The organism is Chryseobacterium defluvii (genome assembly GCF_003634775.1).
Lineage (GTDB): Bacteria > Bacteroidota > Bacteroidia > Flavobacteriales > Weeksellaceae > Chryseobacterium > Chryseobacterium defluvii.
On sequence record NZ_RBXB01000003.1, the window covers coordinates 57,672 to 115,342 of the forward strand.

The 57,671-nt window shown below is 36.1% G+C and carries 56 protein-coding genes (2 of these 56 cut by a window edge); 28 read left to right on the forward strand and 28 right to left on the reverse strand.

Annotated elements, in window-relative coordinates:
• The 14 genes from BCF58_RS12150 to BCF58_RS12220 all read right to left on the reverse strand — a co-directional run.
• Positions 1 to 199 carry the beginning of a DUF6624 domain-containing protein gene (locus BCF58_RS12150; protein WP_121462105.1) on the reverse strand. 506 nt of this gene lie to the left of the window's left edge, so 199 of the gene's 705 nt are visible here — the first part of the coding sequence; the start codon lies at positions 197 to 199; the stop codon falls past the left edge of the window.
• 90 nt (positions 200 to 289) lie between these two features.
• A complete protein-coding gene (locus BCF58_RS12155; RefSeq protein WP_121462106.1) occupies positions 290 to 1,117 on the reverse strand; it encodes an alpha/beta hydrolase in 828 nt (275 codons plus the stop codon).
• 18 nt (positions 1,118 to 1,135) lie between these two features.
• The gene (locus tag BCF58_RS12160) at positions 1,136 to 1,729 is read right to left on the reverse strand and encodes an acyltransferase (protein WP_121462107.1); all 594 of its coding nucleotides are present in this window, start codon (positions 1,727 to 1,729) and stop codon (positions 1,136 to 1,138) included.
• A 21-nt stretch (positions 1,730 to 1,750) separates the two neighbouring features.
• Positions 1,751 to 2,959, reverse strand: coding sequence for a 3-oxoadipyl-CoA thiolase (gene pcaF / locus BCF58_RS12165; protein WP_121462887.1), 1,209 nt, complete (start codon positions 2,957 to 2,959; stop codon positions 1,751 to 1,753).
• A gap of 92 nt (positions 2,960 to 3,051) precedes the next feature.
• Positions 3,052 to 3,465 carry a PaaI family thioesterase gene (locus tag BCF58_RS12170; protein ID WP_121462108.1) on the reverse strand — a complete coding sequence of 138 codons (414 nt, stop codon included), beginning with the start codon at positions 3,463 to 3,465 and terminating at the stop codon, positions 3,052 to 3,054.
• A gap of 230 nt (positions 3,466 to 3,695) precedes the next feature.
• The gene (locus BCF58_RS12180) at positions 3,696 to 4,829 is read right to left on the reverse strand and encodes a 3-hydroxyacyl-CoA dehydrogenase NAD-binding domain-containing protein (RefSeq protein ID WP_121462110.1); all 1,134 of its coding nucleotides are present in this window, start codon (positions 4,827 to 4,829) and stop codon (positions 3,696 to 3,698) included.
• Between the two features lie 82 nt (positions 4,830 to 4,911).
• On the reverse strand, positions 4,912 to 5,712 hold the full coding sequence (locus BCF58_RS12185) for an enoyl-CoA hydratase/isomerase family protein (protein WP_121462111.1): 801 nt from the start codon (positions 5,710 to 5,712) through the stop codon (positions 4,912 to 4,914).
• Positions 5,713 to 5,802: 90 nt separating this feature from the next.
• Positions 5,803 to 6,267 (reverse strand): 1,2-phenylacetyl-CoA epoxidase subunit PaaD, encoded by a 465-nt coding sequence (gene paaD / locus BCF58_RS12190; protein ID WP_185144843.1) that lies wholly within the window; start codon positions 6,265 to 6,267, stop codon positions 5,803 to 5,805.
• A 119-nt stretch (positions 6,268 to 6,386) separates the two neighbouring features.
• Complete coding sequence (gene paaC, locus BCF58_RS12195) at positions 6,387 to 7,136, reverse strand: 1,2-phenylacetyl-CoA epoxidase subunit PaaC (RefSeq protein WP_121462112.1); 750 nt, start codon at positions 7,134 to 7,136, stop codon at positions 6,387 to 6,389.
• A 1-nt stretch (position 7,137) separates the two neighbouring features.
• Positions 7,138 to 7,419 (reverse strand): 1,2-phenylacetyl-CoA epoxidase subunit PaaB, encoded by a 282-nt coding sequence (gene paaB, locus BCF58_RS12200; RefSeq protein WP_121462113.1) that lies wholly within the window; start codon positions 7,417 to 7,419, stop codon positions 7,138 to 7,140.
• A 117-nt stretch (positions 7,420 to 7,536) separates the two neighbouring features.
• Positions 7,537 to 8,475: a 1,2-phenylacetyl-CoA epoxidase subunit PaaA gene (paaA, locus tag BCF58_RS12205; protein ID WP_121462114.1), complete on the reverse strand. Its 939-nt coding sequence runs from the start codon at positions 8,473 to 8,475 to the stop codon at positions 7,537 to 7,539.
• 82 nt (positions 8,476 to 8,557) lie between these two features.
• Entirely contained in the window at positions 8,558 to 9,643 is a 1,086-nt protein-coding gene (locus tag BCF58_RS12210) for a 2Fe-2S iron-sulfur cluster-binding protein (protein ID WP_121462115.1), read from the reverse strand.
• Positions 9,643 to 10,959: a phenylacetate--CoA ligase family protein gene (locus tag BCF58_RS12215; protein ID WP_121462116.1), complete on the reverse strand. Its 1,317-nt coding sequence runs from the start codon at positions 10,957 to 10,959 to the stop codon at positions 9,643 to 9,645. The genes BCF58_RS12210 and BCF58_RS12215 overlap by 1 nt, the downstream gene beginning before the upstream one ends.
• 79 nt (positions 10,960 to 11,038) lie before the next feature.
• Positions 11,039 to 11,608, reverse strand: a complete 570-nt coding sequence (locus BCF58_RS12220; RefSeq protein ID WP_121462117.1) for a TetR/AcrR family transcriptional regulator — start codon at positions 11,606 to 11,608, stop codon at positions 11,039 to 11,041.
• A 353-nt stretch (positions 11,609 to 11,961) separates the two neighbouring features.
• Between BCF58_RS12220 and clpB the strand changes: the two genes are divergently transcribed.
• The 7 genes from clpB (at position 11,962) to BCF58_RS12255 (ending at position 19,975) form a co-directional block, all read left to right on the forward strand.
• Positions 11,962 to 14,556, forward strand: coding sequence for an ATP-dependent chaperone ClpB (gene clpB, locus BCF58_RS12225; RefSeq protein ID WP_121462118.1), 2,595 nt, complete (start codon positions 11,962 to 11,964; stop codon positions 14,554 to 14,556).
• A gap of 228 nt (positions 14,557 to 14,784) precedes the next feature.
• Complete coding sequence (locus BCF58_RS12230) at positions 14,785 to 15,786, forward strand: zinc metalloprotease (protein ID WP_121462119.1); 1,002 nt, start codon at positions 14,785 to 14,787, stop codon at positions 15,784 to 15,786.
• A gap of 166 nt (positions 15,787 to 15,952) precedes the next feature.
• Entirely contained in the window at positions 15,953 to 16,513 is a 561-nt protein-coding gene (locus BCF58_RS12235) for a hypothetical protein (RefSeq protein ID WP_121462120.1), read from the forward strand.
• Between the two features lie 15 nt (positions 16,514 to 16,528).
• Positions 16,529 to 17,209 carry a hypothetical protein gene (locus BCF58_RS12240; protein ID WP_121462121.1) on the forward strand — a complete coding sequence of 227 codons (681 nt, stop codon included), beginning with the start codon at positions 16,529 to 16,531 and terminating at the stop codon, positions 17,207 to 17,209.
• A complete protein-coding gene (locus BCF58_RS12245; protein ID WP_121462122.1) occupies positions 17,188 to 17,973 on the forward strand; it encodes a sensor histidine kinase in 786 nt (261 codons plus the stop codon). Before BCF58_RS12240 ends, BCF58_RS12245 begins: the two co-directional genes overlap by 22 nt.
• Entirely contained in the window at positions 17,970 to 18,611 is a 642-nt protein-coding gene (locus BCF58_RS12250) for a response regulator transcription factor (RefSeq protein WP_121462123.1), read from the forward strand. The genes BCF58_RS12245 and BCF58_RS12250 overlap by 4 nt, the downstream gene beginning before the upstream one ends.
• Before the next feature lie 359 nt (positions 18,612 to 18,970).
• Complete coding sequence (locus BCF58_RS12255; protein WP_121462124.1) at positions 18,971 to 19,975, forward strand: zinc metalloprotease; 1,005 nt, start codon at positions 18,971 to 18,973, stop codon at positions 19,973 to 19,975.
• A gap of 65 nt (positions 19,976 to 20,040) precedes the next feature.
• Here BCF58_RS12255 and BCF58_RS12260 read toward each other — a convergent pair whose 3' ends face one another.
• From BCF58_RS12260 to BCF58_RS12275, 4 genes are all read right to left on the reverse strand, one after another.
• On the reverse strand, positions 20,041 to 21,903 hold the full coding sequence (locus tag BCF58_RS12260; protein ID WP_121462125.1) for a M1 family metallopeptidase: 1,863 nt from the start codon (positions 21,901 to 21,903) through the stop codon (positions 20,041 to 20,043).
• A 95-nt stretch (positions 21,904 to 21,998) separates the two neighbouring features.
• Entirely contained in the window at positions 21,999 to 22,826 is an 828-nt protein-coding gene (locus BCF58_RS12265; RefSeq protein ID WP_121462126.1) for an endonuclease/exonuclease/phosphatase family protein, read from the reverse strand.
• A gap of 84 nt (positions 22,827 to 22,910) precedes the next feature.
• Positions 22,911 to 23,792 (reverse strand): SDR family oxidoreductase, encoded by an 882-nt coding sequence (locus BCF58_RS12270; RefSeq protein WP_121462127.1) that lies wholly within the window; start codon positions 23,790 to 23,792, stop codon positions 22,911 to 22,913.
• Between the two features lie 176 nt (positions 23,793 to 23,968).
• Entirely contained in the window at positions 23,969 to 24,379 is a 411-nt protein-coding gene (locus BCF58_RS12275; protein ID WP_121462128.1) for a DUF1573 domain-containing protein, read from the reverse strand.
• 162 nt (positions 24,380 to 24,541) lie between these two features.
• Between BCF58_RS12275 and BCF58_RS12280 the strand changes: the two genes are divergently transcribed.
• The 5 genes from BCF58_RS12280 (at position 24,542) to BCF58_RS12300 (ending at position 31,224) form a co-directional block, all read left to right on the forward strand.
• Positions 24,542 to 25,789 (forward strand): sensor histidine kinase, encoded by a 1,248-nt coding sequence (locus BCF58_RS12280; protein ID WP_121462129.1) that lies wholly within the window; start codon positions 24,542 to 24,544, stop codon positions 25,787 to 25,789.
• A gap of 17 nt (positions 25,790 to 25,806) precedes the next feature.
• Positions 25,807 to 26,487 carry a response regulator transcription factor gene (locus tag BCF58_RS12285; RefSeq protein ID WP_121462889.1) on the forward strand — a complete coding sequence of 227 codons (681 nt, stop codon included), beginning with the start codon at positions 25,807 to 25,809 and terminating at the stop codon, positions 26,485 to 26,487.
• Between the two features lie 76 nt (positions 26,488 to 26,563).
• Positions 26,564 to 28,861 (forward strand): GH92 family glycosyl hydrolase, encoded by a 2,298-nt coding sequence (locus BCF58_RS12290; RefSeq protein WP_121462130.1) that lies wholly within the window; start codon positions 26,564 to 26,566, stop codon positions 28,859 to 28,861.
• Positions 28,862 to 29,114: 253 nt separating this feature from the next.
• Positions 29,115 to 30,122 carry an aldo/keto reductase gene (locus BCF58_RS12295; protein WP_121462131.1) on the forward strand — a complete coding sequence of 336 codons (1,008 nt, stop codon included), beginning with the start codon at positions 29,115 to 29,117 and terminating at the stop codon, positions 30,120 to 30,122.
• Positions 30,123 to 30,327: 205 nt separating this feature from the next.
• The gene (locus BCF58_RS12300) at positions 30,328 to 31,224 is read left to right on the forward strand and encodes a helix-turn-helix domain-containing protein (protein ID WP_121462132.1); all 897 of its coding nucleotides are present in this window, start codon (positions 30,328 to 30,330) and stop codon (positions 31,222 to 31,224) included.
• A 170-nt stretch (positions 31,225 to 31,394) separates the two neighbouring features.
• Here the strand turns inward: BCF58_RS12300 and BCF58_RS12305 are convergent, their stop codons facing one another.
• Positions 31,395 to 33,548, reverse strand: coding sequence for an outer membrane beta-barrel family protein (locus BCF58_RS12305; protein WP_121462133.1), 2,154 nt, complete (start codon positions 33,546 to 33,548; stop codon positions 31,395 to 31,397).
• Between the two features lie 222 nt (positions 33,549 to 33,770).
• Positions 33,771 to 35,108 (reverse strand): dihydroorotase, encoded by a 1,338-nt coding sequence (locus tag BCF58_RS12310; protein ID WP_121462134.1) that lies wholly within the window; start codon positions 35,106 to 35,108, stop codon positions 33,771 to 33,773.
• Between the two features lie 119 nt (positions 35,109 to 35,227).
• Between BCF58_RS12310 and BCF58_RS12315 the strand changes: the two genes are divergently transcribed.
• The 8 genes from BCF58_RS12315 (at position 35,228) to ribA (ending at position 42,302) form a co-directional block, all read left to right on the forward strand.
• The gene (locus BCF58_RS12315) at positions 35,228 to 36,679 is read left to right on the forward strand and encodes a lipopolysaccharide biosynthesis protein (RefSeq protein ID WP_121462135.1); all 1,452 of its coding nucleotides are present in this window, start codon (positions 35,228 to 35,230) and stop codon (positions 36,677 to 36,679) included.
• Positions 36,680 to 36,844: 165 nt separating this feature from the next.
• Entirely contained in the window at positions 36,845 to 37,861 is a 1,017-nt protein-coding gene (locus BCF58_RS12320; RefSeq protein WP_121462136.1) for a sugar phosphate nucleotidyltransferase, read from the forward strand.
• A 104-nt stretch (positions 37,862 to 37,965) separates the two neighbouring features.
• Complete coding sequence (locus BCF58_RS12325) at positions 37,966 to 38,808, forward strand: DUF4292 domain-containing protein (RefSeq protein ID WP_121462890.1); 843 nt, start codon at positions 37,966 to 37,968, stop codon at positions 38,806 to 38,808.
• Positions 38,805 to 40,361, forward strand: a complete 1,557-nt coding sequence (locus tag BCF58_RS12330) for a peptidoglycan DD-metalloendopeptidase family protein (RefSeq protein ID WP_121462137.1) — start codon at positions 38,805 to 38,807, stop codon at positions 40,359 to 40,361. The genes BCF58_RS12325 and BCF58_RS12330 overlap by 4 nt, the downstream gene beginning before the upstream one ends.
• 28 nt (positions 40,362 to 40,389) lie before the next feature.
• Positions 40,390 to 40,602 carry a twin-arginine translocase TatA/TatE family subunit gene (locus BCF58_RS12335; RefSeq protein ID WP_121462138.1) on the forward strand — a complete coding sequence of 71 codons (213 nt, stop codon included), beginning with the start codon at positions 40,390 to 40,392 and terminating at the stop codon, positions 40,600 to 40,602.
• Positions 40,603 to 40,617: 15 nt separating this feature from the next.
• Positions 40,618 to 41,232: a DUF4254 domain-containing protein gene (locus BCF58_RS12340; RefSeq protein WP_121462139.1), complete on the forward strand. Its 615-nt coding sequence runs from the start codon at positions 40,618 to 40,620 to the stop codon at positions 41,230 to 41,232.
• Entirely contained in the window at positions 41,229 to 41,687 is a 459-nt protein-coding gene (locus BCF58_RS12345) for a hypothetical protein (RefSeq protein ID WP_121462140.1), read from the forward strand. Before BCF58_RS12340 ends, BCF58_RS12345 begins: the two co-directional genes overlap by 4 nt.
• An 18-nt stretch (positions 41,688 to 41,705) precedes the next feature.
• On the forward strand, positions 41,706 to 42,302 hold the full coding sequence (ribA, locus tag BCF58_RS12350; protein WP_121462141.1) for a GTP cyclohydrolase II: 597 nt from the start codon (positions 41,706 to 41,708) through the stop codon (positions 42,300 to 42,302).
• 75 nt (positions 42,303 to 42,377) lie between these two features.
• On the opposite strand, the gene BCF58_RS12355 is transcribed toward ribA, so the two are convergent.
• Positions 42,378 to 42,905, reverse strand: a complete 528-nt coding sequence (locus BCF58_RS12355) for a hypothetical protein (protein WP_121462142.1) — start codon at positions 42,903 to 42,905, stop codon at positions 42,378 to 42,380.
• A 116-nt stretch (positions 42,906 to 43,021) separates the two neighbouring features.
• Between BCF58_RS12355 and BCF58_RS12360 the strand changes: the two genes are divergently transcribed.
• From BCF58_RS12360 to BCF58_RS12390, 7 genes are all read left to right on the forward strand, one after another.
• Complete coding sequence (locus BCF58_RS12360) at positions 43,022 to 44,773, forward strand: glycoside hydrolase family 3 protein (RefSeq protein ID WP_121462143.1); 1,752 nt, start codon at positions 43,022 to 43,024, stop codon at positions 44,771 to 44,773.
• Between the two features lie 4 nt (positions 44,774 to 44,777).
• A complete protein-coding gene (gene bshA, locus BCF58_RS12365) occupies positions 44,778 to 45,926 on the forward strand; it encodes an N-acetyl-alpha-D-glucosaminyl L-malate synthase BshA (protein WP_121462144.1) in 1,149 nt (382 codons plus the stop codon).
• Between the two features lie 38 nt (positions 45,927 to 45,964).
• On the forward strand, positions 45,965 to 46,546 hold the full coding sequence (locus BCF58_RS12370; RefSeq protein ID WP_121462145.1) for a Crp/Fnr family transcriptional regulator: 582 nt from the start codon (positions 45,965 to 45,967) through the stop codon (positions 46,544 to 46,546).
• Positions 46,547 to 46,609: 63 nt separating this feature from the next.
• Positions 46,610 to 47,077, forward strand: coding sequence for a DoxX family protein (locus BCF58_RS12375; protein ID WP_121462146.1), 468 nt, complete (start codon positions 46,610 to 46,612; stop codon positions 47,075 to 47,077).
• Between the two features lie 152 nt (positions 47,078 to 47,229).
• Entirely contained in the window at positions 47,230 to 48,501 is a 1,272-nt protein-coding gene (locus tag BCF58_RS12380) for a DUF2851 family protein (protein WP_121462147.1), read from the forward strand.
• Complete coding sequence (locus BCF58_RS12385; protein WP_007839346.1) at positions 48,494 to 48,715, forward strand: PspC family transcriptional regulator; 222 nt, start codon at positions 48,494 to 48,496, stop codon at positions 48,713 to 48,715. Before BCF58_RS12380 ends, BCF58_RS12385 begins: the two co-directional genes overlap by 8 nt.
• A gap of 2 nt (positions 48,716 to 48,717) precedes the next feature.
• Positions 48,718 to 49,230: a GNAT family N-acetyltransferase gene (locus BCF58_RS12390; protein ID WP_121462148.1), complete on the forward strand. Its 513-nt coding sequence runs from the start codon at positions 48,718 to 48,720 to the stop codon at positions 49,228 to 49,230.
• A 121-nt stretch (positions 49,231 to 49,351) separates the two neighbouring features.
• Here BCF58_RS12390 and BCF58_RS12395 read toward each other — a convergent pair whose 3' ends face one another.
• The 3 genes from BCF58_RS12395 to BCF58_RS12405 all read right to left on the reverse strand — a co-directional run bounded on the left by BCF58_RS12395 (position 49,352) and on the right by BCF58_RS12405 (position 51,695).
• Entirely contained in the window at positions 49,352 to 50,086 is a 735-nt protein-coding gene (locus BCF58_RS12395) for an SIMPL domain-containing protein (protein ID WP_121462149.1), read from the reverse strand.
• A gap of 84 nt (positions 50,087 to 50,170) precedes the next feature.
• Entirely contained in the window at positions 50,171 to 50,944 is a 774-nt protein-coding gene (locus BCF58_RS12400; RefSeq protein ID WP_121462150.1) for a carboxypeptidase regulatory-like domain-containing protein, read from the reverse strand.
• A gap of 7 nt (positions 50,945 to 50,951) precedes the next feature.
• A complete protein-coding gene (locus tag BCF58_RS12405) occupies positions 50,952 to 51,695 on the reverse strand; it encodes a hypothetical protein (RefSeq protein ID WP_121462151.1) in 744 nt (247 codons plus the stop codon).
• 182 nt (positions 51,696 to 51,877) lie between these two features.
• Between BCF58_RS12405 and BCF58_RS12410 the strand changes: the two genes are divergently transcribed.
• Positions 51,878 to 55,018, forward strand: a complete 3,141-nt coding sequence (locus BCF58_RS12410; RefSeq protein ID WP_121462152.1) for a UvrD-helicase domain-containing protein — start codon at positions 51,878 to 51,880, stop codon at positions 55,016 to 55,018.
• Positions 55,019 to 55,073: 55 nt separating this feature from the next.
• On the opposite strand, the gene BCF58_RS12415 is transcribed toward BCF58_RS12410, so the two are convergent.
• The 4 genes from BCF58_RS12415 to BCF58_RS12430 form a co-directional block, all read right to left on the reverse strand.
• Positions 55,074 to 55,583 carry a ferritin gene (locus BCF58_RS12415; protein WP_121462153.1) on the reverse strand — a complete coding sequence of 170 codons (510 nt, stop codon included), beginning with the start codon at positions 55,581 to 55,583 and terminating at the stop codon, positions 55,074 to 55,076.
• A gap of 126 nt (positions 55,584 to 55,709) precedes the next feature.
• Positions 55,710 to 56,150, reverse strand: a complete 441-nt coding sequence (locus BCF58_RS12420; protein WP_121462891.1) for a hypothetical protein — start codon at positions 56,148 to 56,150, stop codon at positions 55,710 to 55,712.
• Between the two features lie 179 nt (positions 56,151 to 56,329).
• Positions 56,330 to 57,331 carry a hypothetical protein gene (locus BCF58_RS12425; RefSeq protein WP_121462154.1) on the reverse strand — a complete coding sequence of 334 codons (1,002 nt, stop codon included), beginning with the start codon at positions 57,329 to 57,331 and terminating at the stop codon, positions 56,330 to 56,332.
• A gap of 139 nt (positions 57,332 to 57,470) precedes the next feature.
• On the reverse strand, positions 57,471 to 57,671 hold the final stretch of the coding sequence (locus BCF58_RS12430; RefSeq protein WP_121462155.1) for a 4-alpha-glucanotransferase. Its footprint extends 2,451 nt past the window's final position; 201 of the gene's 2,652 nt are visible here — the last part of the coding sequence; its start codon lies off the right edge, out of view — the gene reads right to left on this strand; it ends in the stop codon at positions 57,471 to 57,473.

Sequence of the window (57,671 nt, forward strand, 5' to 3'; positions counted from 1 at the left end):
CCTGACTAAGATTTTTCTCTTTTATAATTTCTTTTCTTCTTTCAGGTGAAGTTTCAGGGAGCATAAGCTCACGATAGATCTGATCATCTTTATCGATCTGAGCTAATTCATTTTTAAGTTCAATATTCATTTGCTTATCCTGAATTTTCTGACAATTCATAAAAAAAGGAAAGAAAATGGCAAAAAATAAATATTTCATATTAATTAATTTAATAATGCATCATTTAACAGTTGGACAATAATTGTTGTATTGATACATTTTCAGATTGTTATATTTATTTTATACTTTTTATTTTGGTTCCTGATAAGGAAACAATTTCACCAATCCTTCGTACAAACTTCTGTGAAGAATGGTTGCATGATTATCTGTTTCCATCATTTTATATTCTACCGTCCAGTTTTTCTTTCCCGAATTTTTTAGAACATTATAAATATCTTCTGCATCTTTTACCATAACGGGATGTTCTCCTTTTCCTACAGAAATGTAAATGAATTTCTTAGTATCAGGAATTTTAGAGAGTAACTGTTTTGCTTGCTTTAAAAGGCTCTCGTCATCCCACCATAAACTTGGGCTGATAATGAAATAATGATTAAACATTTCCGGTTTCTTCAAAAGGATTTCTGTTGCCAAAAGCCCTCCTAAAGACTGTCCCATTAAATAAGTACTTGTCGTTTTATAATTCTTTTCAATAAAAGGTTTCAATTCTTTTTCAAGAAAGCTGATAAACTGATCGGAATGTCCTGTTGTAGGATAATCCTTCTGCAAATCTTTTAAATCTGTATGATAGGTGAAGTCTCTTTTTCTATCCACATTGGCAATTCCCACCACAATGGTTTCAGGCATTGAATACATCAGATTAAAGAACTGTATCAATCCTGAAACGTGTACAAAGTCCTCATTCATACTTCCATCAAGAAGGTAAATTACCGGGTATGATTTTGTTTTGTCATAGCCTTGAGGAAGATAAATATTCAAGTTTCTATCTTCTTTTAAAATGGTGGATTTTAAGGTTCTTATTTCTCCAATTGTGAGTGGCTTTACTGTTTCATTCTGTGCCGAAAGAGTAAATTTGAATGCCAGCAAAATACTACAAATGATGAGAATTTTCTTAATCATATTATTTTGTAAGGTTGGTTATTTTACATCATCCCAGATGCTGTAATCAACAATTTTTGTAGGGGTTTGCTGAACATATTCTGAAAATGGTTCACAGGGCAAAATAGCATCTCTCCCTTCTCTTGCCAATTCCTGATATAGCTTTGTTCCTTCCGTTTTCCAGTGGATCATTTCATCCGAAACATCACGGATAATTTTTGCCGGACTTCCTACGATCAACTTTCTCGGCTCACTTCTGAAGTTAGCCGGAACAAATGCCAAGGCACCGATGATACATTCATCTCCGATTACGGCTTTGTCCATTACGACAGAGTTCATTCCAACCAGGCAATTTTTCCCTATGTGCCCGGAATGGATAATGGCTCCATGACCAATATGAGCGGATTCTTCCAAAATGGTTTCAATATTTGGGAATACATGCAGGGTACAGTTTTCCTGAACATTGGCACCATCTTTTATAATGATTTTACCCCAGTCGCCACGGATAACCGCATTGGGGCCGATATAAACTTCTTCGCCTATTTCCACATTCCCAATAATCACCGCCTGCGGATGAATATATGCAGAAGGTTTTATGATGGGGCGAATTCCGTGATATGAGTAGATATTCATATTATCTCATTCTCAAATTGCTTATACTTTTTCTATTACCATTGCGTAACCTTGTCCTACTCCAATACAAAGAGTACACAACGCATATTTTTTATCCTGCTTCTGAAGTTCCAATGCTGCAGAACCTACAATTCTCGCTCCTGAAACTCCCAGAGGGTGTCCTATTGCAATAGCTCCTCCGTTTGGATTGAGTCTTGCGTCATCATCTTTCAGTCCTAAGCTTCTTGTAACGGCTAAAGCCTGGGCTGCAAATGCCTCGTTCAGCTCGATGATATCCATATCATCTAAAGAAAGGTTTAATCTTTTCAATAGTTTCTGAGTAGCTTCTACCGGGCCGATTCCCATAACCCTTGGTTCTACACCTGCAACAGATGATCCCAGAATTTTAGCTTTTGGCTTTAAGCCATATTTTTTAACTGCTTCTTCGCTTGCCAGAATAAGAGCTGCTGCTCCGTCATTCATTCCTGAAGCATTTCCGGCAGTCACAGTTCCTCCTTCTTTTCTGAAAGCAGGACGAAGTTTTCCTAAACCTTCCATAGAAGACGCAGGTTTTATAAATTCATCTTTATCGAAGACTACAGGTTCTCCTTTTCTTTGCGGAATCTCAACTTTTACAATTTCTTCCGCTAATCTTCCGCTTTCCTGAGCTTTGGTAGCTTTCTGTTGTGACCAGAGTGCAAATTTATCCTGATCTTCTCTGCTGATCTGGTGCATATCTGCTAAGTTTTCAGCAGTTTCGCCCATTCCGTCAACACCATACATTTCTTTCATTTTCGGGTTGATAAAACGCCATCCGAAAGTAGTATCAAACATCTGGCTGTCTCTTCCGAAAGCCATACTTGGTTTTGACATTACATAAGGGGAGCGTGTCATATGTTCTACTCCACCCGCAATATAAACCTCTCCTTCTCCCGCAGCGATGGATCTGAAAGCATTGGCAACAGCAGACATTCCGGAAGCACAAAGCCTGTTTACGGTTTCACCTCCAATTTTGTAAGGAAGTCCTGCCAATAAAAGTCCCATTCTTGCTACGTTACGATTGTCTTCTCCGGCCTGGTTGGCGCATCCGAAAATCACATCTTCAATTTCTTCTACGGGAACTTCAGGGTTTCTGGCAACAATTTCTTTCAGCACTATAGCAGCCAGATCATCCGCTCTGACTTCCGATAACCCTCCCTGCAATTTTGAAATAGGAGTTCTGATGTAATCTATGATGTATACGTTGTTCATAATTTTTGCTTTACGCTTTAAGCTATATGCAGTAGGCTGTGCCAAGCTTCGAAAAAAGCTTATTGCCTATTGCCAAAAGCTTACTGCTTATTTTATAATTCTGTTACTTGTTTTCCGATTTTATAGACCGTTCCGATAAATTTGGCAACCAGCTCTTCATTCTGATTAGTAATCTTAATGTCATAAACGGCTGTTTTTCTTGTTTCATTTACCAGGATACTTTCCGCCCTGAACACATCCCCTTCTTTTCCGGCTTTGGTAAAATTGATAATACAATTTAATGCTACGGCAGCTTCTCCGGAATTGTTCGATGAAAATGCCAATGCAGAATCTGCAAAAGCAAACGTAACTCCTCCGTGAACTGTTTTAAGCCCATTGATCATTTCTTTTTTGATGGGCATTTCTATCAAGCAATAATTTTCTTTAACCTCAATCATTTTGATATTCATCCATTGGGAAAAATAATCCTGATTGAGCATGTAGTCTGCAACTTGCCTTGGATTCATTCAATATTTTTTTAGAGTACTTTTTTTCCTCTCAATTTACTTACTATATCAATAAAGTAATAGAACATAAAGATTCCGAGAAAGTATAATATATAACGTTTCCAATCTAGATTCTCAAAAAACTCTCTTTTGGGATTTTTAAAATCTGGTATTTTTATCAGCATAAGCATCAATGTCATAAAAACAGCGACCAGCAAACATTTAATTATTCTTTTTTTATCGAAATTCATTTACATTTTTTTTAACAAAGGACTTTGTCTGTATCTTTCTTCCTGATATTCTTCGTAAAGGTTTTGAAGGGTTTCGGAAATTGTTGAATATCCGATTTCTTTTCCCCAGTTCAATAAACCTTTCGGATAGTTTACTCCTTTCTGCATTGCCAATTCGATATCTTCGTCATTCGCAACGCCTAATCTTTTTGCTTCAACAGCTTCATTGATGAGCATTGAGATAATTCTTAAAAATATCTGTTGGTATAATGCATCGTCTTTTTGAGCCACAGCGTTTTCTGCTCCTTCATTATAATCGTAGAAACCTTTACCTGTTTTTCTTCCATGAAGCTTAGCTTCCGACATACGTTGCTGTAATAAAGATGGTTTGTATTTCGGATCGTAGAAATAATCTTTATAAACGGTTGTAGTTACTGCGAAATTCACATCCACTCCAATTAAGTCCATCAATTCGAATGGTCCCATTTTGAAGTTTCCAAGCGTTCTCATAGCTTCGTCAACTTGTTCCGGTGTGGCAATATTTTCTTCAACAATTCTTAATCCTTCCCCATAATAAGGACGGGCAATTCTGTTGACGATAAATCCGGGAATATCTTTTGCTATCACAGGCATTTTACCCCAATCTTTCATGAGGTTGTACATTTTTTCCGCCAGTGATTGTTCTGTTAATAAAGATGGAATAACCTCTACTAAAGGCATTAACGGAGCGGGATTAAAGAAATGAATCCCAATGAAACGCTCCGGTTTCTTTAATTCCGCCCCTAAAGAAGTGATGGAAATAGATGATGTATTGGAGCCTATGATACAGTCTTCTGAAACATAGTTTTCAAGCTCTGTGAAGACTTTGGTTTTAATTTCTTTGTTTTCAATGATCGCTTCAATAACGAGATCTGAATCTTTTAAACCTTGAAGATTTTCAGCCTTGCTGATATTATTCCTGATCTCTGTGGCTTTTTCCCGGGAAATTTTAGCTTTTTCAACCAGTTTCTGAAGGGTTTTCTCTAATCCTGAAAGCGCTTTATCAATTTGTGGTGCCTGTGCATCGTATACAACTACTTTACATCCTGCCGTTGCAGCCACCTGAGCAATTCCAATGCCCATAGTTCCTGCACCAATAATTCCAATATTATTCATGTTTGTACAATGTAAAATGTACAATGTAAAAAGTATTTTAAGTGTATGATGTACATTTTACTTTCTACATTGTACAAATCTTTTATTTTCCTTTATAATTAGGTTTTCTTTTTTGCAAAAAGGCATTTACACCTTCTATAAAATCCTCTGTTTCAGAAGCTTCCTGTTGTAAATCTGCTTCCAGTTCCAGTTGCTGGCTCAGGGTATTATCATATGAGTGAGCGAAGGCTTTTTTAGTCAGCTTAAAAGCAGCTGTAGGCATATTTGATAATTTCTCTAAGATCTCCATGGATTTAGGCATGAATTCTTCTTCACTGAAAACTTCTGCTACCAATCCATAAGATTTGGATTCTTCAGCAGATAATTTTTTACCGGTGAATGCAAGATAAGTCGCTAACTGTCTTCCTAAAAGTTTTGGTAAGAAATACGTTCCTCCCGTATCCGGAATCAATCCAATATTTGAAAATGCCTGAGAAAAATAAGCTTTATCATTGGCTAAAGCAAAATCGCAGATCAATGCTAACATTGCACCTGCTCCTACTGCAGGGCCATTAACTAAAGCCACAACAGGTTTTTTAGAATGGGCAATTTCGGTCACTAGCGGGTTGTAGTAATCTTCAACGATCTTGCGAACGATATATTTATCATGATGTTCGTTACCTTGAACGAAAGCGTCATCTAAGTTTTGTCCGGAACAGAATGCCCTTCCTCTTCCTGAAATTGCCACGCATCTTACTGTTGGGTCTTCATTGCAGTCTTTGATAAAATCTTTTAGATCCGATAAAGACGGCTTTGTAAGCGCATTCATGGTTTGCGGTTGATTCAGGTAGGCAATTTTGAGTTTTCCGTCAAAATGCGTTTCAATATCGAGTTGTGTATACATAGTTTAGAATTTAAAAATTAAATGATTAAGGAATTAAAAGATTAGACTCCTCTAATTTACCAATATTAAATCATGTGGCAATACTTCATTTTAATGACATTTAAAATAGTCAAAGGGTTCCAGACAGTCTAAACATTGATACGAAGCCTTGCATAATGTAGACCCGAATCTGCTGATCTGTTTGGTGTGCATGGAACCGCAACGGGGACATTTTTTAGGTTTTCCTATATGATGTTCGTCTGCTCCCTTTTCAGGAGGGGTAATTCCATATACACGGAGTTTTTCTCTCGCTTCATCCGTTAACCAGTCTGTTGTCCAGATCGGGAACATTTTGGTTACCACTTTCGCATCCCAACCATTCTCTTTCATGATCTTTATGATGTCCTCTTCAATAGTAAACATAGCAGGACAGGCTGAATAAGTTGGCGTAATCGTTACTTCACAAGAATTCTCGCCGGTAACTTTTGCGTCTCTTACAATGCCTAATTCCACGATGTTGATTACCGGAATTTCCGGATCAGGAACTAATTCTAATATTTCTAAAGGATCTTTCAATATTTTTAAGTCTAACAATTTAACAATGTATCAATGTACCAATAAGTTGCTTCGACAAGCTCAGCATGACAGTGTGATTGTTACGCTGTTAAACTGATACATCGTTACATTTAGAATTTTTACCACGTGCATCCCGGATAAGCTCTCTGCATATACTGAAGCTCACAAAGAATATATCCGAAGTATTCTGTATGATACCCCGTTCTTGATTTTGGCTGCATGAAGTGATCCTTCAGATATTCCAATCCGAAATCCTGAAAGTCTTTTTCTGTGATGGCAACAAACTGCTGATATAATTCATCAACATTTGGAGCTATATTTAAAGCGATCAGATCATCTTCTCCTTCCACTTTCGCGAATAGACCTTTTGTATATTCCCAGATATTATCAATGGCTTTTACCAAACGTCCACGGCTTTCTTCCGTTCCCTGTGCGAAAATCTTCATCCAGGAAGAGGCATGGGTATAATGATATTTCACTTCTTTCAAAGATTTTTGAGCAATTGCAGATAGTTCTTCGTCCGCAGAGTTTGATAAGGCTTCATACATCAACTTCTGATATACTGCAAGAACATATACTTTAAGAATCGTTTGCGCATAATCTTCATTAGGCAATTCTACCCAATGTGCATTCACATATTCATGTTCGTATCTTAAGAAAGCCAAATCATCTTCACTTTTACCATTATCGGCAACCCTTGAGGCATACACATAAAAATTATTGGCCTGCCCGAGTTCGTCCAAAGCGATATTGGTCAATGCAATATCTTCCTCTAAATAAGGGCCTTCACCACACCATTCAGACAGTCTTTGCCCCATGATGAAGCTATCATCGGCAAGCTTTAATAAATAATTGAATAATGCGCTCATATTACATGTTTTTTACATCATTAGGAATCTCATAGAAAGTAGGGTGCCGATATAATTTATCATCCGCAGGATCGAAAAACGCATCCTGTTCCATTCCTTCCGAGCTCACAATATATTTACTTGGAACTACCCAAACGCAGGTTCCTTCTTTTCTTCTGGTATACACGTCTCTTGCATTCTGTAATGCCATTTCCGCTGTTGGTGCCTGAACTGTTCCGGCGTGTTTGTGAGATAATCCCGGTTTAGTCTGAATAAACACTTCCCACATATCTAAATTTGCCATAGTCAAATTTTAATTTAACAATGTATCAATCTAACAGTCTATCAATTTGAGATTCTTTGCTTTGCACAGAATAACATTAGGATTGTTACATTTTTACATTGGTATATTGTTACATTATTATATTACTTCTTTTTGTTGTTTGTTAGCAAAAGCAGCAGCCGCCTCTTTCACCCAAAGGTTTTCCTGCTGCGCTTTTACTTTTGTCTGTAATCTTTTCTTGTTGCAAGGCCCGTTTCCTTTTAAGATTTCCATAAATTCATCCCAAGGAAGTTCCCCGAAATCGTAATGTCCTCTTTCTTCGTTCCACTTCAGGTCTTTATCCGGAATGGTTAACCCTAAGAATTCAGCCTGAGGAACAGTAACATCAATGAATCTCTGACGAAGACTATCGTTACTTTCTCTTTTCACTCTGTAATTCATGGAAATTTTAGAGTTTGGCGAACTGTCATCATTGGGACCAAACATCATCAAAGCCGGCCACCAGAAACGGTTTAATGCCGCCTGAGCCATTTCTTTCTGCTGTTTTGTACCACGGCAAAGTGCCATTAAAATCTCATACCCTTGTCTTTGGTGGAAAGATTCTTCTTTACAGATTCTTACCATCGCTCTTGAATAAGGACCATAAGAATTCCCCATCAGCATTACCTGGTTCATAATAGCAGCTCCATCTACCAGCCAGCCGATCGCCCCTATATCCGCCCAGCTTAATGTAGGATAATTGAAAATACTTGAATATTTTGCTTTTCCTGAAAGCATATCATCGTAAGTAGCATCTCTGTCTGCTCTGATGGTTCCGTTTCCTAAGGTTTCAGTAGCTGCATAAAGGTATAATCCGTGTCCTGCTTCATCCTGAACTTTAGCTAAAAGAGCCATTTTTCTTCTTAAAGAAGGTGCTCTGGAAATCCAGTTGGCTTCCGGCAACATTCCTACGATTTCGGAATGCGCGTGCTGTGAAATCTGGCGAACCAATAGCTTCCTGTAATCATCAGGCATAATATCTTTTGGTTCTACCTTATTTTCTTCGTGAACGTATTGAACAAATTTTTCTAAGTCCATCTTTTAAAATTTGAGAATTTGAGAATTTGAGGATGTGTTAATTAATTTTCAAATCAGCACATTTTCAAATTATCTCATTGTATTAAACATCATAATTAAGCATCACCACATTCGTTGTCGGGTGACATTGACACGTCAGAACGTAACCTCTGGCTACTTCTTCTTCGGTAAGCGCAAAGTTTTTCTCCATGAAAACTTCTCCTTCTAAAACTTCCGCCTTACACGTACAACAAACTCCTCCTTTACATGCAAAAGGAACAGGAAGATTGTCTTTCAATGCTTTATCTAAGATACTTTCTTTTTTAGAATTCAAGTGGAACGAGTATTCATCATCATCAATGATCACCGTCACCATACTTTCAATATTGGCAATTGCCTTGAATTCTTCACTCATTTCCTCAGAATTTTCTTCATCCGGAGCAGTGAAGTATTCATATAAAACCTGGATCGCAGGTACTTTTTTGTCTTTCTTTAAATAATCTGCGATGCCTTTGATCATTTCCGCAGGTCCACAGATAAAATAGGTGGATTCCGGAACATTGATTTCAGGATACTTTTCAAATAACTGTTCTAATTTTTCAGCCGAGATTCTGCCTTCAAATACAGGATCTTCATGTTTTTCACGGCTTACCAGATAGATTACTTTTAATCTTCCGTTAAAATGTTCCACTAATCTGTCGATTTCAGCCTTCTTCATTACATGATTCATGCTTCTGTTGCTGTAAAACAAATAAGCGTTACTGTTAGGTTCCTGATAAAGGCTTTCTTTAATATTGGAAAGGATCGGACTGATACCGCTTCCCGCAGCTAAACCTACATAAGTTTTCGTGTTGGTTGGATGGTAAGTCGTGTTGAAACTTCCCATTGGGGGCATTACTTCAAGAACCTCATCCATGTGAAGATGTTCATTGAAATACCCCGAAACTTTTCCGCCTTCCAAAAGCTTTACCAATACTTCCAGTGTATTGCTTTTTTCACTTGGTGCATTGCAGATAGAATAAGAACGGCGTTCTTCAATCCCATCGATCATTAATTTGAAATTAAGATACTGCCCCTGCTTGAACCTGAATTTATCCTTCAGTTCTTCAGGGATTTCTACCGCTACATTTACTGCGTCGTTGGTATCTTTCTGAACCTTTACAGTTTTTAGCTTATAAAATGAATTCATTATTTTTTGAGTATTCTGTTAATTTTTCCACCTTCGCACTTAGGCAGGCTGTCCTGAGCATGAACTCTTACTTTCGTAGTGATCCCTACTCTTTTTTTTATTTCGTTTTCTATATTTTTTCCAAAGCTTCCTACAAAATTAAGATAATCGTCGGTATTTATCTCAAGTTGTCGGGCTTTTACCAGTTCATCATTAATTTCCACATCAACATCCAATGCTACACACATCTGTTCTTTTTCAACCGGTGTTAAATAATAATTCGGAACTACTCCTTCCACATAGGAAAATGCATCTTCAATCTGGCTTGGATATACATTAACTCCTCTTACGATCAGCATATCATCGGCCCTTCCAACAATAGGTTTCATTTTCACCATTGTTCTTTTGGCATTCTGATCATAGTAAAGACTTGTAATATCATTCGTCCAGTAGCGCAAAAGCGGCATTGCTTTTTTCGTTAAAGTAGTAATCACCAGCACACCTTCCTCCCCGAAAGGAACCGGCTGTTTAGTTACCGGATCTAAAATTTCCGGATAAAAGTGATCTTCCCAGATATAAGCTCCGCCTTTCTCCTCAAAATCTTCCATGGAAACTCCCGGACCGATAATTTCACTTAATCCGTAGATATTGGTGGCATGAACTCCCAGTTTTTCTTCAATATGCCCCCTTATAATTTCTGTCCAGGGTTCTGAACCTAAAACAGCATATTGCAAACTGACTTCCTCCGCCGTAATTCCTTTTTTAGCAAATTCATCCGCAATGGTCAAAGCATAAGACGGAGAACAGCAGATCACCTCAGGTTTGAAATCTAAAATTAAATCTACTTGCCTCGCCGTCATTCCTCCTGAAATCGGAAGAACGCTCATTCCTAATTTTTCAGCTCCATAATGCAAACCAAGACCACCCGTAAAAATTCCGTATCCGTAAGCATTGTGCAACTGCATTCCCGGTTTTGCCCCTGCTGCATTTAATGATCTCGCCACTACTTCACTGAAAAGGTCTACATCTTCTTTGGTATATCCAACAACTGTAGGCTTTCCGGTGGTACCACTCGAACAATGAATTCTTTGCAGTTCGTTTTTCGGAACGGTAAACAACCCGAACGGATAATGATCTCTTAAATCCTGTTTATACGTGATAGGAAGTTTTGTGATATCTTCAATTGTCCTTATATCCTGAGATGATATTCCCAATTCATTCAACTTCCCTCTATAAAACCCTGATCTCTCCTCAAGATATCCGACCAACTTTGCCAATCTCTCAGACTGAAGCTGTCTCAACTGGTCGAGCTTTAAATATTCAATTGAAAAATCCATAAAACTAACTAACATTTGTTAGGTGTAAATTTAAAAAGAATTTCTTTCTCTGCAAAATTTTTATGATATTCATCAGGTTTTATGATTTTCCTATGAGCCCAAAAAGAATTTTATCCCTGATTTCCTCAGTGATTTCAAAGGATTCACTATTTCTTTTGAACCAGAAATAAGAGTTGTTCAGTGTATGAAGAATAAACCGGGTAGTAAAAACCGGTGATTTCAGCTCCCAATTCTGAGACTGATAGATTTCCGAGATCAATTGTTCTACTTCCAATTGATATTTTTTTCTTAGCTCAACAAATTCAGGAAGCCTTTCTTCCAGATGCTTCCATTCATTGGAGTAAATATGCGTAACATCCGGGTTTTTAAGAACAACAGATAAATGTTTATCAATAAACAAATTCAGCTTTTCTTTTGGGTGGATTTCTGTATTTTTTACTGTCTGAAGCTCAATAAAGAAATCCTGTGCAATACCAAAACAGATCCATTCCAGAATCTCTTCTTTAGAACGGATGTGCGCATATAAGGAAGCAGCTTTAATATTCAGTTTTGTAGCTAGATCTCTTACAGAACTTCCTACATAACCTTTCTCTTTGAAAAGTTCAATTGCTACCTCAAGTATTTTCTTTTGTTTTTCTTTCAGCTCCATTTGATACCTGCAAAAATAACTATTCTAATTCAAATTGTTGTTTTTTTAAGGGCAAAAGGTAGAAAAGAAAACCTAGACTTTTCCCGTGTTGATTTTTATTTATGACTGTTATTCCGAAATTTCCCAGTACTTTTTAAAGAATCGGAAATTTTGTCAAGTTAATTTTACGTTAAAAATACAATATTCGGAAATTTTGTCCTATATTTTTGTAAATTTAATAATTGAACAGTTTTTGTGATAAGCTACTCGATTAAATGATAATAATTGATAGGCGTTAAGAGACTAAGCCTGAAAATTTAGTTTCTTAATGTTTTTAGAAAATTAAACAGTGAACTCATCAACATTATTATAATATGAACTTAAATCAATATACCGTAAAATCACAGGAAGCCATCCAGGCAGCACAACAGGTTGCCATGGAGTTCGGCAATCAAAGTATTGAACCTCAACATATACTTGAAGGGATCTTTCAGGTAGATGAAAATATTTCGCCTTTCTTATTGAAAAAGTCTGAAGCAGACGCTAACCTGGTAAGAGAGCGCAACCGTGAAAATTTAGAAAAGCTTCCGAAAGTACAGGGAGGAAACATTTATCTTTCACAATCCGCGAACAAAGTTTTGCTGGATGCTCCTAATATTGCCAAAAAAATGGGCGATGAATATGTTACGATTGAACATTTATGGCTGTCTCTTCTTGATACGAACTCAGAAGTTTCCAAGATGCTGAAAGATATGGGGGTAACCAAAAGTCTTCTGGAAGGAGGAATTAAAGAATTAAGAAAAGGAAGCAAAGCTACTTCTGCAAGTTCGGAAGAGACTTATCAATCCTTAAATAAATATGCTAAAAATTTCAATGAATTAGCAGCAGAAGGAAAGCTTGATCCCGTTATCGGAAGAGATGAAGAGATCAGGAGGGTTTTGCAGATTCTTTCGAGAAGAACAAAAAACAATCCTATCCTTATTGGAGAACCCGGTGTAGGTAAAACTGCTATTGCAGAAGGAATTGCCCACAGAATCATCAGTGGTGACGTTCCTGAAAACTTAATGGATAAGACGTTATATTCATTAGACATGGGAGCTTTGATCGCCGGTGCCAAATATAAAGGAGAGTTTGAAGAACGCTTGAAATCCGTGGTGAATGAAGTTATAAAATCTGACGGACAGATCATTCTTTTCATCGATGAAATCCACACTCTTGTCGGAGCAGGAGGTGGTGAAGGCGCCATGGATGCAGCCAACATTTTGAAACCCGCTTTGGCAAGAGGAGAATTAAGAGCAATCGGAGCTACGACACTGAATGAATATCAAAAGTATTTTGAAAAAGATAAAGCGTTGGAAAGACGTTTTCAGAAAGTAATAGTGGAAGAGCCGGATACAGAATCTGCAATTTCTATTCTCCGTGGGATCAAAGATAAATATGAGGCTCACCATAAAGTAAGGATTAAAGATGAAGCGATCATTGCTGCGGTAGAAATGTCTCAAAGATATATTTCAGACAGGTTTTTACCGGATAAAGCGATCGACCTTATTGATGAAGCTTCCGCTAAGCTGAGAATGGAGATCAATTCAAAGCCTGAAGAGCTGGATGTTTTAGACAGAAAACTGATGCAGCTGGAAATTGAGCTGGCTGCCATTTCAAGAGAAGGCAATCAAACGAAGATCGATCATCTGAAAGAAGACATTGCAAAGATTTCTGAACAGAGAAATGAAATCAATGCCAAATGGCTGAAAGAAAAACAGAAATCTGAGGATTTAACCCAGATTAAAAAAGAAATCGAATCTTTGAAACTGGAAGCAGAAAGGGCTTCACGAGCAGGAGATTATGCTAAAGTTGCGGAGATTCAATATGGAAAGCTTCGTGAAAAAGAAGAAGAGCTTAAGAAGGTAGAGCTTGAAATGCAAAACCATCAGAATGAGCTGATCAAGGAAGAAGTGACTGCTGAAAATATTTCAGAAGTTATTGCCAAATGGACTGGAATTCCTGTTACCAAGCTTTTACAGTCGGAAAGAGAAAAATTATTACATCTTGAACAGGAGCTTCACCACAGAGTTGTGGGACAAGACGAAGCGATACAAGCCGTTGCAGATGCAATCAGAAGAAACAGAGCCGGTTTGAGTGATGAGAAAAAACCTATCGGGTCATTCCTTTTCCTGGGAACAACCGGAGTTGGTAAAACCGAGCTGGCAAAAGCTTTAGCAGAGTTTTTATTTGATGATGAAAACAATATGACGAGAATTGATATGAGTGAATATCAGGAGCGTCATTCGGTTTCGAGATTAGTGGGAGCTCCTCCGGGGTATGTAGGCTATGATGAAGGAGGGCAATTAACGGAAGCTGTAAGGAGAAGACCTTATTCTGTAGTATTATTGGATGAAATCGAAAAAGCTCATCCTGATGTCTTCAATACCTTATTACAGGTTTTGGATGACGGCCGTTTAACTGACAATAAAGGCAGGGTTGTGAATTTCAAAAACTCAATTATCATCATGACGTCAAATTTAGGCTCACATCTTATCCAGGAGAATTTTGAGAATATTACCGATGAAAATCAGGATGAAATTGTAGATAAAACAAAAGATGAAGTTTTCGATTTATTGAAACAAACTTTACGTCCGGAGTTTTTAAACAGGATTGATGAAGTGGTATTGTTCCAGCCTCTGAGAAAAAAAGAAATCGGGAAAATTGTTCAGTATCAGTTGAGAGGCTTCAATGATATGCTGGCAAAACGAAACATTATCATGACAGCAACCCAGGATGCTGTGGATTACCTGATGAATAGAGGGTATGACCCAGCCTTCGGAGCAAGGCCTTTAAAGAGAGTAATCCAACAGGAGGTTTTAAATAAATTATCGAGAGAGATTCTTGCAGGAAATGTAAATGATGGAGACAGAATCACTTTAGATTATTTCGAAGAAACAGGTTTGGTCTTCAGACCTGCTGAAAAATAAGTAATTTTTTTCATATATATTATTTTTGTAAGTAAGTGCCTCAGACAAAATCTGAGACACTTATTTTTTTAAAATGATTAATTTATTTCTATAAAATAAAAAATTACATAAAATCATTAAAAAAGCAAAATCAATGCATTTAACATAATAAAAAACGTTAAATGTTAAAAAAATATACAACAAAACATTATTTTTATATATTAGCACCTCAAACCAAAATTACGTTTTATGAAAAAATTGTTCTTTGGAGCTTTACTGGCTCTTGTTATTTCATGTAATAATGAAAACGAAACAAATTCTCCCCAAAATTCTATTGCTGAACAATCTGATGCAACCGCAAACAAAGGTGCTTTTTGCGGATCAGACATTGTAAGACAAAAGCTCTTATCTGAAGATCCTGCGGCAATGCAGCGTATGCTTCAGTTAGAAAGCAGAACCGCTGATTTTATTGAACAGAAAAAACTAGGCAGAGTTTTAGCTGACGGAAGTGTTGAAATTCCTGTCATTTTTAATGTTCTTTACACTAACTCCACCAACAATGTTTCGGATGCGAGAGTTAATTCTCAGATTGATGTCCTTAATAAGGCATTCGCATCTACTCATGCCGATGTTTCAAGCATCCCAACAGAGTTCCAACCTGTAAATGCCGGTGATACAAAAATAAAATTCAGGCTGGTACAGATCAACAGAAAATCAACAACGAAATCAAGATGGGCTCCGGATGACAAAATGAAAAAGGCTTCTACGGGTGGTGTTGATGCTACCGATCCAACCAAATATTTAAATATCTGGGTTGTTGACTACATGCCTTACCAATCAGGATATGTTTTAGGATACGCTACTTTCCCTGAATCTTCAGGACTTTGGAATGACGGTGTAGTAATGATGGATGAATATGTAGGAGAAGGAGGTCCTATTGCTACCCACAACAAAGGAAGAGTTACCGTACACGAAGTAGGGCACTACCTAAACCTAAGACACATCTGGGGTGATGCGAATTGTGGAAACGATTTTGTGGATGATACTCCTCAACAGATTACTCTACACAGAGGAGTTCCTACTTATCCTAAATATGAATCTTGCGGTGGTGTATCCCGTTCTGTAATGTTCATGAATTATATGGATTATTCCGATGAAACCACTCTATTCATGTTCACACAAAAACAAAACGACAGAATGCAGGCTACAGTTTCTGCTTCAGGACCTAGAGCAGGTTTAAGAATTTTATAACTCCCTAAAATATAAGTAATAAATTGTCCCCGATAACCGGGGACTTTTTTATTGCCGTCTGTCAATCCGTAAAATCACGGATAATAAACAGGAAAAAGCACATGTCGTATTACGTAAAATTTTCACGAACTTTGCGATAAGAAACATTATTATAAAAGCTAACATTATGAAAACAAAACTAACCTTAGAAAGTGGAACATTAGATCCAATCATTAGCCTTAGCACAATACCAGCAACACTTATTCAAACCCTGGTAGATAACTATCGTAATTCCCAGCTTGCCGCAATCAACACCAGCCTTAATATGAATGACGCACATTCTATATGGTTTAATCTGGCAACATTAAAGAAATTTATTGCTGATATTGAATCTGAAACTCAAAAAGTAAATCCTGATGTTTCAGAGAATGATCTTGGAATCCGATTTTATTATGCCGCTTATCCTTCAGCAGAAAACTGGGATCAGATGGAAAATCAGCCTATTGGACAGGATTATGCAGGAAAACATACCTTAGTATTAGTTCCTACTTTGAAAAAAGCTAACGAAGAAGGAGAATTTTTAGATTATGATTTTAATCCTTTAAGTTCAAACACCTATCAAAAAATAAATACTGCTTTGACGTTAACTTTAGAATCTGATGATACTCCGCTATCTGACGACGATACTTTAGCACAAAACCACGGACAACTTATTCCACCTTCATCAACAGTTGTACAAATGTATTAATCTATATAAAAATTAATGGACCTAAGTAATTTTCAACTCTTCTTAAGCAATAGCGGTCTTTTTTTTGAAGGCGTTGCCGCAATCATAGCCCTACTATACTACGGAAGTGTAAAAGGACAATTCTGGAAGTATTTTGCATTTTATTTAGTCATTATATTTTTATGTGAAATTTTAGGAAAATGGGGAGTAAACTGGATTACATTTTCAGATCCGGTTATTGAAAAACTTAAAAAAGCCATCTATTATAATTATTTTGTAATCCCGCTTCAGTTTATATTTTTTTATTGGCTGTATGGAGCAAAATCACTGAAAAACAATCGATTGTTTTGGGTCTTTTCATTATTATATGTGCTCTCATTTATTCCCAACGAGCTTTATTTTAAAGAAAGTAAGATAGTATCTTCATTTAATTATACTTTCGGATGCCTTCTCCTGATGATCATGGTGATCATGGAATATTACAAACAAATTAATTCCGAAGATATTATCAGTTTTCAAAAGAATAAAATGTTTTATATCAATTTGGGAGTTACCCTGTTTTACATCGGCACGCTTCCTTTTTTTACATTTTATTTACTTTTGTATAAAGAGAATCGTGAAATCTGGGATATCTATTACAGCTACTATCAGATCTCCCTTATTCTCATGTATATCCTTTTCTCAATTTCATTCATATGGGGAAAACAGAACTCTTAATAACAGTTATCCTGTTCAACATATTTTTTGTGTTGTTTGTGGCTGCCGTCATTGTATATATCAGAAAATATAAACAGCGGAAAAGAGAATATCTGAATGAAATTCAACTGAAAAACGAAGCCCACCAAAGAGAGCTTCTCGCTACACAGCTGGAAATTCAGCAAGCTACCATGCAGCAGATCGGACGTGAGCTTCACGACAATATCGGCCAAAAATTAACTCTCGTAAGCCTGTATACCCAGCAATTATTGCATGAGAACAAAGTTCCACAGGTCAGCGAGACCATTGAACAAGTTTCCCAGATCATCAATCAATCGCTTCATGATTTAAGAAGCCTTTCAAAAACTTTAACGGATGACAATATAAACCAAAAGGAAATCGTAACTTTAATTCAGGAAGAAGTAGATAAAACCAACGCTTTTAAAAGATGCAAAGTAAGCTTTGAGCATAACTTTCAGCAGTTGGATCTGGGATTTGTTCACAAGAACGTACTTCTCAGAATTACCCAGGAGTTTATTCAGAACAGTATGAAACATGCCCGCTGTAAGAATATCTCCATCAATTTGAACACCTCTGAAGAATCTCTTTGGGAATTAAAGATACATGATGACGGAGTAGGATTCGACAGATCTAAAATCACATCCAACGGGATCGGCCTGACCAATATGAAGAACAGGGCTGAAATCATCGGAGCCAATTTCAGTCTGGATAGTCAGAAAAATATGGGAACCACACTCAATATCATTTTAAAAAGACAGCCATGAAAAAAACAATAGTCATTGTTGACGACCATGTACTCATAGCAAAGGCTTTAGAGGGTATTATTGATAATTTTAAAGATTTTGAAGTCATTTATGTCTGTGAGAACGGAAAAGACCTTATTCAGAAATTTGAAAACAACAGTAAAATTCCGGATATTATTCTTTTAGATATAAGCATGCCGATTATGGATGGTTTCGAAACCGTTCTCTGGCTTAAAGAACACTACCCTAACATTAAGGTAATGGCACTAAGCATGCAAGGTGATGACAAAAGCGTCATTAAGATGATCAAAAACGGAGCAAAAGGTTATCTATTAAAAAATACACATCCTAAAGAATTGGAAAACGCACTTACCAAACTCAACCTGGATGGCTTCTTTTATCCTGAATGGGCTTCGAAAATTATATTTTCCAACCTTAACAACGACAAAGAAAGTGAAAATGCCGTAAGAATTTCTGACCGCGAAAAAGAGTTTTTAAAATACACCGTAACAGAGCTTAGCTATAAGGAAATTGCAGACAAAATGTGCTGCAGTCCGAGAACTGTTGAAAGCTACAGGGATCAGCTTTGTGAAAAACTGGATTTAAAAACACGAGTAGGCCTGGCTGTTTTTGCTATTAAAAACGGATTCGCAAGCTAATTTTTTTATAACTTCAAATAAATCAACATAAAAAGTCCGGATAATCCGGGCTTTTTTATATTCTATCGATTAGATTAGAAACCGAAAATAACATTACAAATAATTCAAATAAAAGTGAAGTTAAATTTGGAAAAATTAACAAATCATCCAACAACATCAAAATATATAAAATAATAAAACAATTCCATTACACAGAATATTATTATACAAAACACAAATATTTATAAAATAAATTAAACAATGCATAATATTTTTAAAAGATCAATGATAAATTAATAAAAAAAGTCATAAAACATATTGCATAGTAATTCCAAATAATATAAATTCACAATCTGAAAATTTTTACAAAATAACAGTCTATGAAAAAATTATTATTTGGAGCTCTAATGTTAGGCTTCATGTCTGCTTGTAATAGCGACAACGTTACCAACCCAAGTGAAAATCCGGCAAATCAGGAAGCTACTTCAGGCGATATAGCTGCAAGAGGATGCGCTTCTGAAGATATCCGTAAAGAAGCTTTAAAGAATAGTGCCGAATTAAGACAAAAATTCGCTAACCTTGAAGCCAACACGGAAAAATTTGCTAATGAGATTAAGCTTGGAAAAGTTTTGGCGGACGGAACTGTTGAAATTCCTGTTGTAGTAAACGTATTATACAGAACTTCGACTGAAAATGTTTCTGATGCAAGAATTGCTGAACAGATTGATGTATTAAATGCTGACTTTACTGCAACTAACAGTGATATTAATAAAATTCCGTCAGAATTCCAGACAGTAGCTGCCGGAGATACTAAAATTAAATTCAGATTAGTAAACACAGTAAGAAAATCGACTACAAAAAGCAGCTGGTCTACCAATGATGACATGAAAAAGGCTACCAAAGGTGGAATTGATGCTACTAATCCTACCAATTATCTTAACTTATGGGTAGTAGGTAAAATGACAAGCCAGGGAAGAACAATCCTTGGATATGCTACCTTCCCTGAATCTTCAGGATTATGGAATGACGGTGTTGTAATTGCTGCTCCATTCTTTGGAAAAACAGGAGCTTCTTCTCCTTTCAACTTAGGAAGAACAGCAACTCACGAAGTAGGACACTATTTAAATCTTAGACATATCTGGGGGGATGCAACTTGTGGAAACGACCAGGTTACAGATACTCCTACACAAACTACGGCAAATTACGGAAAGCCGACTTATCCATTGTATAACACTTGTAGCGGGGTTCAGAGATCTGTAATGTTCATGAATTATATGGACTACGTAGATGATGCGGCAATGTTCATGTTCTCCGGAGGACAAAAAACAAGAATGCAGTCTGTGGTAGCTTCTTCAGGAGCAAGAGCAGGATTAAGAGTACTTTAATATTGATAATATTCATATATAAAAAGAAGCCGGGATAAATCCCGGCTTCTTTTGTACGGGTACGTTTAAAATGTTTTCAAATTATCACCAGGTGTGTAATCCATAAAAATCCCACCATCCAAACCAACAGATTTTACTTTCTTTTTGACAGGAATAGCTAAACTCGATTGTTTTTGATCTTTTTCCCATAATGCCGGTGAAAAATGTAATTTTTCAACAGCTCCGTCACCATAAGTAATAATAGCATCAAAAGGAATGGCAAACCCACCTGCATTATCAATGTTTACGGTAAGCAGTTCATTTTCCTGAGAAACCGTTTTAATTTTTAAATCTATATAATTATTTGTATAGAACCAATTATTCCAGAACCAATTCAGATTCTTCCCGGAGCCGGTATTCATTGAATAGAAATAATCCCATGGGACAGGATGTTTCCCGTTCCAATTATTCATATAATGATGTAATGCTTTTTTGAATAAGTCATCGCCCAGGTAATCTTTCAAAGCTAAATAAGACAATGATGCCTTTACATAAGAATTATTCCCGTATCCTGCTCCACTCACCTGTGTACTCATGGTAATAATAGGCTGATCCTGCTCGGCAGAAGGATCATTGATCCATCTTTTCACCCTGAAATTCTGATAGAATTTTTTGGCAGCATCTTCTCCGTTTTCATCGATCCCGATTAAATATTCTAACGTCGTAGCCCAACCTTCATCCATAAAAGCATAACGCGTTTCATTAATTCCCATATAAAAAGGGAAATAAGTATGGGCAATTTCATGATCAGCCGTTAACCTTGCATCCTGAAAATCATCAGGAATACTGGTATCGTTGATCATCATGGGATATTCCATATCTGCATATCCCTGAATGGCGGTCATTACATTATAAGGATATTCAACACCGGGCCAGTTTTTCGAAAACCAATCCAGGTTATAGCGCATCCAGTCAACATAATGCTCAAAATCTTTTGCCCCGGCTTTATACCCTGCCTGAACACTTGCTCGTTTTGTTTTCAGTTGAACACTTGCGGCATCCCAGACATAATGGTTGCTTAATGCAAAACAAAAATCAGTGAGGTGACTGGCTTTAAATCTCCACACATTCCATTTATTCTGTTTGGTTACTTTTCCGGATTTCATTTCCTGTTCATTAGCAATATGAATTACCTTATCGCTTTTTAAAGAAGCTTTGTATCTTTTTAGATATTCAGGTTGAAGTACGGCATCAGGGTTCAGAAAATCACCCGTTGCCCAAACCACATAATTTCTTGGAGCAATAATGGTAAAATTATAGTCATTGAAATCATTATAAAATTCCTGTCTGTCTGAGTGTGGAAGCATGTCCCAGCCATTATAGTCATCATATACGGAAACTCTCGGGAAAGAGTAGGCCACATAGAAAGTTTCAGGATCAATTTGCCCCTCTCTTCCACTTTGAACAGATAAAGGATATTCCCATTCTATTTTAATCTCAGCCTTCGATTTCGATTTTATCGCACTATTTAATTTTATTTTTTCTACAGTTCCCCAATCGTCGTTATTAACACCATATTTTTGCCCTCCTATAATCAAAGATTTAATATGTAATCCAGATGACAGAAAATCTTTAGATACAAAGCCCGACCTTGGTGATTGTGGCTTATGTAAATTATTCACGAATCTTATGGCAAGTTCATTCAAATCACCGGGACTGTTATTGCTGTAAGTAATGGTTTCTTTTCCTGATACCATTTTAGTATTGGCATCCACTTTTACCTCAACAGTATAAATTCCCTTATTCTGCCAATAGTGTTTTCCCGGGGCTCCGGAAATATCACGGGTTCCGTTCTCGTATGCTTTTTTAATATTTCTTGGTATATACAATTCCTGTGTGGAAAATTGACACGATGCCAGTAATAGTAAACCCAAAACCAACCTTCTCATTGTAACAGTTTTTTAAATGATAACGAATCTAATAAAAAAGCAACAAAAAAAGGCAATAAAATTATTGCCTTTTTACAGTAAACATTTTATTTTTCTTAAAACTGCAAATCCACCAATACAGGGAAATGATCTGAAGGATAGAGCAAATTTTCCCTGCGGTCATTAATGTGCCTGTGAGACTTGATGGCAAACCCTTTTACGAAAATATAATCAATCCTGTCTTTTGGAACTTCATTTACGTTAAATGCAGTAAAAGTCCCTACAGGACCGTAATGTTTGGTTTTCGAGTGGTAAAAGCTGTCTTCCAAATTTTGGGATAGCGTTTTAATTGGAACAGTATCTTCTGTCAGATTAAAATCCCCGCTTACAACCACCGGTAGATTTTTGGAATTCAATTCTTTAATTTTTTTCAGGATTAATTCTGAAGATTTTTCTCTGGCAACATTTCCGATATGGTCAAAATGAAGGTTCATCGCAAGAAACTCTTTTTTAGATTTTTTATCTTTAAAAATTGCGTACGTACAAATTCTGTTTAAAGCAGCATCCCAACCTTTCGAAGGCTTCTCAGGGGTTTCGGAAAGCCAGAATGTCCCGGACTTCAATACCTGAAGTCTCTTCGTATCATAAAATAGAGCGGAAAATTCACCTTTTTCTTTACCGTCATCTCTCCCAACTCCTACGTAATCATAGTTTTTCAGTCCGGCCTTGATCTCTTTCATCTGTTCCGGGAGTGCCTCCTGGACTCCAAAATAATCCGGATGATAATAGCTAAGCAGATCTAAAACTTCCGGCTTTCTTTCCGTCCACGCATTTTCTTTATCCGATTCTATCTGAAGTCTGATATTGAAACTCATTACTTTAAGATCCTGTGAAAAGCCCAATGCAAAAACCATCAGGAGCACTAATGAAAATCTGAAATTCATAACCTATATTTTAATTAAAGACAAAAATAAAAACTTCTCCCATAGAGAGAAGCTTTTATGTTGTAGTTATTATGTTAAATTATTTTAATTTGATTTTTTAGCCTTAATCATAGCTTCCAGCGCATCCCACATTTCCTGAGGGATATCTTCAAGCATATTAAATTCTCCAGCTCCCTGAAGCCATTCTCCGCCATCAATAGTTACCACCTCTCCGTTCATATAAGCTGAATAATCGGACACCAGATAAGCCGCTAAGTTGGCCAGTTCCTGGTGCTCTCCTACTCTCCTCAACGGAACTTTTTTCCTCATATCGAATTTTTCCTGCAAATCTCCCGGAAGAAGCCTGTCCCAAGCTCCTTTTGTAGGGAAAGGTCCCGGAGCAATCGCGTTGAAACGTATTCCATATTTTGCCCATTCAACCGCCAAAGACCTGGTCATTGCCAAGACTCCCGCTTTTGCACATGCGGATGGAACCACATAAGCAGAGCCCGTCCATGAGTATGTAGTAACAATATTTAAAACCGTTCCCGGCGTTTTGGATGAAATCCAGTGTTTTCCTACGGAAAGTGTACAATTCTTCGTTCCTTTTAAAACAATATCCAGGATAGAATCAAACGCGGAATGCGTTAACCTTTCAGTTGGGGAAATAAAGTTTCCTGCTGCATTATTCAAAAGAATATCAATCTTTCCGAATTCTTTTAAGGTAGCGTCTTTCATAGCTTCCACCTCATCCCAGTTTCTTACATCACAAGCTACACAAAGCACTTTCCCTCCCGTTTCCTCTTCTAATTCTTTTGCGGTAACCTGTAATTTTTCAAGATTTCTGGAAGTGATAACCACTTTAGCGCCCAGTTGAAGAAAATATTTGGTCATGGCTTTTCCAAGGCCACTCCCTCCTCCTGTTACAATAGCTACTTTATCTTTCAGTGCATCTTCACGCAGCATGGGTTGTGTATATAGATTCATATATTTTAATTTTTCCTAAAAATAGTAAATATTAAAATGTAAAGTTTTAAAATACACTCATAAATAATGTAATAAATAGTTATTCTTCATAATTAAATAAGGATATCATCCTTCATAAATAAAAAAACAGCCTGATCATCATAATCAGACTGTTCTAATTGGCTTTAAAATATTAATTACGAAACCACTACTCCTTTAAAAGAAAGTGTTTTCGGGGTCTTGCTGTCACTTGTGGTAACGTTAACGGTTTTCATAAATGCACCCGGATTCGCTGCATTATAGCTCGCTTCTACAAATCCTTTTTTCCCCGGAAGGATTGGTGTTTTTGTATAATCTGCCGTTGTACATCCGCATGATGGTGCTACATTTTCTATAACAACAGGCTTAGAGCTTGTATTGGTAAATTCAAATCTTATTAATTTAGCTTTTCCCTGAGGAATATTTCCCACATCAATTGATTCTGATTTCCATTTGATGGCATCCGCAAGTAATTTTACAACAGGAGCACTATCCACAGGAAATACATTTGCATAAAACGGAGAGAATGCTAAGACTGCTAAAAGAGCTGTAATTTTTAATTTTTTCATGATATAAATTTTTAATAATAGTTAAACGTTCATTACATTTTGACATAGCAAATGTAAAGGGGATTCTCAATTCAACGTGTTAACCGCTCTCAAACATTTGTTAACGAGTTGTTAATGATAAAAGATAAATAGATATTTTTGGATAATATTGCTTTTTGTAAGATGGAAATTAAGAAACTCAATATTATTATAACGCTCGGGTTTGTAGCTATTATCGGGATTTTAATAGCCCAGCTTCTATGGACCCGGCAGGCGTATAATCTTGAGGATAAAAAATTTAACCAAACGGTAAATATCGCTTTACTGGAAGTAGTGGAAAAATTGTCCGGCGGAAAAACGTCTTTCATTGAAAGCCCTGTTCAGAATATTTCCAATGATTATTACGTGGTTAATATTAATAATGAATTTCATCCTGCAGTTCTCGAGCATTATCTGAAAACAGAATTCAACCGTTTTCAGATCAATACAGATTATGTATATGCGTTGTACAATTGCCACAGTGATCAGATGATCTATGGGAAATACATTTCAAGTCATCAGGAGAATCCTAATGATAAGATGATTAAATTCCCCAAGCATAAAAACCTGGTTTATTATTTTTCCATACGTTTTCCGGATAAAACAACTTATCTGATAAGCTCACTCCGCTTTTGGTATTTGCTCACATTTGCCCTTATTATTATCCTGCTGGTATATGTATATTCCATTTACACCATTATTCAGCAAAAAAAATTCTCGGAACTGCAAAGAGATTTCATCAATAATATGACACATGAGTTTAAAACACCTCTTTCTTCTATACTTTTGGCTTCTGAAGCGCTTAGAAAGCAGGAACTCATCAAAGAAAATCCCAAACTGCAAACCTACACATCCATTATCACCGATCAAAGCTATAAGCTTAATCATCATATAGAAAAAATACTGAATATTGCAAGAAATGATGCTTCCGGACTTTCATTAAAACCCCAGAAAATCGTTTTACTGCCTTTTATTCAGGAAATTGTTGATACCATCAAGCAAAAGAATGAAAACCTTTCCATAGATATAGAAATTGATAGTTCCGTCTCAATTATTGCTGATGAGTTTCACTTTACTAATATCATTTACAATATTTTGGATAATTCTATCAAGTATTGTGAAACAAAACCTAAGATTCTAATTTCTTCATTTAAAGATTCAAAAGGCTTATATTTAAAATTTAAAGATAACGGAATGGGGATTCCGGCTAAAAACATTCCTCATATTTTTGATAAATTTTACCGGGTCAACACAAAAAAGAGTGATGAGGTAAATGGTTTTGGACTAGGATTATTTTATGTAAAAAAGATCATACAGCAACATAACTGGAAAATTTCAGTTGAAAATAATCCCGATAAAGGAATTACCATCACCTTATTTATACCATTTTAATGAATAGTATTCAAGCCATGGAAAAATCTAAAATTCTATATGCAGAAGATGACAGTACGATAGCATTCCTCATTCAGGACAGCCTGGAAAGCTATTACGAAATTTCCTGCTATTCTGATGGAAAATCCGCACTTGAAGCATTCAATAATGAGGATTTTGACATTTGCCTTCTGGACATCATGATGCCTGAACTCAACGGTTTTGAACTGGCACAATATATCCGTGAAAAAAACTCCGAAATCCCCATTATCTTCATTTCTGCAAAAGCATTGAAAGAAGACAGGATTAAAGGATTGAAAATTGGCGCAGATGATTATCTGGTAAAACCATTCAGCATAGAAGAACTCATCCTTAAAATTGAAGTTTTCCTGAAACGCTCAAAGAAAACAAATAGCCACCCCTTAAAATACAAAGTCGGAAAATATGACTTTGATCCAAAAAATTATACATTACAGGACGCCCAAAATACCATTACCCTCACTCAGAGAGAATCTGACTTACTTTTATATTTTATCCGTAATAAAAACACGGTTCTGAAAAGACAGGATATCCTGAAAGCTATTTGGGGCGATGATGATTATTTTATGGGACGAAGCCTGGATGTATTTATTTCAAGGCTGCGAAAAGTATTTGCAGAAGAGCAGAATATATTCATTGAAAATCTGCACGGAATAGGTTTCCGGTTTTCAGAGAAATAAATAGCACACCCATTCAAAATAACAAACAGTTATTGTTTGATTTTCTTTACATTTACTCTGCGAAAAATATTCATTCATGAAAAGATCAGGAACCTCTGTTTTTTTACTTCTTTTACTTTTTAGTTTACATTATAAAGCTCAACAATTCAAAAAACTTTATCAATATGTAAATCCTCTTATAGGAACTGAAAAAATGGGACACACCTATCCCGGAGCCACCGTTCCGTTTGGTGCAGTACAGCTAAGTCCCGAGACAGACTCCATTTCTTATGAACTCAACGGAAAATACAATGGCGAGGTTTACAAATATTGTGCAGGTTACCGGTATGAAGATAAAACGATCGTGGGTTTCAGTTCTACCCATTTCAGCGGAACCGGGCATTCGGACCTTGGAGATTTCCTGGTGATGCCGACTGTCGGAACATTACAATTAAATCCAGGGACGGCTTCAAATCCCGAAAAAGGTTATAGAAGCCGGTTTTCACATCAAAATGAAAAAGCCGAAGCCGGGTATTACCAGGTAAAGCTTGATGAAAACAATATTCTGGCTGAACTTACGGCTACAACCAGAGTTGGAGTACACCGTTATACTTTTCCAAAATCAGATCAGGCCCATATTATTTTAGATCTGATGGCCGGAATTTATAATTATGACGGCAAAAATGTATGGACCTACGTGCGTGCCGAAAATGATAACACAATCACAGGTTATAGACAAACCAATGGTTGGGCGAGAACACGAACAGTTTATTTTGCCATGAAGTTTTCAAAGCCGTTTAAATCTTATGGCCAGAAAAACTATGATGAGAAACAGGTGTACAGAGGATTCTGGAGAAAATTTGATCAGACTAAAAATTTCCCTGAAATCGCCGGAAAAAACCTGAAAATGTATTTCGATTTTGACACGAATGAAAATGAAGCCATAGAACTCAAATTAGCCATCTCTCCGGTAAGTCAGGCTAATGCATTAGATAATCTGGAAAAAGAAGCCGGAAACCTGTCTTTTGATCAGGTAAAAGCCAAAGCACAGGAAACTTGGAATAAAGAGCTCAATAAAATTGTGATTCAGGGGTCGGAGACTGAGAAAACCAATTTTTATACGGCTATGTATCATACATTCATTAATCCGACCATATATATGGATGTAAATGATGAATACAAAGGTTTGGATCAGAATATTCATAAAACTGATAACTTTACCAACTACACTACGTTTTCAATTTGGGATACATACCGTGCTTTGCATCCGTTTTTCAACATCACCCAGACTAAGCGCAACAATGATATGGTGAAATCCATGATGGCCCACTATAATCAGTTTTCTATGAAAATGTTGCCAATATGGTCCCATTATGCGAACGACAACTGGTGCATGAGCGGCTACCACAGTGTAAGCGTAGTTGCTGATGCTATTATTAAAGGAAATTATGACGGGGATCCAAAAGAAGCATTGAAAGCATGTGTGGAAACCGCCAGCAAAAGAGATTATGAAGGAATCGGGTATTATATGGATTTGGGATACATCCCTGCAGAGAAAAACGGAACCTCAGTTTCCAACACATTGGAATACGCCTATGACGATTGGGCCATTGCTCAATTAGCAAAACATGTAGGAGAAACTGAAATTTATAATCAATTCATCAAACGTTCCGAAAACTGGAAAAATAATTTTGATAAAAGCGTTGGCTTCATGCGTCCGCGTCTGACAGATGGAAGCTTCAAAAAAGATTTCGATTTGTTAAGTACGCACGGCCAGGGTTTCATTGAAGGCAATTCCTGGAATTACAGCTTTTTTGTGCCTCATAATCCTGACGGGCTTATTCAGATGATGGGCGGAAAGAAAAAATTTGCGGCAAAACTGGATGAATTGTTCACCATGCATTTACCTGATGAATTTTTCGCAGATACAGAAGATATTACACGAGAAGGAATTATCGGCGGATATGTTCACGGGAATGAGCCGGCCCACCACGTTGCCTATTTTTACAATTGGGCAGGACAACCTTGGAAAACACAGGCTCAGATCAGACATATCCTGGAAATGCAATATAAAGCAACCCCTGATGGATTGGGAGGAAATGATGATGCCGGACAAATGAGCGCCTGGTATATTTTAAGTTCATTGGGATTTTATCCTGTAGCTCCCGGATCGGAAGATTATGCAATCGGAAGCCCGGCTGTTGATCATGCTGTTCTTAATTTAGAAAACGGAAAGACATTTGAAATTGAAGCGATCAATCAAAGCCCGAAGAATGTGTATGTAGAAAAAATTCTTTTGAATGGGAAGGAAATCAAAAACTTCACTTTAAAACATTCTGATATTATGAAGGGCGGGAAATTGAGTTTTTATATGAGTTTTAAACCTAGAAAATAGTTTTCTCTAAACACGAACTGCACTAATTTTCACTAACAATTATTACACAATCTGTCATTCTGAGTGGAGCGAAAACTGGAAAAAGAATCTCTATTCATAATTTTATCCCGCAGATTGGGGCTTAATTCCTTGATAAATTGGTAAATAATTAAAATTCAAAACCACAATCTGTAATTTGCATACAACAACCATGATTTTGCATACATTCGATTTCTAATTTCTGTTGAATTTTGTGTCAATAAAAATCAACGATATGAAATTGAATCAGGTAACATTAGGAAATCAGGGATTAATAGTTCCGAAGATTGGATTGGGGTGTATGGGAATGACAGGTTTTGGTGATGCAGACATGTATGGCAAAACTGATGAGAAAGAAGCTATTGCAACGATTCACCGTTCTTTGGAATTGGGTGGAAATTTTCTGGATACTGCGGACCTGTACGGTCCTTTCAAAAACGAACAGCTGATTGCAAAAGCGATTGAAGGTAATCGCAATAAGTATATTATTGCAACAAAATTCGGTTGGGAGATTGATGACAACGAGCAAGTAACCTGGAAAATCAACGGAACAAAAGATTATGTAAAAAAATCTATAGAACGTTCTCTGAAAAATCTAAAAACAGATTACATCGACCTTTATTACATGCACCGTCTTGATAAAAATACACCTGTCGAGGAAACTGTCGGAGCAATGAGTGATTTGGTGAAGGAAGGAAAAATCGGTTATATCGGTTTGTCGGAAGTGTCATCCGAAACAGTGAAAAGAGCCCATGCCGTTCATCCGGTTTCTGCAGTACAAAGTGAATATTCTCTTTTTGAAAGAACTGTTGAAGAAAAAGGAGTTATCAAAACATTGAATGAACTGGGAATTGGTTTTGTTGCGTATTCACCTTTGGGAAGAGGCTTTTTGTCAGGGAATATCAAAACTATTGATGATTTGCCGGAAAATGATTTCAGAAGAGGAATTCCTCGTTTTCAGGAGCAACATTTTTATAAGAATATTGAGTTGGTGGAAGCCATTGAAGATTTGGCTAAAGAAAAGAATATCACTTCATCTCAATTGGCTTTGGCGTGGATCATCAGCAAAGGAATTCTTCCTATTCCGGGAACGAAACGCAGAAAATATCTTGAGCACAATATTGAAGCAGCAAATATTCAGCTGAGTGAATCTGAAATTCAAAAACTGGAAAGTATTATCCCTTTGGGAACAGATACGGGAGCAACTTATGATGACTTCGGAATGGCGCTTTTGGATTATTAATTTGTACCTTTATTTGCTTAAAATTAAATTATTTGAGTCGATTGTTATTCCGGCGAAGGAAAATCTCAATTTCTTTTTTTCCAAGATTCTTCCTTCGTCAGAATGATATATAATCACACCATTTATAATATAATAAAAGCGGGAGTTCTTCAACAAGCTCAGGTAAATTCAGACGCAAAAAGGCGCCATAAAAAGTTTAAACGTTATGAACACAATAAAATCTATTTCGGCATTTCACAAATTGCTTTCTCTTCCCGAGCCGAAGCACCCGATGGTAAGTGTTATTAATCTTTATGAAAGTGTTTTCATTGAGGATGATATATGGAAAGGTTTTGTGAGCAGGTATTATTGTGTTGCTCTAAAACGAAATGCAAAAGGAAAAATAAAATACGGCCAGCAACATTATGATTATGATAAAGGTGTATTGAGTTTTACGGCACCGAATCAGGTCCAATACCTGGATCTGAAGACAATGGAGTGTGAAAATACAGGGTATCTGCTGATTTTCCATGAAGATTATCTGTTGAAACATCCTTTGGCAAAGACAATTTCTTCTTATGGGTTTTTCTCGTACGCCGTGAATGAAGCCTTACATTTGTCTGAGGACGAGGAAAATGATCTGCTTGAAATTATGTATAAAATCGATAAGGAATGTCAGCATATCGATCATCACACGCAGGAAATTATTTTGTCGCAGATTGAATTGCTGCTGAATTATTCTAAACGTTTCTATGAGCGACAGTTCATTACCCGAAAAAGTGGAAGCCATCAACTGTTAACGAAATTTGAATCTTATTTAAATGATTATTTTGATAAAGAATCTTCTGATAAAGGACTTTTAACGGTGCATCAAATTGCAGAAGCAATGAATCTTTCTCCAAATTATCTGAGTGATCTTTTAAAAATTCATACCGGGCAGAACACGCAGCAGCATATTCATGAAAAGCTTATCAGCAAAGCGAAAGAAAAACTTTCGACAACAGATCTTTCAGTGAGTGAAATCGCGTATGAATTGGGATTTGAGCATTCGCAATCTTTTAGTACATTGTTTAAAAAGAAAACGAATATGTCCCCGCTGGAATTTAGGCAGTCTTTTAATTAATTTTACATACTTCCAAGATTTTACAGATATTGCATTTGACAAGGTTCCAAAATAAAAAGCGGACTATAATGCCCGCTCAGATTGATATACTTATCTGAATTGTTATACCGAACTTAGAAATCTCGTCTTGAATTTCAATCATTAATAATTAAAACCCAAAATCTATAATTTTATTTCCCTCCACCTTCATTCTTCTCAGTACCCGTCTTTGTATTTTCTTTTACCTTCTGGTTTCCGAAACGTTTGACGAACGTAAGGGAAAATCCGTACCAATCCCATCGGTTAGAATTTTGAAAAGTACCAATCTGGCTGTAGGTAGTGGTATTCATATTCGGTCTCTTGAAAATATTCATCAGCTGAAGACTGGTTTCTATCTGAGATGCCGGAAATATTTTTGTTACCGAAATATTATGAAAGAAATTGGTTTTGTTGGCAATAGAATTACCGCTATTCTGATTATCAACGCTAAACCAGGCGCCCAGATTAATGTTTTTATTGAAAAGATTGGTATAAGAGAGATTGGTAGAGCCCGAAAAATAGCTGATGTAATTTTGAGATGACAAATTATTTCTTGTATTGAAATCACTATTGTCTATATAATACCAACCAATTCCGAAATTGATATTCAGCTTGTTTTTCAGTAAATTCTGATTAGTGTTGGCAAAAAGATAGAATTTTTCAACTTTACCTTTGAAGTTAGCCGGCTGAGAAATTGTTTTACCGTCTTCTTCCACAAAAGTATTCCAGTAATCCTGATCGGTGAACATATATCTTGCAGAGATAAAATACTTTTTAAATAGTCCTAACTTCAATGCAACCCTGTCGTTCGGGTTAGGAAGAAGATCCATATTTCCCCTTGAATACAATCCGTCATTGTTAGGCATAAGAAAAGGATTAAATTCCGCATACCAAGGACGCCAAAGGCTATGATTATACGTTAAGGTTAAATCATAATTATTGGAGAAAGAGTATTTCAGCAAAAGGTTGGGTAAAAGTGTTCCATAGGAATCAGTTCGTTCAATATTTCCTACATCCTGCCTGATTTTGAAACGGATATATTCATAACGCAACCCGATTCTGGTTTCCAATTTTTTGAAAAATGTCTTGCTGTAATTGGCATACACAGAATTGATATTATCCGAATAATGAAAATTATTGCTTCTTGTATCATCAAAAATCCAATCACCATTGGAAAAATTATAATAGGTATTGGGAATTACATTATTATTAAAATTGGCTTTTCCACCCACTTCAAGATTTCCACCATTCTTTCCTAATGGCGTTGTATAATCCACCTTCAGATAATAATTCCGGTTCTGAGTATAATGATCAATACGCGATCCTTCTGGAGTTACCGAAGTATTGAATGTTTTAATAAAATCTGTTACTCCGTCATTGGAATTATAATTGCTCCCCAAATTGATATCCAAGATTTTGTTTTTTTCCTTGTCGTAATATTTATAAAAAATATTGGTTCCCAAATTACGTGTAAGCGAAGATGAGTTTTGATCCTGAACATAAGAATTCTGAAAGACATCATTGAGATAATTGGCTCCTGCAGCATTGGAAAAAGCATTTCCGTCACCCTGATAATATTCCATAACCAAACCGATGTTATTTTTTTCGTCAAGCTCAAATTCCGAAGTTGATGAAACGGAAGGATTCCTGTTTTTATAAGTATTTTCAGTATCAATAACGGTTACTAAATGATCTTTATAATAAGTATTCCTGGCAGAATTTTGTGTTATAAAAGTATTATCGCTATAACTCCCCGTAAAGGTTTGTGTGAAGCTTTTCTTATGATAATTGAGGTTTAAACTTCCATACTGGTTATTCTTCGTATTTTGAGTATTGGTAAGAGAGATACTGCCCTTTAAACCTTCATCATCACGTTTTTTCAATACGATATTGATCACAGCTCCTGTTGCTTCATACCGGGAAGAGGGACTGGTAATAACTTCAATTTTCAGGAGGTTATCCGCAGGAATCGTTTTGAGATATTCTTTCAGTTCTTTCCCTGTAAAAACCGATTTTCTGTCGTTGATGTAAACCGTTACCGATTCTCCCTCTGCTTTTATTACATCATTATTGTCTACACTTACCAAAGGAGACATTTTTACGATATCCCAGGTCGTATTCCCGGCCAGAATAGAGCTGTTGGCAACATTGAAAACCGTTCTGTCTGCCTTACTTTCCACCGTTGGTTTTTTGGCAACAATGGTGACGACTTCTATTTCTTTCTGTTTATTAAGAGTGTCTTTTTGAGTCTGTGCGACAATGAAAGTACTCAACAGAGATCCTCCCAATGTTAAAAATAGCTTCATGAAGTATTAATTCTTTACTGAATAAGACAGTCTATCCTAGAATTTTGTTACACAGATAAAAAAATAATAATAAAATAAACTGATAATCAATTAGTTTTATTGAAAATTATTTCTAAATATAGTGACGTATTTCAAATATAACGGCCTTACATTTAAAAAACCTCACATGCTAAAACATATGAGGCTGAGTTTATAAATATTTTGCTTCAAAAATATTACATGTTATTCCTGAACTTCAAAAAGCAATCGCTCTCCGAATTTTTCTTCATTAATTGTCCCATTATCATAAACCAGATGGCCGTTTACAAATGTATGGGTAACTTTGGAATGGAAATTCATTCCTTCCAATGGACTCCAACCACATTTATAAAGAATATTGTCTTTAGCAACCGTCCAGTTTTCATTTACATCAACCAAAACCAAATCCGCCTTATACCCTTCTCTTACAAACCCTCTTTTCTCCACTCTGAAAAGAATAGCCGGATTATGGCACATCTTCTCAACGATTTTTTCTAAAGAAATCCGTCCGTTTTTATAATTTTCAAGCATCACAATTAATGAATGCTGTACCAAAGGGGCTCCGGAAGGGCATTTTGTATAAACATTTTGTTTTTCTTCCGCTGTATGAGGGGCATGATCTGTTGCAATGATATCGATTCTGTCATCCAGAAGTGCTTCCCAAAGTCCGTCTTTATCTTTTTGAGTTTTTACGGCAGGATTCCATTTGATTAATCCTCCTTTCTTTTCATAGTCTTCATTGGTAAACGTTAAATGATGAACACAAACTTCCGCTGTAATTTTTTTATCTTGTAAAGGAATATCGTTTCTGAAGAGTGCCGTTTCTTTCGCTGTTGAAAGATGAAAAACGTGAAGCCTCGCACCTGTTTTTTGTGCCAGCTCGATAGCCTTTGAAGAAGATTTATAGCAGGCTTCTTCACTTCTGATCAGGTGATGAAATTTCACCGGAATATCTTCACCATATTCGTCTATATACTTCTGAGTATTTGCTTTAATGGTTGCTTCGTCTTCACAGTGTACGGCGATCAACATTTTGGTATTGCTGAAAATATTTTCCAGTGTCTCCGGATTATCAACCAGCATATTTCCGGTAGAAGAACCTAAAAAAAGTTTGATTCCCGGTACATTTCTCGGATCGGTCTTTAAAACCTCCTCCAGATTATCATTGGTTCCCCCCATCATAAAGCCGTAGTTGGCATAAGCTTTCTGAGAAGCAATTTCATACTTATCTGCTAGTAATTCCTGGGTTACTGCATTCGGAACGGTATTCGGCTGATCAATAAAACTCGTTACACCTCCTGCGATTGCCGATCTGGATTCACTTTCAATATCTCCTTTGTGGGTCAGTCCCGGTTCACGGAAATGCACCTGATCATCAATAACTCCGGGCAAAAGATACTTTCCGGAACCGTCAATGATCTGGTCTGCTTCTTCAGAAATAGTAGAATTTATTGTAGAAATCACATCATTTTCAATTAAAATATCGCTTTCAAAGATCAGTCCTTCGTTAACGATTTTTACATTTTTAATTAGGGTCTTCATTTTACTTTTTTTGATATAAAAGATTCATTTCCGCAAAATTAAGCTTTCAAAAACGATTTTTAAACATAAGTCTGAAAATTCTAAAATCTAATATTTACATTTGCAGAAAATTTTCAGAATTGTATAAGAAATTATTTGGGCAAACAGCAGTATATGGTCTTAGTTCTGTATTGGTCAGAATCTTTCCGTTCATTATTGCGCCCATAGTTACCAAGGCTTTTGGACCAGCTGCTTCATCTCCTTTCGTTGATTGGTATTCTATTGCCGGAGTAATTACCGTTTTGCTTACCCATGGTATGGAAACTTCTTTTTTCCGTTTTGCACAGGAAGAAAGCATCGATAAAAAGATTTTAATTTCTACTTGCTCCATGAGTATTATTGGCATAGGTCTTATCTACCTTATCCTGGGGTACATTTTCAGGCAGGATTTAGCCAATGCTTTTGAAACTCCCGATCAGGTCAGTTTTTTAGTCATTTTCCTGTTTATTTTGTCATTGGATGCGTTTTCCACTATACCTTCTGCCATCTTAAGGCTCGAAGGAAAAGCTTTTCAATATATGCTTTCCAAAGTGGCAGGGTCACTGGTATACTTCTTTTTGGTAGTCTTTTTTATCAAATGGCTTCCAAAGCATCCTGAAGGAATTTTAGGATTAAAGTATGATCCGGAATTCGGGGTAGGGTATGTTTTTGTTGCCAACCTTGTACAGAGCATCATCACTTTGCTTATCGTAGGAAAAGAGTTTGTAAACTTCAGTATTTCAAAATTCGATTTCAAATTATGGAAAAGGATCATGAACTATTCATGGCCTGTAATGATTGCAGGACTCGCAGGTATCGTGAACCAGACATTGGACAGACAATTCCTGAAATATCTTCTCCCGGATGAAGAAGCACGTCACCAAATTGGTGTTTATGGTGCAGTTTATAAAATAGCAACTTTTATCACGGTGTTCAGACAAGCTTATCAATTGGGGATTGAACCTTATTTTTTCTCAAGCTTCAAGAATAAAGATTCTCATAAAACATATGCCGTATTGATGGATATTTTTGTGATCTGCAGCTGTGTAATTTACATGGGCCTTATGGTCAATCTGCAATGGATATCTGAAAAATACCTCAGAAATCCCCTGTATTATGAAGGGATTGAAATTATTCCTTTTGTGATGTTAGGCGCCCTATTTCTGGGAATCTATCTTAATTTATCTATATGGTATAAATTATCTGACCAAACAAAAGTAGGTTTGTATATTTCTATAATCGGTGCCATTATTACGGTACTTATCAATTTCTTATTCATTCCTGAATATGGATATTGGGCAAGTGCAATAGCAGCATTGATCACTTTTACGTCGATGATGGTCATTTCCTATATTTGGGGGCAAATGCAATATCCCATTCATTATAATACAGGTAAAATAGTATTGTATCTTGCGGTTACGATTTCATTATCATTAGTTTCATTTTATTTCTTCAGAACCAACTATTTTGTGGGTAATTTATTCCTGTTAGCATTCTTCGCATTAGTTGCTTTTAATGAAAAAACTATTATAAAAAAGATACTCAAAAGATAGCTATCATCAGCATTATCAATTGTTTAAAACATTTCTCATAACTCAAGCCGCAATCTTTCATCGAATCTACATCAAGTATCTGTGAATTTTAATTACATTTGCCAAAAATCAATATGATTTTTTTGATTTTTAATAACAAAGAAATACAAATAGTATAACTAGAATATGAAAATTATTGTACCTATGGCTGGACGTGGCTCCAGATTACGTCCACATACGTTGACTGTTCCAAAACCCCTTATCCCTATTGCCGGAAAACCCATCGTACAAAGACTGGTAGAAGATATAGCCAAAGTAGCTGGCGAAGAAATAGAAGAAGTAGCTTTCATTATCGGAGATTTCGGTTCTGAAATTGAAAAATCGTTAATTCAGATCGCTGAAAAGCTAGGTGCTAAAGGAAGCATTTATTATCAAAACGATCCGTTGGGAACAGCCCATGCTATAAAATGCGCTGAAGCTTCCATGCAGGGTAATGTTGTGATCGCTTTTGCAGATACCCTTTTCCGTGCAGATTTTCAGCTGGATAAAAATTCAGACGGTGTGATCTGGGTAAAAAGCGTAGAAGATCCTTCCGCATTTGGAGTAGTGAAATTGGATAACTATGGATTCATTACCGATTTTGTTGAAAAACCACAGACATTCGTTTCTGATCTTGCCATTATCGGTATTTATTATTTCAACAGTGCTGAAAAACTGATGGATGAAATCAATTATATCATGGATAATGATATCAAAAACGGAGGTGAATATCAATTGACAACAGCTTTAGAAAACCTAAGGGCAAAAGGTGCTAAATTCACACTGGGCAAAGTAAATGACTGGATGGACTGCGGAAATAAAAATGCAACCGTAAATACCAACAGTAAAATTCTTGCTTATGAAAAAGAGGAAATGTCCACTTATCCGGCAACCGCTCAAATCGAAAATTCACTTATTATCCCGCCTTGCTTTATTGGCGAGAATGTGAAAATTTCCAATTCCAAGATAGGCCCGGGCGTTTCATTGGGGAATAATACAATCATCGTTAACTCCAATATCGAAAATTCATTGATCCAGGAAAACACCCAGATCAATCATGGGAACCTATCTAATTCAATGATTGGTAATTCCGCACAATATTTTGGAGTAGCGAGAGAAATTTCCCTGGGAGATTATTCCGTTCTGGATTTCTTATCTAAATAGAAAGTTTTTATAAATAATAATATAATCAAACCACACAAAAAGATTTTGTGTGGTTTGGCGTTAATATTGCAACGTTTTTCTTATATATGAAAGATAATAAATACATGAAACACTGGATCCCATTCATTATATTACTTCTCCTTGTCTCATCTTGTAAAACACGGAATGCAGCCAAGAAAAACAACGGCAGTTTACAGGACAGCACATACGTAGAGAACAGTAATGATCCAAAAGATGCCAATGAACCCGTAAGAGATAAGCTTACTTTTTACGAGCATGTGCTTATTCCCCCTAAGTTTGACCAGATCAAAATCAATAGTAAAGTAAACGTTGAGACCGGAAGTTTTGTCCCTACCCTGGATGCCACCATTTATATTGAAAACAATCAAAAAGTATGGATGAATTTATCAGCCTTATTCATCAATGTGGCAAGAGGAATAGCAACCCCAGAAGGCGTAAAGGGATATGACAAAACCAATAAGGCTTATATTGACTCTGATTTTGATTACCTCAACAATTTACTGAATGTTAATTTCATAGACTATAAATCTCTTGAGAAAATATTAATGGGAAGAACCTTTGTAAAAATCAGTGATTCCCAGTTCACCCTTACCAAAAATGCTCAGGGTTATAAAATGGTTTCAAATGCCAATCAGAGGATTGAAACGGATGAAAAATCAAGAGAGTATAAAATATCACTGCAATACGATGAAAATTATGATTTATTAAGCGTTCAGCTGAAAGATGTTTTGTCTCCTGATGAGCTGGAAATTTCTTACAGCAACTGGGATGAATATAATGGAATTCGTTTACCAAAAAATGTTAAAATAATTATAAAAGGCTCAAAAAGCAGTCAGATTTTAATGGAAAATACGAAATTTGATTTTTTGAAGATGGAAACTCCCTATTCAGTTCCAGCCAATTATAAGAAAATTGAGATTAAATGATTAAAAAATTTAGCTTTTTAATAGGTATTTTGTTGTTCAGTTTGCAGTATGGGCAAAAAAAAGAGCAATTACAAAAACAAAATGCTGAACTTAAAAAACAAATTGCGCAAATAAATTCTGAGTTAGCAAAAACGAGAAACGAATCCAAGCTTTCTATAGCCTATCTCACCAACGTTAATAAAAAACTGGCGTTAAGAGAAAAGGTATACAACAATACCCAAAAAGAAAAAAGATTCATTGAAGATGAAATTTACCTTCGGCAGCTGGAAATCAACCGTCAGAACAGAGAATTAGAAATCCTTAGAAAGAATTATGCTGAAGTTTTAGTAAATGCCTATAAAAACAAAGGGGTACAAAATAAGGTAACTTTCATCCTTTCTTCAAAAAATTTAGGAGAAGCTATAAGAAGAGTACAATATCTAAAACAATACTCTGATTATCAAGATAAGAAAGCAGCTGAAATTACAGATGCAGCAACTCAAATCAAAAAATCAATAGCTCAAAGACAAAAATCAGTTAAGGACAAAGAAGTTCTTCTTGTCAATCAGCAAAAGGATTTAACGACCATTAATGCTGAAAGAGCCCAAAAAGAACAACTTGTTGCGGATTTCAAGAAAAATGAAGCCAAGCTAACGGCAGAACTCAAGCAAAAGCAGACTCAAAACAAAGCCGTTGAAGCCCAGATCCGCACCATCATTGCAGAAGAAATAAGAATAGCTAAAGCAGAAGAAGAAGCCAGAAAAAAAGCCGAAGCGGAAAAAATACGTTTGGCCAAACTGGCTGCTGAAAGAGAAAAAGCAAGAATTGAGGCTGAAAATAAAGCCAGGGCAGAAGCTTTGGAAAGAGAAAGAAAGCTCGCAGAAGCCGAAGCAAAAAAAGCAGCCGATTTAGCAGCAAAAAGAGCTGAAGAAGAAAGAAAACGTACGGAAGAAGCAGCCAGATCGGAAGCAAGTGCCAAAGATGCAGCAAGGAAAGTGGCTGCTACAAAAGCTTCAGAAGAAGCCAATGCAAAAGCAAGGGAAGCGGCCAACAAATTAGCGGCTGCCAAAGCTGCAGAAGCTGCACTAGCCAAGAAAAAAGAAGACGAGAAAAAAGCAGCCGAATCTAAAGCAATGACCAATTTTGGTGTTTCTGCAGCAGCCGGAAATAATTTTGCCGCCAATAAGGGGAGATTAGGCTTTCCTGTTGACAAAGGACAAATCACACACCGGTTCGGAAGACAACAACATCCGGTTCTGAAAAATATTGTTGAAGAGAATAACGGGATAAAAATTTCCGTACCTTCAGGTACTCGTGCCAAGTCTGTATTCCCCGGATCTGTAACATCAGTTTTGGCGAGCAGCGACGGTACTAAAACTGTGATTGTAAAGCATGGAACCTACTTCACCATTTATTCCAATCTGGGAAGTGTAAGTGTTTCCAAAGGACAACAGGTTTCTGCCGGTACTCCCGTGGGGACTGTAGGACAGGATTTTGACGGTTCCTACACCCTTGATTTCCAAGTATGGAGTGGCAGCACGCCAGTTGATCCATTAGGTTGGGTTTCTTATTAAAAAAGATTAACTTTGCAAAAAATTTAGAATGGAAACATTAACAATATTAGCCTTATCATGGCAACATATTCTCATCGTAGCGATACTTCTTGTATTGCTTTTCGGAGGTAAAAAAATTCCGGAACTGATGAGAGGAGTAGGTTCAGGAATCAAAGAATTTAAAGATGCTGTAAAAGAAGAAGACAAACCAGGTTCAGAGAATAAAAATTCTTCAACTCATAATAACTCTTCTAGTAACTAAAATTCTTTTTAATTAATGAACTTTACTGAAACTGCATGGAAAGTCTTCAACCAATCTATTGAAGATTATCACGTGCTTGATGACGTTAACACTCTAATTAATAATCCGTTCGACAAAGATAGTTTGGAACGGATTTTGTATGCAAAGAACTGGATTGATACCGTTCAATGGCATTTGGAAGATATAATTAGAGATGAAAATATTGATCCGACTGAAGCTCTTCAACTCAAAAGAAGAATAGACGCCTCCAATCAGCAAAGAACTGATTTGGTAGAGTTTATAGACAGTTGGTTTCTTAAAAAGTTTGAAAATATAACTCCTAAACCCGATGCAAAAATCAATACGGAAACACCCGCTTGGGCTGTGGACAGATTATCAATACTTGCACTGAAGGTTTATCATATGTCACTAGAAGCTAATAGAGAATCCGCTTCTGAAGAGCACCGTTCCAATTGCCAGGCAAAGCTGGACGTGCTTCTTATACAGAAAGAGGATCTCTCAACTTCCATTAATCAGTTGCTTGCTGATATTGAGAACGGTAATGTTAAGATGAAAGTATACAAACAAATGAAAATGTATAACGATGAAAGTCTTAACCCAATCCTTTATCAAAAGGGGCAACAGAAATGAAACGACTAATTTTTTTTGGAGTACTACTACTAATCATAACTTCCTGTGCAACGGAAAAATTGAATTTTTCTCCGTTGTCTAATAATTTTTACAGTGACTCAAAGGGTTCAGATTCCGACAGGGGAGCAAAGAAAAGCATTGATATTAACATCAAGGAAAATGTAAATGCTTCGGAAATCTCCAATCTAATTTCAACCTTCCCACAGTTTAAGAATGCAGCTTTAAATGAAGAAATAACTTCATTGAAATACAGCCTTCAGAATTATTTATATGCAATAGATGCCAATAATCTATCCGGAAAAAACAGAGCCATTAAAAGCTTTGAAAAGGCCTATAAAAAAATTCAGAAGCTCAGACAGAATCTTAATAAGGATGATGATGAAGTTCTCAACAGATACCTGGTAAGATTAAAAACCAATATCACTGTTATCGAAGATTCTTTAAAAGGAAACTAAAAAACTATTAAACTATTAATGATTAAGATTCAGGCGGAAGCCAACGTTCCTACGGAACACGGTACTTTCCGGATGATTGCTTTCTCCGAAAACGAAAATGACTGGATGCCTCATATGGCTATTATAGCGGAAAATACAGATTTTTCTCAACCTGTAAATGTCCGTTTCCACTCAGAATGTATTACCGGAGAAGTTTTCCATTCAAAAAAATGTGAATGCGGCCAGCAATTAGATGCAGCCATGAAATATATCCATGAAAATGGAGGGATAATTATTTACCTTCGCCAGGAAGGCAGGAACATAGGAATTATCAATAAGCTTAAAGCCTACTCATTACAGGAAAAAGGATTGGATACTGTAGAAGCCAATTTACAATTGGGACTTCCTGCAGATGACCGGAACTTTGGAGTAGCAATTGAAATTTTAAACCTGTTGAACGTAAAAGACGTTAACCTTCTGACCAATAATCCTGAAAAGGTAAAACATGTAGTAGAAAGTAATATCCACCTTAATTCCAGGATTCCTTTACAAATACCGGCCAACGATATAAGCAGGGGATACCTGAAAACAAAGAAAGATTACTTTGGACATCTTTTGGATGATAATGATAATTAAAATATAAAGCAAAAGCTCCGGAATTTCTCCCGGAGCTTTTTTGTAATTATAAAAAACTGAAAAGATATTTTCTGATTAAGGCTTCGTTTTGATTTTAGACTCATCAATATTGTAATATTGAACTACAGCATTATAGTCATTATAATCTACACTAGCATTTTTCCCTGTACTTGCCGGAACAACCACCACTCTGAATTTTTTATTGGTATAATACGTGGAGTTGGTATCTAAATTCAATGTAGAAGTAGAATTCACATAAATTCCAATATCATATTTACTGAAATCAAATGTATAATCAACCTCATCATTGTTTGCATTTCCTACATAAAAAGTATATGGAAGTAATTTCCAGATTGGAGAGTTGTTTGTCGTAAGTCCTGTCTGTAAATAAATGAGAACAACATCAGATTCTACCAAAGGGGTATTAAATTCATCACTATATTCATACAAATTAGTATTTACTTTACTAAAAGTAGGATTAATATCGTACGCTACTGAGTAAGTATCATGATCTTCGTAAACCACATCATCATTATTATCATCACAGCTAAAAATGAATAAGCTCACAAAAGCCAAAAATAAAAATGGAAGAAATTTTTTCATTGTAATAAGAGTTTAGTTTATTATTGATTATGCACATTCAAAACATATACCAAAAAACTCAAAAACATTCTTTATCCTGATTTTTTTAATTGTATTTTTGTTCTTATTCAAAAATCATGAACAAAATAGTTTACATATCCTTCATCGTATTCTCTTTTATCAGTTCTAAAGTAGCAGCACAGTATCAGCCTAAAAACCTTTCTCAGGCTGACCTGAATAAAGCTCAGCAGTGGGTGGATAAGACCTACAATTCCCTTTCACAGGATGAAAAATTAGGACAGCTTTTTATTGTGGCTCTTTATACCAACAAAGACGAAAGCCACATCAATCAGGTAAGGAATATTGTTGTAAACGATAAAATAGGCGGTTTGATCCTGATGCAGGATGATGCGGCAAGGGAAATTAACCTCGTCAATGAATTCCAACAGAAATCCAAAGTTCCCTTAATGATCGGAATGGATGCGGAATGGGGCTTATATCAAAGAATTGCTGCTGCTCATAAATTTCCGTGGGCAATGACTTTAGGAGCTATTCAGGATAAAAACTTAATTTATCAGATGGCTTCAAAAATTGCTGAAGACTGTAAAAGAATGGGAATCAATTGGGATTTTGCCCCGGTTGTTGACGTTAATACCAATCCAAATAACCCGATCATCGGGAACAGAAGCTTTGGTTCAGAGGTGAATAATGTGATCAATTCAGCACTATCCTATTCAAACGGGTTACAGGATCATAATATTCTGGCCGCCATAAAACATTTCCCGGGTCATGGTGATACCAGTACGGATTCACACCTTGATCTCCCGGTTGTTTCTCACAATATCGACAGATTGAATACTGTTGAATTAGCCCCATTCAAGGCCTTAATGAATAAAGGAATCGGCGGGGTTATGGTAGCTCATTTATACGTTCCTTCTTTGGAATCAGGCAAAGGAATTCCGGCTTCTGTTTCTAAAAACATTATTACAGGCTTACTGAAAGAAAAACTGGGCTTCAAAGGACTTATCATTACTGATGCGTTAAATATGGGCGCCGTAGCCAATAAGTACACTCCGGGAGAACTCGATGCTTTAGCCTTTAAGGCAGGAAACGACATCATGTTATTCTCTCAAGGTGTAGCTGAAGGAAAAAAACTAATTCAGAAGGCTATTGACAATGGAGAAATCCCTCAGTCCAGAGTGGAGGAAAGTGTAAAGAAAATTTTATTGACCAAATATTTTCTGGGACTATCTCAATACTCTCCGAAGAATCCGGACAACGTTAATTATGATCTTAATAATAATTCCCATAAGAAGTTAGTCCAAAACCTTTATGCAAATGCATTAACCTTGCTAAAGGATGAGAAAAAGCTGCTTCCGCTTAACTGCAAAGGAACCTATTATTATGTTCCATTAGAAGAAGCTCCTTATCAGACTTTTGTCAACCAATTAAATTTGGGTACAACGGTAATAGTGAAAAAAGCCAGTGAAATTAATACAATTCCGGCAGGTTCAACGGTAATTGTAGGGTTGCATAAAGATAATTCTACCGCTTATAAACCTTATAAAATTTCAGCAGAATCAAAGAAAATAGTAGCTGATCTCTCAAAAAAACAAAATGTGATCTTAAATGTTTTCGGAAGCGCATATGCATTAAAAGATATGGATCTATCAAAGGTTTCTACGGTTCTGGTTTCTTATGAGAACAATGATGATTCTATGACTGCAACGGCAGATGCATTGAATGGAAAAACAAAAATATGGGGAAGACTCCCCGTATTGGTCAATGACAACCTCAAAGCAGGAATGGGAATGGATTTAAATATAGTAACTGTTTCCGCTAATTCCAATACAAGTTCAACAGTATTCACAACACCAAAACAACCATAAAATAATGAAAATAGGCATACTTTGCTATCCAACATACGGAGGAAGCGGAATCGTAGCAACGGAACTCGGAATGTCTCTCGCCAACAAAGGCTATGAAGTTCATTTTATCAGCTCTGCTCTTCCGGCAAGATTAGACATCACAAATCCTAACATTTTCTTTCACCGGGTGAATGTCCAGACCTACCCTCTTTTCCAGTATCAACCTTATGACATTGCGTTAAGCTCCATGATTTACCGTGTCGTTAATCTTTATAAGCTGGATTTACTTCATGCCCATTACGCTATTCCTTACGCTTACGCAGCCTTTACAGCCAAGCAAATGCTTCAGGAAGATGATAATGACATTCCATTGGTTACAACACTTCACGGAACGGATATTACGTTAGTAGGGCAACACCCGAGCTATAAGCATGCCGTAGAATTCTCTATTAATAAATCAGATGCCATTACATCCGTATCTGAAAGTTTAAAAAAAGATACTTTACAGTTTTTCAATATCAAGAAAGAAATTCAGGTGATTACCAATTTTATTGATAATTCCGAGTTTGATGATTGCAACGAATGTCAAAGAACCCAGTTTGCCAATCCTGATGAAAAGATATTGATCCATGTTTCTAACCTTAGACCGGTAAAACGTGTAGAAGAAGTGCTGCAGATTTTCAAAAATGTAGAGAAAAAAGTAAAATCCAAGCTGATTATCATCGGGGAAGGGCCGGATATGGAAAAAATCAATCAATTCCTGGAGGAAAACCCGGAACTGATTTCCAAGATCCGCCTTCTTGGAAAAGTAAACGACCTGTACAGGATTCTACAGCTTTCGGATGTGTTTCTGCTTCCTTCCGAACAGGAAAGCTTTGGTTTAGCTGCGCTTGAGGCGATGGCAGCGAATACACCTGTTATCAGTTCCAATGCAGGAGGGATTCCAGAAGTAAATATCCAGGGAGAAACAGGTTATTTAGCTGAGATCGGAAATGTAGAAGCCATGAGCAATTATACCATTAAGCTTTTAAGCAATGAAGATCTTTTAGCCAAAATGAAGAAAAATGCGAAAGAGCAGGCGGTAAAATTCGATTTAAAAAACATTCTTCCTATTTATGAAGAAATGTACAGAACGACCATAGAAAATTTTAAAAGAGAATTGTCGAGAGTGTAATGCTATAGGATAACCATTCATCATACTCTAAACGATCAATGGAATCGACTCAATTAATTGATCACTTTTCAAAATACATACAGCTCAATACCGAAGAAGTTGAGCTAATCCATTCATTATTCTCTTATAAGAGCTTAAAAAAGAAAGAGTTTTTATTGAGAAGCGGTGATATATGCAGAACAGAAAGCTTTATCATCAGCGGATGTCTGAGAACCTTTTCAATTGATGAGAATGGCTTTGAGCATACATTAACATTTGCCATAGAAGATTGGTGGACGGGAGATTTATTAAGCTTCTTTACCGAAACGTCTACTTCTTATAATATTGTTGCGTTAGAAGACAGTGAAATTCTACAGATCACCAAAACAGATCTGGACAAGCTATATCTTAAAGTCCCAAAACTTGAACGGTATTTCAGGCAGCTCATCCAAAACGCCTATGTAGCACAGCAACAAAGAATCGATCAGAACCTCTCCCAAACAGCCGAACAACGATATCTTTCTTTTGTTGAAAAGTATCCTGTCCTTTTACAAAGAATTCCACAAAAACATATTGCCTCATATCTTGGCATCACACCGGTATTTTTGAGTATGCTTAGAAAAAAATTAAGTCAGAGATAATTTCTTCAACTACTTTAATTTTTTTGTTCCCTGTTATGATCAATTTTGTTTTAAAATTATCATATGAAAAACAAAATTTTTAACACCCACAAAGACTGGACAGGATTAGTAATGAGACTTACGATTGGATTGATCATTTTTCCTCATGGTGCACAGAAAATGCTGGGATGGTTTCAGGGACCGGGATTTAGTAAAGAGATGGAACATTTAACGGTACATATGCATCTGCCCTGGCTTATTTCAATCTCTGTAATCCTGATAGAGTTTTTTGGTGCCATTTCTTTAATTATTGGATTTGCGTCAAGAGTATGGGCTATCATTTTCGGCATTTTATTTACAGGCATCATTTTTACAGCCCATTTAGAGTATGGTTTTTTTATGAATTGGTTTGGCAATCAGAAAGGAGAAGGCTATGAGTATCATTTACTGGTCATCGGTTTATGTATCGCTTTATTACTGAATGGAAGCGGGAAGTATTCGGCAGATCAGCTGATTCAAAAAAAAACCAATCAGTATTACATGAACTTTTAACCAAAATAAATAAAAAGACGAAAGAACTTATTATAAAATTTACATTGAAAAACATTCATCCTATGTAGGAAGAAATTTATAGAACGACCATAGAAAATTTCAAAATGAAACTGTCAAAAATATAATACTTCTGTTATATTTGTAATACACTCATGACTGAAAAACTACTTCAATATCTTTGGAACCATAAGGTTTTCAACAATTCTGACTTCAAGGATGTTGAAGGGATTCCCATTGAAATCCTGGACTTCGGACAATGGAACACCAATGCGGGTCCGGATTTCTTACTGGCTAAAATTAAAATTAACAATGTTGTTCTGGCAGGAAATATCGAGCTTCATATCAAGTCTTCTGACTGGATTTTCCACCGTCACTCCAATGACCCCAATTATGAAAATATAATCCTTCATGTTGTTTTCCATCATGATATTGAAATTGACGACTTAAAAAACAACAATATTCCGACTTTGGAATTGAGGAATCATATTGATCAGCAGCTTCTTTTGCAATATGAAAAATTGGTCAATGGAAGTCATTTCATCCCATGTGAATCCATTTTTGATAAAAATAAGATACCTGTCAATTTTCATGAAGAAAATATCATTAAAAAACTAGACGAAAAATCGGTTGAGCTCGAAAAAAGTTTAGAGGAATATAAAAATAATTTTGAAGCGGTTTTATTCCACAGCTTTGCCTATTCTTTCGGATTAAAGGTCAATGCATTTACTTTTAAGCAGATTGCAGAAAGTATTGATTTCAGCATCATCAATAAAGTCAGGCAAAATAAAGTTCAAATGGAAGCATTATTATTCGGAATTTCCGGCTGGCTTGATATTCCGCAGGATGAACCCATGAAAATATGGAAAAGAGAATTTGATTTTATAAAAAATAAATTCAGAATCTCTGATATCAGGTTTCATCCTAAATTCCTGCGGTTAAGGCCATCCAATTTTCCAACGATCCGCTTATCTCAACTTGCCGACCTTTATAATCAACAGCATTTATTCTCAAAAATCATTACAGCAAAAAATAAGGATGAATTAATGCAACTATTTGCAATGGTAAAAGCATCTGATTACTGGAATAACCATTTTAGCTTTGGAAAAATTACGAAAACCAGCCATGTTAAATATTTGAGCAAAGATTTTATAGAGCTCATTATTCTCAATACCATTCTTCCTTTAAAATATACCTACCATAAATACCATAAGGAAGAAATCACAGACGAGATCTTAGATTTTTACAGAAATATTCCGGCAGAAAAAAATTCACTTATTGATAATTGGAGAAATCTTGGACTGGATATTACGAGTGCTTTGGAAAGTCAAAGCCTTATTTATCAGTATTCCGGTGCGTGTAAAGAAAAAAATTGCTTAAATTGCAGTATTGGATTTAAACTTTTAAAAGAATCTTCAAATGCTTGATAATATTCGTCATAAAATGGAAAGAGAATGGTTTGGCGTTCTTACAAGAATGGGGGCCAAATTGGGAATTCCAGTTTCTAAACTGAGGGTTTTCTTTATCTATTCTACTTTTGCAACAGCCGGATTTTTTTTCCTGATCTATCTCGGATTGGCATTTACGCTTTGGATTAAGGATATTTTCATTACAAGAAGACCCAGTGTTTTTGATTTATAGCTATGGAGTTTTTACAGATTACGTCACCCGACGATTACAGAATTCAGGAAATTTTCAATTCTTACTGCACCACTTTCCCTGAAGATGAAAGAAGAGATTGGTATCAGTTTGTAGGACTTTTTTCCAATCCCAGTGTCAAAATAATCTCAGTACTGCATGAAGCCCAAAATATCGGATATCTGATCATTTGGGAATTAAGCAACCATATTTTTGTAGAGCATTTTGAAGTGTTTGCTGACTTCAGAAGTCAAAAACTAGGTTCACATATCACAGGCTATTTATTTAAAAATTTTCCGAGAATTATTCTTGAAATTGAACCCGGACACGCAGGAGAAGATGCACAGAGGCGATATTCTTTTTATCAGAAAAACGGTTTTAAATTAATTGATGAAATGTATGTACAACCAAGTTACGGTGAAGGAAAAAAAGCACTTGATCTTTGGCTATTAGCCAACTATTCCCCCGAAAACCTAAAAGAAATCAAAGAAGAAATTTATGATATCGTTTATCATTAATATATAAAGCCGGAAATTTTCCGGCTTTTTTATTTTCTAAGCACCCACAGATACCAATTTACACAGATAAAAATAAAGGGCAAACATCTGCGTTATCTGCTCAATCAGCGGGCGATTAACATCAATTTACCTGATATTCAAGTTTTATGGTAATGCTCGCTTCTTTTTCCTTAGAAGATGTATTGAAGGTGCCTCCATAGGAATAGTCCTCATTAGAATTCGGGGCCGTAATCTGAATGACACCCATTGTGGCTTTTTTAAGATTGCCTAAACTACTTCCTGAATTTTCAGCAATTTTTTCAGCTCGCTCTTTCGCATCCTTGGTTGCCGCAGCAATCATTTCCTGCTTCACACTAGCCAGCTTGGTATAGAAATAGTTAGGCGCGGAAGAGGTAAACTCAACACCGCGATTAATGATCTCCGTGATATTTCTTGAAAGATTTTCAATTTTAGCAACCTCCTTACTTTCAATAGAAACTTTTTGAGTCAGGTTATACCCGGAAAATTCTCCCTGGACATAATTCCCGTTGGAATCATTATAGCTTCTGAACTGTTTCTGAATATCTACTGAAGAAAATACGATTTCACCCTGTTTTATCCCTTTTGAAATAAGATAATCATTGATGATCTTTCTGTCTATAGCCAATTCATCATAAGCCGATTTCAGATCAACATTATTTTTTGAAAAACTTCCGGACCACGTAATAAGATCAGAAGTGAATTGTTTGGTTCCTAAACCCGTAACGGAAATTGTATTCTCAGATTTATTCCTGTTTTTAATGGCGTTTCCTAAAAGCCCGAGTCCGATAATAAAGCCAAGTGCCGCAATGGCAATAGCTATAATATTTTTATTCATAAATTTTGCGAATTGGTTTGATTTTTCAATTTATAATATCACATCAATTCCCATTCCAAATTTTAAGATTTTTTTAACATTTTATCATTTCCGGGATTGTTGCAATCTTTCGGTATATAACGGGATGGTTTCTTCTATTCTTAGTAGTACTGCTGATAAATTCTTGGCTTTAACAAACGTACGGATATGGGGCTTCATTAAAAATGAAAACTCTATGAATTCTGAAATCCTTTCCACGGGAATTCCGGCTTTCACAAAATAGTCATCATCTACTCTATCCCTTATCCATGCAATATGCTCCTGCAAGTCTTCATATTGATATTTTCGCTTTTGTTTTCTTGCCTTGCCACTTATCAGATCGTAAAGCCCTTGTATATCCAAACTTCCTAAAAGCATAGGAAGCAGAACTTTTTTTACTTCCGCAGGCTTTTCCCTCATTTTTCCTACAGGTTGTGGAAGGCCTACTGCTTCCTGGACCTGTGCAGCTTTGTCAACTTTAGCCACAGTTCTGGAGTCTTTCGATAGGTCTCCTTTTAATTTAACCACACGAACTTCTTCAATTTCCTGAGGAAGCTGAGTTAAAGTAATGGTTAACTGCGAATTGATACCATCAGTAAGAACTCTTTTTGATGCTCTTTCATAGCCTGCTTTTACAAACCTTAATTCATCATTCCTCGAAGCCACAATACTGAATTCCCCGGAAGAATTGCAGAGGACTTTTTGATCTGTTGACATATTGATTACGATTACTGCATTCATACGAATATCATTTTCATCCGTGATGATCCCCGTAACCGTCTGTTGAGAAAGTACAAGGTGAGCTAAAAATAACAAGACAAAGACAAGCTGCCTTCTCATTTCCAATTTATTTTTGAGTTTGCGGGGCTCTGTAAGAAGAAATTCTGGTAAGTACAGCCCGTTGGAATCTCATCAGATCCGTATCGCTGCAATATCCGTATTTCAGAATATTTTTCCTCTCAAAACCACCTGCAAAAACATAATATATAAAATGTTGAATTTGTGATTTTTCTATTTTAAGGTCCGTAAAATACCGCTCCCCTAAGGCCGTAATCAGGTAGTTCATGAAATCTACGTCATCCCATTTGTTTTTTATTTTACCAAAACTAAAGGTCCCTTTCGTCACAGGCTGCACAAATTCTCCCGGCCTTGCTGCCAACACTCTGGGATCAGATTTTTGAGCCATATAAATACCCAGGTCATCAAGAAGCTTTTCAACTTTTTTAGGCTTGTTCAGATTTTTTGAATCTATTTTTAAATCTCCGGTAATCCCTTTTTTTATTTCCACTTCGGCAATCTGAGTAGGAATTCTAATCAAAGAAATATGTAAGGGGGTACTGATGTCTACAACTTTTTTAACAATGCGTTCATACCCCGCTTTTACAAAGCGTAGCTCATCGCCCTGACGCCCCGAAAGCATAAAATGTCCGTCCTGGTTAGTCAGCACTCTTTCATCGGTCCTGATATTGATTACCGTAACATCCTGCATTTCCATATTTTCCTCAGAAGTTACTTTTCCAAATAGGTAACCTTGAGCACTGGTATTGATAAAAAAGAGAAGAGGTAAAAGAGAGAATAGTTTAAGTTTCACTGGCTATTATTTATTAAGCAAAACTAAAGTTATTTTTAAATTTTCCTATAAGTTTAACCACACTTAACGGTTTTAGGATTTTTTTTAGAATTTCTGAATCCCAATTTGTTAAAGACCCTGATGAAATTGTTAAAATTTCACTTAAAATTTAGTTAACTTGCAGTGTTAATTCTCATTCTGAAATGCAAAATTCTTATACAGTTATCAATGCTTCTGCGGGTTCGGGGAAAACCTATGCCCTTGTTCAAAGGCTCTTGATGATCTGTCTTCGTTATCCCAATCAACAACAGTCGATCAGAAATATCCTGGCATTGACTTTCACCAACAAAGCGGCGAATGAAATGAAGGAAAGAATTTTGTCGTGGCTGGGAAGCTTCACCGCCCAGGATTATGCTGAGAATACTGATCTTAAAAATATTCAGAAAGCTTTTGAAGAAGAAGGTATACGCATCACAATTGATGAACTGCATGTTCGAGCCAAAAAATTGCTCGACTATGTCCTGCATAATTATTCAACGTTGAACATCGGGACTATCGACCGTTTCAATTCCCGTCTGGTAAGGAGCTTTTCTTATGAATTGGGATTGGCTAAAAACTTTAATCTCGAAATTGAAGCCGAACCTTTTCTGATTGAAGCGGTAGATAAAATGCTTGATCAGATTGGAGAAAACGATACCATTTCCAATTCGTTCATGGATTATGTGGATTACAGCCTGGAAAATAATGAACGTATCAATCTCAATAAAAGCCTTTACGATTCCGCCAAAGAATTTGTAAAAGATATTCATTACGAAAATCTTAAAAGCAACAGGGAATTTGATGATACCAATTATGAAAATATAAAAAATACGATCCGTAAAGAGATTGTGCTGAATAAAACCCAATCTGCGGAACTTGCTGCCCAATCTATTGAGTTATTTAAATCCAGGAATATTGAGATTGAAGATTTTGCCCAGGGAAAAAACGGGATCGGTGGATTTTTCACAAAGGTTTTAGATTTCTATCAGCAAAAAAGATCAGGATTTCCTTTTCCTACCACACAGGAAGAGTCCGTTGTTAACAATTACAGGAAGGGGGCTGCCTCAAAGTCCAAACATAAAGAATCTGAAATTTTTGAAATTCTGGATCAATTGCTGGACAACAGGATGAAGCTTATACTTCTGTATATTGAAACCCAGAAAAAAGAAAAGATTTTATCTGCTCTTCTTCCATTGAAAGTTAACAAAGATATCCAGGATGAACTAAGAAAAATTGAAGAGGAAAATGATCTGGTCCTGCTTTCAAAATTCAATATTCTTATTAATGAGAATCTTAAAAATGAGCCTTCCTCGTTCATCTATGAAAAGGTGGGATCCCAGTTCCAACATTATTTTTTTGATGAATTTCAGGACACTTCGGAACTGCAGTGGCAGAATTTTATTCCTTTAAGAGATCATAGTGTTTCCATGGAAAACACTTCTTTTACATTAGTTGGAGATCCGAAACAGAGCATCTATCGGTTTCGTGGTGGAGAAAGCAAGCTAATGCTGGACATTATTAATAAAAAGGAAGTTTCACCCAAAGAAGCTGAATTACTTGTTTTAAAAGACAACTGGCGAAGTGCCAAAAATATTGTGAGGTTTAATAATGAACTTTATAGATTCCATGCTGATATTTTAGAAGAAGAGCATAAAAATATTTTCGGTATTGATGCGGAACAAAATCCGAAATCCGATATTGATGGGCGTGTAAAAGTAAGCCTTATTGAAAATCTGACCAACGAAGATTTTTACAACGATACTTCGGAGAGAATGCAACGGGATATCCAGGAATGCCTTGATAATGGATTCACATTTTCTGATATCACCATTCTTTGCCGTGGCAATTTCGATATTTTCAGTTATTCTCAAAAGCTTGGAAATCTGAAAGTAAATTATCGCGGTGATGAAACCAATATCAAGACCATTTCGGAAAAAGGTCTTACACTGGAATTATCCGATACACTGCAAGCCGTTATTGAGTTTTTAAGATGGGAGGCAAATCCTAAAAATAAGCCTAATTTAATTATGATGATGTATCATCTTAATCATTTAGGGAGAATTACGATGCCGGATTTTACACTGGAAATGGATGCCATCCTGAAAATTGATTCTCATGAAGAAATTTTACAATTTATCCGGGATACCTATTCATTGAAACTCAAGCAGGATCATTTTCCAAAATTCAACCTTTACAATTTTGTTGAATATTATGTCAATGAATTTTCCGTTGAAAATAAAGAAACAGATTTTATCCTGAACTTTCTGGAAATGCTCTTTAATTTTACGCAAAATGCGGGAGCCAGTACAAAAGAATTTTTAAAATACTGGGATGAGGAAGCTTCTACCCATAGTATTCAGGCATCGGAAAATATTGATGCCATACAGATCATGACCATTCATAAAGCAAAAGGATTGGAATTTCCCGTGGTTTTTATTCCGATGATGAATAAAAACCGCGATAATGAGTTTACCAATTGGTTTGAAACCAGCAAGGATGAAGTTTTGAAGTCTGTGAATATAAACCAGTTCAGCAAAAATCTGGAAGTATATGATGAGGAGATCGAAAAATTCAACAGGCAAAACTCTTATAAAAATCTTGTTGACAGGTTATGCCTGCAATATGTAGCTACAACCAGACCTGTTGAGCAATTGTTTTTCTATCTGCAAAAGCCTAATAAATCCAGCAATAATCTTGAACTTCTGGAATTTCTTCAAACCAAGAATACAGGAAACACAGATGAGTTTGACGTGTACGATGTATCACCTGAAATGCTGAAAAAGCATTTAAAAGACAGAAGCTCATCCTTTATCACAAAAGACATCCGCAATCTGAAAAATATGGATGAGAACAGTACTTCCATAAAAATTGCGACTCCGTCAAAAAATTATCAGGTCCGGAATGAAAAGGTAAGAATAGGTCTTTTTGTACATGAGCTTTTATCTAAAATCAACACTGAAAAAGATATCGGAAAAGTATTGGAAAGCTATGTTCTTGAGGGCCAGATTACATGGGAAGAAAAAAATGAGATCCAGAAAACATTATTGGAAATCGTTACGACTTATGCCGAATTTTTTGATGAAAAATGGGTGGTTATTAACGAAAAAGATATTATGATTTCTGAAAACGGGGAAAGCAGGATTTACAGACCAGACCGCATTTTAAAAGGTGAGGAAGGGTGTATTATTGTAGATTTTAAGACCGGGGAAGTTTCTGAAAAAAATGACCGGCAGATAGAGACCTATAAACAAGTACTGGAAAGCCTGGGCATGAATGTGACTAAGACACAGCTTATTTATTTATAAATAGTTTCGGCGGAGCCTTTGGCTCCGCCGAAACTATTATTTCTATGAAATATAATTATGCCTCCGCACCCGGATTGAAGACCCTCTGAGCCAGTTCCTGGTCAAAAAGGTACAATGCAGAAGGGTTATCACAAACCATTTTGATTTTGGTAACATATTGAGATGCGCTTGCTTCTTCTTCTACCTGCTCATTAATAAACCACTGTAAGAAAGAAGTTGTTGCAAAATCACCTTCGTCATTTGCATTTTTAACAATGTTGAAAATACTTTTGGTCACTTTTCTTTCGTGTTCTAATGCTTTTTCAAAGATATCGGTGGCATTTTCAAATTCGTGGGGTGGTTTCGGGATTTCTCCGATAATGATTTCTCCACCTACATCATTTAAATAATCAAACATTTTATCTGCATGCATCAACTCTTCTTTGCTTTGAACTCTGAAATAATTGGCAATTCCGTCCAGGTCTTTTCCTGAAAACCATGCAGACATGGAAAGATAATATTGTGCAGCATACTGTTCGTGTGCTATTTGTTCATTAATTAATTTTGCGATTTTTTCACTGACCATAATAAAAAATTTATATTCAAAATTATGGAAATTAAGCCCGAATTCAAAGGATTTAATGAAATTTAATACAAAAAGGGCAGAATTACTTCTGCCCTTCTCACATTAAAAAATCAAAATTACAAACTATTATTTTGCATCCGGAGTTGCTGTATGCATTGCTTTTTTCATTTTTCTGTCTTTCATCATCGCATGTCTCTGCTCCATTTTAGCTTTTTTATCAGCCTGCCATTTGTCATATTGTTCCGGAGTTAAAATTTGTTTCATTTCAGCATCCATTTGTGCTCTTTTCTGTTTCATCTGTTCCATCTTCGCTTCTCTTGCTTCTTTATTTTTATTGAAATCGGCCTTCATTTCTGCTTTTCTTTTTTCATGAAGAGCTTTTATCTTGTCTACCTGTGTTGCGTTCAGGTTTAAATCTTTCTGCATTTGTGCTAAGTGTTCCTGCTCTCTTTGTTGCATTTTTTTCTGCATTTCAGCTCTTTTTGCCTGTTTGTCCTGTGGAGTTTGTTGTGCCATTGCAAAACTTCCCATTACGATTAATGCTAATGCTAAAACTAATTTTTTCATCTTTAAAAATATTTTAATTATTCTTTTTATATCTTTTTGATTCCATAACAAACCAGAAGTTAAATGGAACATTTCATAAAAAATGTTAATTTTAAATAACAAAAGATCAATTCACAAAAAAAGGACAGATTTATAAAAAATCTGCCCTTCACACCACTTAAATATAATATATGAAAATATTAATTCTTTACTAATTTTTGTCTGAATCCTCCGCCTCTGCCTTCATTCCCATTATGCTGTTTTGGAGCATTATTTTTTATTCTTGGAGCGCTTTCGTTTCTTTGTTGTCTGAAACCTCCTTCATTGCCTCGGAATCCGTTATTATCCTGTCTTTTTGAGTTATCTTCTCTTCTTACGTCCTGTCTTCCTCCTCTAAAGCCGCCATCATTCCTAAAGTTACCATTATTTTCTGAATTCCCTCTGAATCCCCCATTATTTCTTACGCCATTATTATCATTATTTCTTACACCATTATTATCTGAATTACGGAACCCGCCGGAATTGTTTCTTACTCCATTATTGCCTTGTCCACGGAAACCATTATTCCCGTTACCATTAGAGCCTCTGAAACCGTCTCCTGAACTTCTTCTTACAATATTCAATGTTGGGTTATCCTGACGGAATCTGCTTCTTTCCACTCTATAAACATGAACATTTACATTTCTGTAACGAGGCATTACTCTAAATCTAGGAGCGTAATATGTTCTCCTGTAGTTCTGGAAATATATTACAGGGCTGTAACCGCGGTAATAATTGTTCTGGAAAACAATGAATATTCTTGGTCCTAAAATTCTTTCCAATGCATAAAACCTGTCATAATACCATCTGTCCGGGTTATATCTGTAAAAATTATTCCAAACAGAAAAAGAGGAATATAAGCTGTTCAGATACAAAATCTGATCTATTTGCCATCTGTTCAATCTGTTTTGTCTGAAAAATACATTCCAGTTGATGGAAATAATACTGTTCCTGTAATCATTATAGTAACTCTGATAATAATCGTCCGGATAATAATCCTGAGGATAATTATAATAGTAATCATCCGGAAAATAATCTCTGTCATCGTCATCACTATAATATCCGTCATCATATTCGTCATTTCCCCAACCATTATTTGGATATTGCTGTGCAAACGATAAAGTCGCCAGACTCAATGCAAATCCCAAAAGTATCTTTTTCATCTCTATAGTCGTTAATTGGTTAATATATAGCAGAATATCTCTATTCTACTTCTTTGATAGGAATACAAAAAAGAAGTTAAATCTTTTGATCAAACTTCTTTTAAAATATCATTAACTAATTGATAATCAAATGTTAAATTTATGATCTTCCGCTATCTTTTATCCAGTTGGCGATTTTTTCATTGAATGAATTTTCATTTTTCAGGTCTTCTAATTTCAGGTGCATTCTGTAACGCCAGTAATGAGGGAAAACAGCGGGATTATTAATCCTTTCATGATCCATATTCTCATTGGTTAATCTTTCATCCGTTGCTAAAAATTCCTGAATGGGGAAAATGGC

What these genes read in the sequence shown, in the direction of transcription:
- BCF58_RS12155 (WP_121462106.1), bottom strand. Translation starts at nt 1,117, where the DNA reads ATGATTAAGAAAATTCTCATCATTTGTAGTATTTTGCTGGCATTCAAA.
- BCF58_RS12160 (WP_121462107.1), bottom strand. Translation starts at nt 1,729, where the DNA reads ATGAATATCTACTCATATCACGGAATTCGCCCCATCATAAAACCTTCT.
- pcaF (WP_121462887.1), bottom strand. Translation starts at nt 2,959, where the DNA reads ATGAACAACGTATACATCATAGATTACATCAGAACTCCTATTTCAAAA.
- BCF58_RS12170 (WP_121462108.1), bottom strand. Translation starts at nt 3,465, where the DNA reads ATGAATCCAAGGCAAGTTGCAGACTACATGCTCAATCAGGATTATTTT.
- BCF58_RS12180 (WP_121462110.1), bottom strand. Translation starts at nt 4,829, where the DNA reads ATGAATAATATTGGAATTATTGGTGCAGGAACTATGGGCATTGGAATT.
- BCF58_RS12185 (WP_121462111.1), bottom strand. Translation starts at nt 5,712, where the DNA reads ATGTATACACAACTCGATATTGAAACGCATTTTGACGGAAAACTCAAA.
- paaC (WP_121462112.1), bottom strand. Translation starts at nt 7,136, where the DNA reads ATGAGCGCATTATTCAATTATTTATTAAAGCTTGCCGATGATAGCTTC.
- paaB (WP_121462113.1), bottom strand. Translation starts at nt 7,419, where the DNA reads ATGGCAAATTTAGATATGTGGGAAGTGTTTATTCAGACTAAACCGGGA.
- paaA (WP_121462114.1), bottom strand. Translation starts at nt 8,475, where the DNA reads ATGGACTTAGAAAAATTTGTTCAATACGTTCACGAAGAAAATAAGGTA.
- BCF58_RS12210 (WP_121462115.1), bottom strand. Translation starts at nt 9,643, where the DNA reads ATGAATTCATTTTATAAGCTAAAAACTGTAAAGGTTCAGAAAGATACC.
- BCF58_RS12215 (WP_121462116.1), bottom strand. Translation starts at nt 10,959, where the DNA reads ATGGATTTTTCAATTGAATATTTAAAGCTCGACCAGTTGAGACAGCTT.
- BCF58_RS12220 (WP_121462117.1), bottom strand. Translation starts at nt 11,608, where the DNA reads ATGGAGCTGAAAGAAAAACAAAAGAAAATACTTGAGGTAGCAATTGAA.
- clpB (WP_121462118.1), top strand. Translation starts at nt 11,962, where the DNA reads ATGAACTTAAATCAATATACCGTAAAATCACAGGAAGCCATCCAGGCA.
- BCF58_RS12230 (WP_121462119.1), top strand. Translation starts at nt 14,785, where the DNA reads ATGAAAAAATTGTTCTTTGGAGCTTTACTGGCTCTTGTTATTTCATGT.
- BCF58_RS12235 (WP_121462120.1), top strand. Translation starts at nt 15,953, where the DNA reads ATGAAAACAAAACTAACCTTAGAAAGTGGAACATTAGATCCAATCATT.
- BCF58_RS12240 (WP_121462121.1), top strand. Translation starts at nt 16,529, where the DNA reads ATGGACCTAAGTAATTTTCAACTCTTCTTAAGCAATAGCGGTCTTTTT.
- BCF58_RS12245 (WP_121462122.1), top strand. Translation starts at nt 17,188, where the DNA reads ATGGGGAAAACAGAACTCTTAATAACAGTTATCCTGTTCAACATATTT.
- BCF58_RS12250 (WP_121462123.1), top strand. Translation starts at nt 17,970, where the DNA reads ATGAAAAAAACAATAGTCATTGTTGACGACCATGTACTCATAGCAAAG.
- BCF58_RS12255 (WP_121462124.1), top strand. Translation starts at nt 18,971, where the DNA reads ATGAAAAAATTATTATTTGGAGCTCTAATGTTAGGCTTCATGTCTGCT.
- BCF58_RS12260 (WP_121462125.1), bottom strand. Translation starts at nt 21,903, where the DNA reads ATGAGAAGGTTGGTTTTGGGTTTACTATTACTGGCATCGTGTCAATTT.
- BCF58_RS12265 (WP_121462126.1), bottom strand. Translation starts at nt 22,826, where the DNA reads ATGAATTTCAGATTTTCATTAGTGCTCCTGATGGTTTTTGCATTGGGC.
- BCF58_RS12270 (WP_121462127.1), bottom strand. Translation starts at nt 23,792, where the DNA reads ATGAATCTATATACACAACCCATGCTGCGTGAAGATGCACTGAAAGAT.
- BCF58_RS12275 (WP_121462128.1), bottom strand. Translation starts at nt 24,379, where the DNA reads ATGAAAAAATTAAAAATTACAGCTCTTTTAGCAGTCTTAGCATTCTCT.
- BCF58_RS12280 (WP_121462129.1), top strand. Translation starts at nt 24,542, where the DNA reads ATGGAAATTAAGAAACTCAATATTATTATAACGCTCGGGTTTGTAGCT.
- BCF58_RS12285 (WP_121462889.1), top strand. Translation starts at nt 25,807, where the DNA reads ATGGAAAAATCTAAAATTCTATATGCAGAAGATGACAGTACGATAGCA.
- BCF58_RS12290 (WP_121462130.1), top strand. Translation starts at nt 26,564, where the DNA reads ATGAAAAGATCAGGAACCTCTGTTTTTTTACTTCTTTTACTTTTTAGT.
- BCF58_RS12295 (WP_121462131.1), top strand. Translation starts at nt 29,115, where the DNA reads ATGAAATTGAATCAGGTAACATTAGGAAATCAGGGATTAATAGTTCCG.
- BCF58_RS12300 (WP_121462132.1), top strand. Translation starts at nt 30,328, where the DNA reads ATGAACACAATAAAATCTATTTCGGCATTTCACAAATTGCTTTCTCTT.
- BCF58_RS12305 (WP_121462133.1), bottom strand. Translation starts at nt 33,548, where the DNA reads ATGAAGCTATTTTTAACATTGGGAGGATCTCTGTTGAGTACTTTCATT.
- BCF58_RS12310 (WP_121462134.1), bottom strand. Translation starts at nt 35,108, where the DNA reads ATGAAGACCCTAATTAAAAATGTAAAAATCGTTAACGAAGGACTGATC.
- BCF58_RS12320 (WP_121462136.1), top strand. Translation starts at nt 36,845, where the DNA reads ATGAAAATTATTGTACCTATGGCTGGACGTGGCTCCAGATTACGTCCA.
- BCF58_RS12325 (WP_121462890.1), top strand. Translation starts at nt 37,966, where the DNA reads ATGAAACACTGGATCCCATTCATTATATTACTTCTCCTTGTCTCATCT.
- BCF58_RS12330 (WP_121462137.1), top strand. Translation starts at nt 38,805, where the DNA reads ATGATTAAAAAATTTAGCTTTTTAATAGGTATTTTGTTGTTCAGTTTG.
- BCF58_RS12335 (WP_121462138.1), top strand. Translation starts at nt 40,390, where the DNA reads ATGGAAACATTAACAATATTAGCCTTATCATGGCAACATATTCTCATC.
- BCF58_RS12340 (WP_121462139.1), top strand. Translation starts at nt 40,618, where the DNA reads ATGAACTTTACTGAAACTGCATGGAAAGTCTTCAACCAATCTATTGAA.
- BCF58_RS12345 (WP_121462140.1), top strand. Translation starts at nt 41,229, where the DNA reads ATGAAACGACTAATTTTTTTTGGAGTACTACTACTAATCATAACTTCC.
- ribA (WP_121462141.1), top strand. Translation starts at nt 41,706, where the DNA reads ATGATTAAGATTCAGGCGGAAGCCAACGTTCCTACGGAACACGGTACT.
- BCF58_RS12355 (WP_121462142.1), bottom strand. Translation starts at nt 42,905, where the DNA reads ATGAAAAAATTTCTTCCATTTTTATTTTTGGCTTTTGTGAGCTTATTC.
- BCF58_RS12360 (WP_121462143.1), top strand. Translation starts at nt 43,022, where the DNA reads ATGAACAAAATAGTTTACATATCCTTCATCGTATTCTCTTTTATCAGT.
- bshA (WP_121462144.1), top strand. Translation starts at nt 44,778, where the DNA reads ATGAAAATAGGCATACTTTGCTATCCAACATACGGAGGAAGCGGAATC.
- BCF58_RS12370 (WP_121462145.1), top strand. Translation starts at nt 45,965, where the DNA reads ATGGAATCGACTCAATTAATTGATCACTTTTCAAAATACATACAGCTC.
- BCF58_RS12375 (WP_121462146.1), top strand. Translation starts at nt 46,610, where the DNA reads ATGAAAAACAAAATTTTTAACACCCACAAAGACTGGACAGGATTAGTA.
- BCF58_RS12380 (WP_121462147.1), top strand. Translation starts at nt 47,230, where the DNA reads ATGACTGAAAAACTACTTCAATATCTTTGGAACCATAAGGTTTTCAAC.
- BCF58_RS12385 (WP_007839346.1), top strand. Translation starts at nt 48,494, where the DNA reads ATGCTTGATAATATTCGTCATAAAATGGAAAGAGAATGGTTTGGCGTT.
- BCF58_RS12390 (WP_121462148.1), top strand. Translation starts at nt 48,718, where the DNA reads ATGGAGTTTTTACAGATTACGTCACCCGACGATTACAGAATTCAGGAA.
- BCF58_RS12395 (WP_121462149.1), bottom strand. Translation starts at nt 50,086, where the DNA reads ATGAATAAAAATATTATAGCTATTGCCATTGCGGCACTTGGCTTTATT.
- BCF58_RS12400 (WP_121462150.1), bottom strand. Translation starts at nt 50,944, where the DNA reads ATGAGAAGGCAGCTTGTCTTTGTCTTGTTATTTTTAGCTCACCTTGTA.
- BCF58_RS12410 (WP_121462152.1), top strand. Translation starts at nt 51,878, where the DNA reads ATGCAAAATTCTTATACAGTTATCAATGCTTCTGCGGGTTCGGGGAAA.
- BCF58_RS12415 (WP_121462153.1), bottom strand. Translation starts at nt 55,583, where the DNA reads ATGGTCAGTGAAAAAATCGCAAAATTAATTAATGAACAAATAGCACAC.
- BCF58_RS12420 (WP_121462891.1), bottom strand. Translation starts at nt 56,150, where the DNA reads ATGAAAAAATTAGTTTTAGCATTAGCATTAATCGTAATGGGAAGTTTT.
- BCF58_RS12425 (WP_121462154.1), bottom strand. Translation starts at nt 57,331, where the DNA reads ATGAAAAAGATACTTTTGGGATTTGCATTGAGTCTGGCGACTTTATCG.